52 protein-coding genes and 1 pseudogene (2 of these 53 cut by a window edge) are annotated in these 57,002 nt (G+C 58.6%); 15 read left to right on the forward strand and 38 right to left on the reverse strand.

All coding sequences use genetic code 11. The features are described 5' to 3' along the window. From atpD to rpmH, 17 genes are all read right to left on the reverse strand, one after another. Window positions 1-1,072 carry the 5' portion of a F0F1 ATP synthase subunit beta gene (atpD, locus tag PI739_RS16725; RefSeq protein ID WP_002555982.1) on the reverse strand. It extends 308 nt beyond the left edge of the window, so the window shows 1,072 of its 1,380 coding nt (coding positions 1-1,072); the start codon lies at window positions 1,070-1,072; its stop codon lies off the left edge, out of view. A gap of 27 nt (window positions 1,073-1,099) precedes the next feature. After that, complete coding sequence (gene atpG, locus PI739_RS16730) at window positions 1,100-1,960, reverse strand: F0F1 ATP synthase subunit gamma (protein WP_003367855.1); 861 nt, start codon at window positions 1,958-1,960, stop codon at window positions 1,100-1,102. A gap of 50 nt (window positions 1,961-2,010) precedes the next feature. Beyond that, window positions 2,011-3,555 carry a F0F1 ATP synthase subunit alpha gene (gene atpA / locus PI739_RS16735; protein ID WP_002555984.1) on the reverse strand — a complete coding sequence of 515 codons (1,545 nt, stop codon included), beginning with the start codon at window positions 3,553-3,555 and terminating at the stop codon, window positions 2,011-2,013. 21 nt (window positions 3,556-3,576) lie between these two features. Then, complete coding sequence (locus PI739_RS16740; RefSeq protein WP_003315956.1) at window positions 3,577-4,113, reverse strand: F0F1 ATP synthase subunit delta; 537 nt, start codon at window positions 4,111-4,113, stop codon at window positions 3,577-3,579. 12 nt (window positions 4,114-4,125) lie between these two features. Continuing rightward, on the reverse strand, window positions 4,126-4,596 hold the full coding sequence (locus PI739_RS16745; protein ID WP_002555986.1) for a F0F1 ATP synthase subunit B: 471 nt from the start codon (window positions 4,594-4,596) through the stop codon (window positions 4,126-4,128). Between the two features lie 57 nt (window positions 4,597-4,653). Beyond that, complete coding sequence (gene atpE, locus PI739_RS16750) at window positions 4,654-4,911, reverse strand: F0F1 ATP synthase subunit C (RefSeq protein WP_002555987.1); 258 nt, start codon at window positions 4,909-4,911, stop codon at window positions 4,654-4,656. 138 nt (window positions 4,912-5,049) lie between these two features. Beyond that, complete coding sequence (gene atpB / locus PI739_RS16755; RefSeq protein WP_003315954.1) at window positions 5,050-5,919, reverse strand: F0F1 ATP synthase subunit A; 870 nt, start codon at window positions 5,917-5,919, stop codon at window positions 5,050-5,052. 16 nt (window positions 5,920-5,935) lie between these two features. Next, window positions 5,936-6,343, reverse strand: a complete 408-nt coding sequence (locus PI739_RS16760; RefSeq protein ID WP_002555989.1) for a F0F1 ATP synthase subunit I — start codon at window positions 6,341-6,343, stop codon at window positions 5,936-5,938. Window positions 6,344-6,489: 146 nt separating this feature from the next. After that, window positions 6,490-7,362 (reverse strand): ParB/RepB/Spo0J family partition protein, encoded by an 873-nt coding sequence (locus PI739_RS16765; RefSeq protein WP_003432741.1) that lies wholly within the window; start codon window positions 7,360-7,362, stop codon window positions 6,490-6,492. 9 nt (window positions 7,363-7,371) lie between these two features. Continuing rightward, window positions 7,372-8,163, reverse strand: coding sequence for a ParA family protein (locus PI739_RS16770; RefSeq protein WP_002555991.1), 792 nt, complete (start codon window positions 8,161-8,163; stop codon window positions 7,372-7,374). Window positions 8,164-8,181: 18 nt separating this feature from the next. Next, entirely contained in the window at window positions 8,182-8,826 is a 645-nt protein-coding gene (gene rsmG / locus PI739_RS16775; protein ID WP_003367844.1) for a 16S rRNA (guanine(527)-N(7))-methyltransferase RsmG, read from the reverse strand. Then, window positions 8,823-10,715 carry a tRNA uridine-5-carboxymethylaminomethyl(34) synthesis enzyme MnmG gene (gene mnmG, locus PI739_RS16780; protein WP_003367842.1) on the reverse strand — a complete coding sequence of 631 codons (1,893 nt, stop codon included), beginning with the start codon at window positions 10,713-10,715 and terminating at the stop codon, window positions 8,823-8,825. The genes rsmG and mnmG overlap by 4 nt, the downstream gene beginning before the upstream one ends. Before the next feature lie 576 nt (window positions 10,716-11,291). Next, entirely contained in the window at window positions 11,292-12,662 is a 1,371-nt protein-coding gene (gene mnmE / locus PI739_RS16785) for a tRNA uridine-5-carboxymethylaminomethyl(34) synthesis GTPase MnmE (RefSeq protein ID WP_003367840.1), read from the reverse strand. A 78-nt stretch (window positions 12,663-12,740) separates the two neighbouring features. Further along, entirely contained in the window at window positions 12,741-14,432 is a 1,692-nt protein-coding gene (gene yidC, locus PI739_RS16790; protein WP_003367838.1) for a membrane protein insertase YidC, read from the reverse strand. A 2-nt stretch (window positions 14,433-14,434) separates the two neighbouring features. Beyond that, window positions 14,435-14,680 (reverse strand): membrane protein insertion efficiency factor YidD, encoded by a 246-nt coding sequence (yidD, locus tag PI739_RS16795; RefSeq protein ID WP_003367836.1) that lies wholly within the window; start codon window positions 14,678-14,680, stop codon window positions 14,435-14,437. After that, on the reverse strand, window positions 14,673-15,074 hold the full coding sequence (gene rnpA / locus PI739_RS16800) for a ribonuclease P protein component (protein WP_002551314.1): 402 nt from the start codon (window positions 15,072-15,074) through the stop codon (window positions 14,673-14,675). The genes yidD and rnpA overlap by 8 nt, the downstream gene beginning before the upstream one ends. A gap of 16 nt (window positions 15,075-15,090) precedes the next feature. Beyond that, a complete protein-coding gene (rpmH, locus tag PI739_RS16805) occupies window positions 15,091-15,225 on the reverse strand; it encodes a 50S ribosomal protein L34 (RefSeq protein ID WP_002551315.1) in 135 nt (44 codons plus the stop codon). Window positions 15,226-15,809: 584 nt separating this feature from the next. Here rpmH and dnaA point away from each other — a divergent pair. Genes dnaA through gyrB form a run of 4 tightly spaced genes read left to right on the forward strand, consistent with a single transcriptional unit; the run spans window position 15,810 to window position 22,035 of the window. Next, on the forward strand, window positions 15,810-17,345 hold the full coding sequence (gene dnaA / locus PI739_RS16810; RefSeq protein WP_054082286.1) for a chromosomal replication initiator protein DnaA: 1,536 nt from the start codon (window positions 15,810-15,812) through the stop codon (window positions 17,343-17,345). A gap of 38 nt (window positions 17,346-17,383) precedes the next feature. Further along, window positions 17,384-18,487, forward strand: a complete 1,104-nt coding sequence (gene dnaN / locus PI739_RS16815; RefSeq protein ID WP_003367826.1) for a DNA polymerase III subunit beta — start codon at window positions 17,384-17,386, stop codon at window positions 18,485-18,487. Between the two features lie 22 nt (window positions 18,488-18,509). After that, window positions 18,510-19,613, forward strand: coding sequence for a DNA replication/repair protein RecF (recF, locus tag PI739_RS16820; protein WP_044310549.1), 1,104 nt, complete (start codon window positions 18,510-18,512; stop codon window positions 19,611-19,613). 4 nt (window positions 19,614-19,617) lie between these two features. Beyond that, window positions 19,618-22,035: a DNA topoisomerase (ATP-hydrolyzing) subunit B gene (gene gyrB, locus PI739_RS16825; RefSeq protein WP_003432737.1), complete on the forward strand. Its 2,418-nt coding sequence runs from the start codon at window positions 19,618-19,620 to the stop codon at window positions 22,033-22,035. Between the two features lie 54 nt (window positions 22,036-22,089). On the opposite strand, the gene PI739_RS16830 is transcribed toward gyrB, so the two are convergent. Genes PI739_RS16830 through PI739_RS16840 form a run of 3 tightly spaced genes read right to left on the reverse strand, consistent with a single transcriptional unit; the run spans window position 22,090 to window position 25,051 of the window. Beyond that, window positions 22,090-22,977, reverse strand: a complete 888-nt coding sequence (locus PI739_RS16830) for a transporter (protein WP_054082287.1) — start codon at window positions 22,975-22,977, stop codon at window positions 22,090-22,092. 27 nt (window positions 22,978-23,004) lie between these two features. Next, window positions 23,005-24,039, reverse strand: coding sequence for a phenylacetaldoxime dehydratase family protein (locus tag PI739_RS16835; RefSeq protein WP_054082288.1), 1,035 nt, complete (start codon window positions 24,037-24,039; stop codon window positions 23,005-23,007). A gap of 1 nt (window position 24,040) precedes the next feature. Continuing rightward, window positions 24,041-25,051 carry a nitrilase gene (locus PI739_RS16840; RefSeq protein WP_054082289.1) on the reverse strand — a complete coding sequence of 337 codons (1,011 nt, stop codon included), beginning with the start codon at window positions 25,049-25,051 and terminating at the stop codon, window positions 24,041-24,043. 167 nt (window positions 25,052-25,218) lie between these two features. Between PI739_RS16840 and PI739_RS16845 the strand changes: the two are divergent. Beyond that, window positions 25,219-26,178 (forward strand): annotated as a pseudogene (locus PI739_RS16845) (AraC-like ligand-binding domain-containing protein). A 157-nt stretch (window positions 26,179-26,335) separates the two neighbouring features. Here PI739_RS16845 and PI739_RS16850 read toward each other — a convergent pair. The 4 genes from PI739_RS16850 to glyQ all read right to left on the reverse strand — a co-directional run bounded on the left by PI739_RS16850 (window position 26,336) and on the right by glyQ (window position 30,725). Further along, window positions 26,336-27,106: a lysophospholipid acyltransferase family protein gene (locus PI739_RS16850; RefSeq protein WP_003432732.1), complete on the reverse strand. Its 771-nt coding sequence runs from the start codon at window positions 27,104-27,106 to the stop codon at window positions 26,336-26,338. Between the two features lie 65 nt (window positions 27,107-27,171). Continuing rightward, a complete protein-coding gene (gene gmhB / locus PI739_RS16855; RefSeq protein WP_003367814.1) occupies window positions 27,172-27,714 on the reverse strand; it encodes a D-glycero-beta-D-manno-heptose 1,7-bisphosphate 7-phosphatase in 543 nt (180 codons plus the stop codon). A 12-nt stretch (window positions 27,715-27,726) separates the two neighbouring features. Further along, window positions 27,727-29,781 (reverse strand): glycine--tRNA ligase subunit beta, encoded by a 2,055-nt coding sequence (gene glyS / locus PI739_RS16860; protein WP_003432731.1) that lies wholly within the window; start codon window positions 29,779-29,781, stop codon window positions 27,727-27,729. After that, complete coding sequence (gene glyQ / locus PI739_RS16865) at window positions 29,778-30,725, reverse strand: glycine--tRNA ligase subunit alpha (RefSeq protein WP_002551326.1); 948 nt, start codon at window positions 30,723-30,725, stop codon at window positions 29,778-29,780. The genes glyS and glyQ overlap by 4 nt, the downstream gene beginning before the upstream one ends. Before the next feature lie 80 nt (window positions 30,726-30,805). Between glyQ and PI739_RS16870 the strand changes: the two genes are divergently transcribed. Together PI739_RS16870 and PI739_RS16875 are read left to right on the forward strand one after the other, a co-directional pair. Continuing rightward, window positions 30,806-31,357: a DNA-3-methyladenine glycosylase I gene (locus tag PI739_RS16870; protein ID WP_003432729.1), complete on the forward strand. Its 552-nt coding sequence runs from the start codon at window positions 30,806-30,808 to the stop codon at window positions 31,355-31,357. A 38-nt stretch (window positions 31,358-31,395) separates the two neighbouring features. Further along, entirely contained in the window at window positions 31,396-32,283 is an 888-nt protein-coding gene (locus tag PI739_RS16875; protein WP_054082290.1) for a lysophospholipid acyltransferase, read from the forward strand. A gap of 72 nt (window positions 32,284-32,355) precedes the next feature. On the opposite strand, the gene PI739_RS16880 is transcribed toward PI739_RS16875, so the two are convergent. From PI739_RS16880 to def, 5 genes are all read right to left on the reverse strand, one after another. Beyond that, window positions 32,356-34,719: an FdhF/YdeP family oxidoreductase gene (locus PI739_RS16880; protein WP_054082291.1), complete on the reverse strand. Its 2,364-nt coding sequence runs from the start codon at window positions 34,717-34,719 to the stop codon at window positions 32,356-32,358. A 154-nt stretch (window positions 34,720-34,873) separates the two neighbouring features. Beyond that, window positions 34,874-36,247, reverse strand: a complete 1,374-nt coding sequence (gene trkA, locus PI739_RS16885; RefSeq protein ID WP_003367803.1) for a Trk system potassium transporter TrkA — start codon at window positions 36,245-36,247, stop codon at window positions 34,874-34,876. A gap of 4 nt (window positions 36,248-36,251) precedes the next feature. After that, window positions 36,252-37,577, reverse strand: a complete 1,326-nt coding sequence (rsmB, locus tag PI739_RS16890) for a 16S rRNA (cytosine(967)-C(5))-methyltransferase RsmB (protein ID WP_054082292.1) — start codon at window positions 37,575-37,577, stop codon at window positions 36,252-36,254. Beyond that, on the reverse strand, window positions 37,574-38,518 hold the full coding sequence (fmt, locus tag PI739_RS16895) for a methionyl-tRNA formyltransferase (RefSeq protein WP_054082293.1): 945 nt from the start codon (window positions 38,516-38,518) through the stop codon (window positions 37,574-37,576). Before fmt ends, rsmB begins: the two co-directional genes overlap by 4 nt. A gap of 53 nt (window positions 38,519-38,571) precedes the next feature. Then, complete coding sequence (gene def, locus PI739_RS16900) at window positions 38,572-39,078, reverse strand: peptide deformylase (protein ID WP_002551333.1); 507 nt, start codon at window positions 39,076-39,078, stop codon at window positions 38,572-38,574. Window positions 39,079-39,203: 125 nt separating this feature from the next. Between def and PI739_RS16905 the strand changes: the two genes are divergently transcribed. The 3 genes from PI739_RS16905 (at window position 39,204) to PI739_RS16915 (ending at window position 42,070) form a co-directional block, all read left to right on the forward strand. After that, entirely contained in the window at window positions 39,204-40,232 is a 1,029-nt protein-coding gene (locus tag PI739_RS16905) for a LysM peptidoglycan-binding domain-containing protein (protein ID WP_271352050.1), read from the forward strand. Between the two features lie 123 nt (window positions 40,233-40,355). Further along, window positions 40,356-41,474, forward strand: coding sequence for a DNA-processing protein DprA (dprA, locus tag PI739_RS16910; protein ID WP_044309645.1), 1,119 nt, complete (start codon window positions 40,356-40,358; stop codon window positions 41,472-41,474). Between the two features lie 38 nt (window positions 41,475-41,512). Continuing rightward, window positions 41,513-42,070: an L-threonylcarbamoyladenylate synthase type 1 TsaC gene (locus tag PI739_RS16915; RefSeq protein WP_003340101.1), complete on the forward strand. Its 558-nt coding sequence runs from the start codon at window positions 41,513-41,515 to the stop codon at window positions 42,068-42,070. A gap of 36 nt (window positions 42,071-42,106) precedes the next feature. On the opposite strand, the gene PI739_RS16920 is transcribed toward PI739_RS16915, so the two are convergent. The 3 genes from PI739_RS16920 to PI739_RS16930 all read right to left on the reverse strand — a co-directional run bounded on the left by PI739_RS16920 (window position 42,107) and on the right by PI739_RS16930 (window position 44,725). Next, a complete protein-coding gene (locus PI739_RS16920; protein ID WP_054082295.1) occupies window positions 42,107-43,084 on the reverse strand; it encodes an NADPH:quinone reductase in 978 nt (325 codons plus the stop codon). A gap of 94 nt (window positions 43,085-43,178) precedes the next feature. Continuing rightward, a complete protein-coding gene (locus PI739_RS16925; RefSeq protein WP_054082296.1) occupies window positions 43,179-43,490 on the reverse strand; it encodes a DUF3630 family protein in 312 nt (103 codons plus the stop codon). After that, the gene (locus tag PI739_RS16930; RefSeq protein WP_195843831.1) at window positions 43,490-44,725 is read right to left on the reverse strand and encodes a DUF6861 domain-containing protein; all 1,236 of its coding nucleotides are present in this window, start codon (window positions 44,723-44,725) and stop codon (window positions 43,490-43,492) included. The genes PI739_RS16925 and PI739_RS16930 overlap by 1 nt, the downstream gene beginning before the upstream one ends. A 317-nt stretch (window positions 44,726-45,042) precedes the next feature. Between PI739_RS16930 and hemF the strand changes: the two genes are divergently transcribed. After that, window positions 45,043-45,957, forward strand: coding sequence for an oxygen-dependent coproporphyrinogen oxidase (hemF, locus tag PI739_RS16935; protein WP_003401477.1), 915 nt, complete (start codon window positions 45,043-45,045; stop codon window positions 45,955-45,957). A gap of 51 nt (window positions 45,958-46,008) precedes the next feature. Beyond that, a complete protein-coding gene (gene aroE / locus PI739_RS16940; RefSeq protein ID WP_044309647.1) occupies window positions 46,009-46,833 on the forward strand; it encodes a shikimate dehydrogenase in 825 nt (274 codons plus the stop codon). A gap of 242 nt (window positions 46,834-47,075) precedes the next feature. On the opposite strand, the gene PI739_RS16945 is transcribed toward aroE, so the two are convergent. The 3 genes from PI739_RS16945 to betC all read right to left on the reverse strand — a co-directional run bounded on the left by PI739_RS16945 (window position 47,076) and on the right by betC (window position 51,301). Beyond that, the gene (locus PI739_RS16945) at window positions 47,076-48,644 is read right to left on the reverse strand and encodes a SulP family inorganic anion transporter (protein ID WP_003432720.1); all 1,569 of its coding nucleotides are present in this window, start codon (window positions 48,642-48,644) and stop codon (window positions 47,076-47,078) included. 170 nt (window positions 48,645-48,814) lie between these two features. Continuing rightward, on the reverse strand, window positions 48,815-49,741 hold the full coding sequence (locus PI739_RS16950) for a choline ABC transporter substrate-binding protein (protein WP_054082297.1): 927 nt from the start codon (window positions 49,739-49,741) through the stop codon (window positions 48,815-48,817). A gap of 36 nt (window positions 49,742-49,777) precedes the next feature. Further along, window positions 49,778-51,301: a choline-sulfatase gene (gene betC / locus PI739_RS16955; protein WP_271352051.1), complete on the reverse strand. Its 1,524-nt coding sequence runs from the start codon at window positions 51,299-51,301 to the stop codon at window positions 49,778-49,780. 114 nt (window positions 51,302-51,415) lie between these two features. Here betC and PI739_RS16960 point away from each other — a divergent pair, with 114 nt between their 5' ends. Both PI739_RS16960 and PI739_RS16965 read left to right on the forward strand, forming a co-directional pair. Continuing rightward, window positions 51,416-52,366, forward strand: coding sequence for a choline sulfate utilization transcriptional regulator (locus PI739_RS16960; RefSeq protein ID WP_054082299.1), 951 nt, complete (start codon window positions 51,416-51,418; stop codon window positions 52,364-52,366). A 145-nt stretch (window positions 52,367-52,511) separates the two neighbouring features. After that, window positions 52,512-53,336, forward strand: a complete 825-nt coding sequence (locus tag PI739_RS16965; protein ID WP_054082300.1) for an alpha/beta fold hydrolase — start codon at window positions 52,512-52,514, stop codon at window positions 53,334-53,336. A 154-nt stretch (window positions 53,337-53,490) separates the two neighbouring features. Here the strand turns inward: PI739_RS16965 and PI739_RS16970 are convergent, their stop codons facing one another. From PI739_RS16970 to trpB, 3 genes are all read right to left on the reverse strand, one after another. Continuing rightward, window positions 53,491-54,021: an anti-virulence regulator CigR family protein gene (locus tag PI739_RS16970; RefSeq protein ID WP_044309652.1), complete on the reverse strand. Its 531-nt coding sequence runs from the start codon at window positions 54,019-54,021 to the stop codon at window positions 53,491-53,493. 125 nt (window positions 54,022-54,146) lie between these two features. Continuing rightward, entirely contained in the window at window positions 54,147-54,956 is an 810-nt protein-coding gene (trpA, locus tag PI739_RS16975; RefSeq protein WP_080479966.1) for a tryptophan synthase subunit alpha, read from the reverse strand. Further along, window positions 54,953-56,182, reverse strand: coding sequence for a tryptophan synthase subunit beta (gene trpB, locus PI739_RS16980; RefSeq protein ID WP_003367769.1), 1,230 nt, complete (start codon window positions 56,180-56,182; stop codon window positions 54,953-54,955). The genes trpA and trpB overlap by 4 nt, the downstream gene beginning before the upstream one ends. A 79-nt stretch (window positions 56,183-56,261) precedes the next feature. On the opposite strand from trpB, the gene PI739_RS16985 reads away from it, so the two are divergent. Then, a protein-coding gene (locus PI739_RS16985; protein ID WP_003367768.1) for a LysR family transcriptional regulator crosses the window boundary here: on the forward strand, window positions 56,262-57,002 show its 5' portion. The gene runs 216 nt beyond the window's last position; 741 of the gene's 957 nt are visible here — the first part of the coding sequence; its start codon is at window positions 56,262-56,264; the stop codon falls past the right edge of the window.

A 57,002-nucleotide genomic window follows, 5' to 3' on the forward strand; every position in this document is an offset into this window, starting at 1 on the left:
GAGCGGTGTCGTAGTGTTCCTGGCCAATGACGTTCGGGTCCAGCTGGCGCGAAGTCGAGTCCAGTGGATCTACCGCCGGGTAGATACCCAGGGAAGCGATGTCACGGGACAGTACGACGGTGGCGTCCAAGTGGGCAAACGTGGTAGCTGGCGACGGGTCAGTCAAGTCGTCCGCTGGTACGTATACGGCCTGGATCGAGGTGATCGAACCATTCTTGGTGGAAGTGATGCGCTCTTGCAGAGTGCCCATCTCTTCAGCCAGGGTCGGCTGGTAACCTACTGCGGAAGGCATACGGCCCAGCAGTGCGGATACTTCGGTACCGGCCAGGGTGTAACGATAGATGTTGTCGACGAACAACAGAACGTCGTTACCTTCGTCACGGAACTTCTCGGCCATGGTCAGGCCGGTCAGTGCTACGCGCAGACGGTTACCCGGCGGCTCGTTCATCTGACCGTAGACCAGTGCCACTTTGTCCAGAACGTTGGAGTCCTTCATCTCGTGGTAGAAGTCGTTACCCTCACGAGTACGCTCACCCACACCGGCGAACACGGAATAACCGCTGTGCTCGATGGCGATGTTACGGATCAGCTCCATCATGTTTACGGTCTTGCCGACACCGGCACCACCGAACAGACCGACTTTACCGCCTTTGGCGAACGGGCAGACCAGGTCGATAACCTTGATGCCGGTTTCCAGAAGGTCATTGCCGCCTGCCTGCTCAGCGAAGGACGGTGCAGGACGGTGAATGCCCCAGCGCTCTTCGGTGGCGATCGGGCCAGCTTCGTCGATCGGGTTGCCCAGCACGTCCATGATCCGGCCCAGCGTCGCTTTACCGACCGGTACGGAGATGGCTGCGCCAGAGTCTGTTACTTCCAGACCACGCTTCAAGCCCTCGGTGGAGCCCATCGCAATGGTACGAACCACGCCGTCGCCCAGCTGCTGCTGAACTTCCAGGGTGGTTCCTGCCGCGCTCTGAACTTCCAGCGCGTTGTAGATACTCGGTACGCTATCGCGTGGGAATTCCACGTCGATCACGGCGCCGATGATTTGAACGATACGTCCGCTACTCATTAGCTGGTTCCTCTAATATTTGAACCGTTAAACCGCGGCAGCGCCGCCGACGATTTCCGAGATCTCTTGGGTGATCGCTGCCTGACGCGCCTTGTTGTAGATCAGCTGCAAATCGCTGATCAAATCACCGGCGTTGTCTGTGGCGTTCTTCATCGCGATCATCCGCGCTGCTTGTTCAGCTGCGTTGTTCTCGACCACCGCCTGGTACACCTGCGATTCCACGTAGCGAACCATAAGGCCGTCTAGCAGCTCTTTGGCATCGGGTTCGTAGAGATAGTCCCAGTGGTGCTTGAGCCCTTGATCCGGGGTTGCCACCAGCGGAATCAATTGCTCCACTGTTGGTTGCTGGGTCATGGTGTTGATGAACTTGTTGGATACCACGGACAGGCGATCAATACGGCCATCCAGGTAGGCATCCAGCATCACCTTGACGCTGCCGATCAAGTCGTTGATCGACGGCTCTTCGCCCAGGTGGCTGATCGCAGCGACGACGTTACCGCCGAAGTTGCGGAAAAATGCCGCACCTTTGCTGCCGACCACGCACAGATCGATCTCTACACCGTTTTCACGGTTCACCGCCATGTCCTTGACCAGAGTCTTGAACAGGTTGGTATTCAAGCCACCACACAGACCACGGTCACTGCTCACTACGACATAACCGACGCGCTTAACAGGGCGCTCGATCATGAACGGGTGGCGGTACTCCGGGTTGGCGTTTGCCAGATGACCAATCACCTGACGAATGCGCTCCGCGTAAGGACGGCTAGCAGCCATGCGCATTTGAGCCTTGCGCATTTTGCTGACCGCCACTTTTTCCATGGCGCTGGTGATCTTTTGCGTGCTTTTGATGCTCGCAATCTTGCTGCGAATCTCTTTTGCGCCTGCCATGTAACACCTATCAGGTTAGCAAGCGGGAGCCTTGCGGCCCCCGCTGCGGCTTACCAGGTTTGGGTGGCCTTGAACTTCTCGATGCCGGCTTTCATGCCAGAATCGATTTCGTCATTGAAGTCACCCTTCACGTTGATCTTCGCCATCAAATCGGCGTGATCGCGGTTGAAGTAAGCAATCAGCGCTTGTTCAAAGCTGCCGATCTTGGCGATTTCGACGTCAGTCAGGAACCCACGCTCAGCGGCATACAGCGACAGCGCCATGTCAGCGATCGACATTGGTGCGTATTGCTTCTGCTTCATCAGCTCGGTAACGCGCTGACCATGCTCAAGTTGCTTGCGGGTCGCCTCGTCCAGGTCAGAAGCGAACTGGGCGAATGCCGCCAGTTCACGGTACTGAGCCAGAGCGGTACGGATACCACCGGAAAGCTTCTTGATGATCTTGGTCTGAGCGGCACCACCCACACGGGATACCGAAACACCGGCGTTCACAGCCGGACGGATGCCGGAGTTGAACATGGCCGATTCCAGGAAGATCTGACCGTCGGTGATGGAAATCACGTTGGTCGGAACGAACGCGGAAACGTCGCCAGCCTGGGTTTCGATGATCGGCAGTGCGGTCAGGGAACCGGTTTTGCCGGTCACTGCGCCGTTGGTGAACTTCTCTACGTATTCTTCGGAAACACGCGATGCGCGCTCCAGCAGACGGGAGTGGAGATAGAACACGTCGCCTGGGTAAGCTTCACGGCCTGGTGGACGGCGCAGCAGCAGGGAAATCTGGCGGTAAGCCACTGCTTGCTTGGACAGATCGTCATAAACGATCAGCGCGTCTTCACCGCGGTCGCGGAAGAACTCGCCCATGGTGCAACCCGAGTACGGTGCAAGGAACTGCAGCGCTGCGGATTCGGAAGCACTTGCAGCCACGACGATGGTGTTAGCCAGTGCGCCGTTCTCTTCGAGCTTGCGAACAACGTTGGCAATGGTCGATTGCTTCTGACCGATTGCTACGTAGACGCAGAAGATGCCGCTGTTCTTCTGGTTGATGATTGCGTCGATGGCCAGAGCGGTTTTACCGATCTGACGGTCACCGATGATCAGCTCACGCTGGCCACGGCCGACAGGAATCATGGCATCGACAGCCTTGTAGCCAGTCTGTACAGGCTGGTCTACCGACTTACGCCAGATCACGCCTGGAGCAACTTTCTCGACCGCATCGGTCTCGGTGTTGTTCAGCGGACCTTTGCCGTCAACTGGGTTACCCAGTGCATCGACAACGCGACCCAGCAGTTCCTTACCAACCGGAACCTCGAGGATGCGGCCTGTGCACTTGGCGCTCATGCCTTCAGCCAGAGTCGTGTAAGCGCCCAGTACAACGGCACCCACGGAGTCTTGCTCAAGGTTCAGCGCCATACCGTAGACACCGCCCGGAAACTCGATCATTTCGCCGTACATTACGTCGGCCAGACCATGAATCCGCACGATACCGTCAGACACGCTGACGACTGTGCCTTCGTTACGGGCTTGGGAGGTTACATCGAGCTTGTCGATGCGACCCTTGATGATTTCACTTATTTCGGAAGGATTGAGTTGCTGCATTGCTCTGCTGCCCCTTCAAACTCAAGATTTCAATGCTTCGGCTAGTTTCGCGATCTTGCCACGAACTGAGCCATCGATAACCAGGTCGCCGGCGCGGATGACGACACCCCCTATAAGAGAGGCATCCTCCGCAGCATGCAGGCGCACTTCCCGGCCGAGCCGTGCACTGAGAACCTTGGCGAGTTTGTCTTGCTGTTCTTGGTTCAATGCGAAAGCACTGGTGACATCCACATCGACCGATTTTTCCTGCTCGGCCTTGTACAGGTCGAACAGTTCGGCGATCTCCGGCAAGAGCGGGAGGCGGTCGTTTTCAGCAACGACGTGAATGAAATTCTGTGCCTTGGCATCGAACTTTTCGCCACACACTTCAATAAAAGTGGTGGCCTTTTGTGCGCTCGTCAGTCGCGGGGCCTTGAGCATGCGCTGCATGGTGTCGTCTTGCGACACCGCAGCAGCCAGGCCGAGCATGGCTGACCAATTGGCCAGCTGCTGGTGGGCCTGCGCATGCTCGAAGGCCGCCTTCGCGTAAGGTCGGGCCAACGTGGTCAGTTCTGCCATGATCGCCCTCGCTTAAATTTCAGCAGCCAGTTTGTTAACCAGCTCCGCGTGCGCGTTTTGATCGATTGTGGCACCCAGAATCTTCTCTGCGCCATTGACTGCCAGGCTACCCAACTGGGCGCGCAAGGCATCTTTGACACCGTTCAGTTCCTGCTCGATCTCGGCCTGAGCCTGAGCCTTCACACGGTCAGCTTCAACGCGTGCCGTTTCACGGGCTTCGTCGACAATCTGGGTACCGCGTTTCTTGGCTTGCTCAATGATCTCGGCTGCTTGAGCTTTAGCTTCGCGCAGTTGTTGACCCGCTTTTTCTTGGGCCAGCTCCAGGTCGCGAGCTGCTCGGGAAGCAGCGTCCAGTCCATCCGCGATCTTCTTCTGACGTTCGTGCAAAGCCGCGATGACCGGAGGCCACACGAACTTCATGCAGAAAATCACAAAAATGAAGAACGCAACGGACTGGCCAATCAGGGTTGCATTAATGTTCACGCCAACACCTCGCTCGTTCGTTGTCCATCACACCAATCAACTCGAAAATTCGAGTGATCAGCCAGCGAGTTGACCAACGAAGGGGTTCGCAAAGGTGAAGAACAGAGCGATACCAACACCGATCATGGTCACGGCGTCGAGCAGGCCCGCAACGATGAACATTTTAACTTGCAGCATTGGAACCATTTCCGGCTGACGCGCTGCGCCTTCCAGGAACTTGCCGCCCAACAGGCCGAAACCGATTGCAGTACCCAGTGCGCCCAGGCCGATCAACAGTGCAACAGCGATAGCGGTTAGACCAACTACAGTTTCCATCTTTCCTCCCGACTTTTACGTCGTATTGGTTAGGTTTTTTTAATTGAAGCGGTAAAACAAAATCGTTTCTACATCAGCCCTTGCGGGCACCGCCTCGCCAGTGGCGAGACGGTCATCAGACGCGTCCTGAGACGAATCTCAATGGTTATCTTCGTGAGCCATCGACAGGTAGACGATGGTCAGCATCATGAAGATGAACGCTTGCAGGGTGATGATCAGGATGTGGAACACAGCCCACGCCCACTGCAGCACTACACCCAGACCGCTGAGCCACAACAGACCGCTGCCGAACATCACGGCGATCAGAATGAAGACCAGCTCGCCAGCATACATGTTGCCGAACAGACGCAAAGCCAGGGAAATCGGCTTGGCGATCAGCGTCACGAATTCCAGCAGGAAGTTGACCGGGATCAACAGCGCCTGAACGAACAGGTTCTTGCTGCCAAACGGGTGAAGGGTCAGTTCGCCGATGAAACCGCCGATGCCCTTGACCTTGATGCTGTAGAAAATGATCAGTGCGAACACGGACAGGGCCATGCCCAGCGTGGCATTCGGGTCAGTGGTCGAAACGGCACGGAACGGAATGTGCGAGTCACCCGAGATCATCATCGCCAACTGTGGAATCCAGTCCACCGGTACCAGGTCGACCGCGTTCATCAGGAATACCCAGACGAAAATGGTCAACGCCAGTGGCGCGATGACCGCGCTGCGGCCGTGGAAGCTGTCTTTCACACTACCGTCGACGAACTCGACCAGCACTTCGACGAAGTTCTGCAGTGCGCCAGGCTGGCCGGAAGTTGCCTTCTTGGCCGCCATGCGGAAGATCAGAACGAAAATCAGACCCAACGCAACCGACCAGCCGAGGGTATCGACGTGGAAGGCCCAGAAACCCATTTCCTTGGCTTCCGCTGCGGTGTGGGCAAAGCCCCATTCGCCATTGGGCAGGTGCCCGAATGTAAGGTTCTGCAAGTGGTGCTGGATATAGCCCGAAGCTGTTTGCTCTGCCATGGTTGCCTCAAACGCCCTAAGGTCTCGAAAGTCTTGTTCTCGTAAGCAGGGGAGCGAACCAGTTGACCACCTGGATCAACATGAACACGCCGAATACAGCCAGCGGCGCCAAAGGCTTCACACCTGCGAACGTCAATGCAAAAAGCACTGCCGTGAAAATCAGTTTGCCTGCCTCGCCGGCGTAGAACGACCGAACGATGGCTTGCGCTGCTCTGGCCCCGGAAAACCGGAATGCCTTGTGAGCAAAGTATAAATTGGGTAGCCAGGCTATCAGGCCTCCGCAGAGTCCCGAATATCCTGCAACGACTCCTTGCCACTGCCACAGCACCAATGCGGCCATGAGCAGCACGATCAATTGAGCCAGCAAAAGCGGGAAAACCGCCAGGCGATAGAACGGCAAGCGGTCTGGCATGCGGGATTCCATCGCAACTGCTCCTTTGATGTCGGTCGCCATAATCAATAACTTGGCATAATTTGTGCCGACAAAATGCGCGCAGAGTATAGGGGCGGTTAAGCCCCTATTCAACAGTCGGGTAGTGATTTCCGACTATACGCTACAGAGCAATTGTTTCAGCGGATGTGAGCGAGCACTCCCTGAAGCTCGTCCAGCGAGTTGTAACGGATGACCAATTGCCCTTTGCCCTTCTGACCATGACGAATCTGCACCGCAGAGCCCAGACGCTCGGCCAGACGCTGTTCCAGGCGGCTGATGTCCGGGTCGGTCTTCACCGGCTCGGCAGCCTCTGCCTTGCCGCTCAGCCACTGCCTGACCAGTGCTTCGGTCTGGCGCACGGTAAGCCCGCGTGCGACAACGTGTCGCGCACCTTCGACCTGCCGATCTTCACCCAAGCCGAGCAAGGCACGCGCATGGCCCATTTCCAGGTCACCATGAGACAGCATCGTCTTGATGGCCTCCGGCAAGGCAATCAGGCGTAACAGGTTGGCGACACTGACTCGCGACTTGCCGACGGCATCGGCCACCTGCTGCTGGGTCAGTTGAAACTCCTGCTGCAAGCGCTGCAGCGCCATGGCCTCTTCGATCGGGTTGAGGTCCTCACGCTGGATGTTCTCGATCAGCGCCATCGCAATCGCGGTTTCGTCCGGTACATCGCGGACCATCGCCGGGATCGTCTCGACACCTGCCTGCTGGCTGGCACGCCAGCGACGCTCGCCCGCAATGATCTCGAAGCGGTTGTCACCGATAGAACGCACCACGATCGGCTGCATCACGCCCTGCGACTTGATCGACTGCGCGAGCTCTTCGAGTGCCTGCGGGTCCATGTCACGGCGCGGCTGGTACTTGCCGCGCTGGATCAGGTCCAGCGGCACATGCTGTAACTCACTTGGCGGGGCCTTGACGGCCTGTTCTTCCAGCGAACTGACGGTTGGACTGCTCAGAAGCGCGTCCAACCCACGTCCGAGACCTCGTTTCTTGACGGCCATGGGAATTCCTTAGGTTGGCTGAGCGGTTTTTGCGCCGCGACGTTGACGACGAACCAGTTCACTTGCCAGGGCCAGATAGGCCAGCGCACCGCGAGACGACTTGTCGTACGCCAGCACGGGCATGCCGAAACTCGGTGCCTCGGCCAGACGGATGTTTCTCGGGATCACGGTGTCGTACAGCTGCTCGCCGAAATGTTCCTTGAGCTGCGCCGAAACGTCGTTGATCAGGCTAAGCCGCGGATCATACATGGTGCGCAGCAGGCCTTCGATTTTCAGCTGCGGGTTGAGCAGTTCAGCAATACGCTTGATGTTATCCACAAGGTCGCTGAGACCTTCGAGTGCAAAGTACTCGCACTGCATGGGGATAATTACGCCGTCTGCGGCAACCAGCGCGTTCAGGGTCAGCATCGACAGCGAAGGTGGGCAGTCGATGAGAATGTAATCGTAATTCTCGCGGATGGGCGCCAGCGCATTGCGCAGACGACTCTCTTTCATCTGCATTTCCAGCAGAACCACTTCGCCCGCCGTCAGATCACGGTTGGCCGGAAGCAGTTGATAACCACCGTGCTCGGAAAACTGCATGGCCTCGCCCAGATCGCATTCGCCGATCAACAGGTCGTAGACGGAGTTTTCCAGGTTGTGTTTATCCACACCGCTGCCCATGGTCGCGTTGCCCTGGGGATCGAGATCGATCAGCAGCACACGGCGCTTGGTCGCGACCAGCGATGCGGCGAGGTTGATGCATGTGGTGGTCTTGCCGACCCCACCTTTCTGGTTCGCTATCGCGAATACCTTAGCCATTCTTGCTTGTGTTCCCAGTCATGCCGTGCGGCGCAGTATCAGCAGATGGCGTTGGCCTTGGCAACCCGGAACGGTCAAGGCGTGTGCGCTATCGAGGTGAAAATCCGAGGGCAATGCTACCAGCTCATCGTCAGGATGCAGCCCTTTCATTGCCAGCCAGCGTGTATTGACGTCGCCCATGTGACGCGTCCAGCCGGTGAAGTCTTCCAGGCTGCTGAATGCACGGGAGATGATCCCGTCGAAAGGCACTTCGGGCTGATAACTTTCTGCACGGCTGTGGATAACTTCAAGATTATCCAGTTTCAGCTCAAGTTTGACCTGGGTCTGAAACCGGGTTTTCTTGCCATTGCTGTCCAGCAGCGCCACTTTGCGCTCCGGAAACAGGATGGCCATGGGAATGCCGGGCATCCCACCGCCGCTGCCAACGTCGATCCAGCGCGTACCTTCGATGAAGGGCACCACACTGAGACTGTCGAGCAGATGCCTCGATACCATTTCGTCCGGGTTGCGTACCGCAGTCAGGTTGTAGGCCTTGTTCCACTTGATCAACAACGCCAGATACGCCAGCAATTGCTCGTGCTGGGCCGGGCTGAGGTCAATCCCCAATTCCCGGGCACCGGTGGATAACTCTTGGGCGTGTTGCGGGGTGACCATAGAACTCAAGCGCTTTGCTCCAACTGACGGCCCGCGCCGCGTTTTTTCAAATGGATCATCAACAGCGATATCGCTGCAGGCGTGACGCCGGGGATACGCGATGCCTGTCCAAGTGTTTCCGGACGAGTTATCCCCAGCTTGCTTTGGATTTCTTTCGACAGGCCGGAGATCGCGGCGTAATCGATGTCTTCCGGCAGACGGGTGTCTTCACTGGCGCGCAGACGGGCAATTTCGTCCTGCTGGCGATCAATGTAACCGGCGTATTTTGTCTTGATCTCTACCTGCTCGGCGACCTGGGGATCGATGCAGCCCTGGCCAGTGATTGAAATCAGGCTGGCGTAATCGATTTCCGGACGGGTCAGCAGGTTGAGCAAATTGTATTCGTGGGTCAGTGGCGTGCCGAAGTGTGCAGCAATCGCATCGCCCTGCTCGGTACCGGGACGTACCCAGGTACTTTTCAAACGCTGCTCTTCCAGCTCGATGCTTTCACGCTTGGTGCAGAACGCGGCCCAGCGGGCGTCGTCGACCAGGCCCAGTTCGCGGCCTTTTTCGGTGAGTCGCAAATCAGCGTTGTCTTCGCGCAGGATCAAACGGTATTCGGCCCTGGAGGTGAACATCCGGTAAGGCTCTTGCGTACCGAGCGTGATCAGGTCGTCGACCAGAACGCCGATGTACGCTTCATCGCGACGCGGGCACCAGCTGTCTCGACCCTGTGCGCGCAGCGCGGCATTGGTCCCGGCCAGCAAACCCTGGGCACCGGCCTCTTCATAACCGGTCGTGCCGTTGATCTGGCCTGCGAAGAACAGACCGCCGATGACCTTGGTTTCCAGGCTGTATTTCAGATCACGCGGGTCGAAATAGTCATATTCGATGGCGTAACCAGGACGAACGATGTGTGCATTCTCCATGCCGCGAATCGACCGGACGATCTGCAGTTGCACATCGAATGGCAACGACGTGGAGATACCGTTCGGGTACAGCTCGTGCGTGGTCAATCCTTCCGGCTCGATGAAGACCTGATGGCTTTCCTTGTCGGCAAACCGGTGGATCTTGTCTTCGATCGACGGGCAGTAACGCGGGCCAATACCTTCGATCACGCCCGAATACATCGGCGAGCGATCGAGGTTGGACGCAATGATTTCGTGAGTCCGCGCGTTGGTGTGCGTAATCCAGCAACTGACCTGCGGCGGATGCTGTTCCTTGTTGCCCAGGAACGACATGACCGGAATCGGTGTGTCACCTGGTTGCTCGGTCATCACCGAAAAATCCACAGAACGTCCGTCAATCCGTGGCGGGGTCCCGGTTTTCAGGCGGCCGACGCGCAGCGGCAGTTCACGCAGTCTTTGCGCCAATGCGATCGAAGGAGGATCACCTGCCCGACCGCCCGAATAATTTTGCATACCGATGTGGATAAGTCCGCCAAGGAACGTACCTGTGGTCAACACCACTGAATCGGCAAATATGCGCATACCCATCTGGGTCACGACGCCGCGCACTTGATCCTGTTCAACGATCAGGTCATCGCAGGCTTGCTGAAATATCCACAGATTCGGCTGATTTTCCAGAGTTTCACGAATGGCTGCCTTGTACAGCACGCGATCTGCCTGCGCACGGGTGGCACGTACGGCCGGCCCCTTGCGGCTGTTCAGCACGCGGAACTGGATACCGCCCTTGTCAGTAGCCATGGCCATGGCGCCGCCCAAGGCGTCGATTTCCTTGACCAGATGGCTTTTACCGATACCACCGATGGCCGGGTTGCAACTCATCTGGCCGAGTGTTTCCACGTTGTGGGTCAGCAACAGGGTTTTGACACCCATGCGTGCCGACGCCAGTGCGGCCTCGGTACCGGCATGACCGCCACCGATGACGATCACTTCAAAACGGGAAGGGAAATCCACCACGCACCTCGTGCCTGTTGTCGATGAGAAATTGGGATAGCTGACAAGTATAGGGACTTACCCCACCTGAATGAAACCCGTTGGACAAAATTTAACCAGCTGTGGAAAAGTCGCGGATAAAGAAAATAAAAAGGGAAGAAAGTTTATAAAGCCTTGTTTTTATGTTTATTCTTACTGAGCTACCTTTCTGTGGATAGATCTCTACGAGCCTTTATTTTCAATGTGTACAGAGATTCAAAAGTCTGTGTTCATGTGGGGATGAGGGGTTTGGATAACCGTCCTGAGCCTGTTGATAAGATAGCCACTTGTCCACAGGGGCATTTATCTTCAGGTTTGCACCCTGCTTACCCACCGAGCTAAAGGGCAGTTATTCACAGGGCTTAATCCACAAAAAACCGGCTCTTCATCAAAAATCAGGCACAGAAAATCCTTCCCTCAGGCATTTCTGTTGGTCAGATTCAGGTGTCGAAGCAAAGTTAAAGGAGGAAAAAGCCGAGTATGTGGATAACACTCCAGCTGAAAGAGGCGTCTCGTGGTACTTGAAGGCATGACCCAGGCTGGGCCATGCCAGAAGGTTTACTTGCCGATGCAGAAGCTGGAGAAGATTCTGCCAAGCAGGTCGTCGGAACTGAATGCGCCGGTGATCTCGCCAAGCGCTTGCTGTGCCTGACGCAGATCTTCGGCCAGCAGCTCTCCGGCCCCCGCCAGGGTGAGTTGAGCTCTGCCGTGTTCCAGAGAGTCACTGGCATGGCGCAGCGCTTCAAGGTGGCGTCGACGCGCGCTGAAGCTGCTTTCCGAGGTTTGTTCATAGCCCATGCAGGCCTTGAGATGCTCGCGCAGCAGTTCAAGCCCTTCGCCACCAGACCTGGCGCTCAGGCTGATGGTGACGTGGCCATCTACGCTGGTTTGCAGATCGACGGGGTCTCCACTCAGATCTGCCTTGTTGCGGATCAGCGTGACTTTCGACGGGTCCGGGCGCTGCTCGAGGAATTCCGGCCACAGTGCGAACGGGTCTGCTGCCTCCGGAGCGGTCGCATCCACCACCAGCAGAATCCGGTCAGCTTCGCCGATGGCCTTGAGTGCGCGCTGCACGCCGATCATTTCCACCTGGTCTTGAGTATCCCGCAGCCCTGCAGTGTCGACGACGTGCAACGGCATTCCGTCTATGTGGATATGTTCACGCAGTACATCGCGGGTTGTGCCGGCGATCTCGGTGACAATTGCCGCCTCCCTGCCCGCCAAAGCATTCAGCAGACTGGATTTGCCCGCATTGGGGCGTCCGGCAATCACTACGGTCATGCCGTCGCGTAACAGGGCACCCTGCCCGGCTTCACGCAACACTGTGGATAACTCGGCACGTACGTCATCCAGCATGTTCAGAACGTGGCCATCGGCAAGGAAGTCGATTTCCTCTTCGGGGAAGTCGATTGCAGCTTCCACATAGATGCGCAGGCTGATCAATTTCTCGGTCAAGTTATCCACACGCCGCGAAAAAGCACCCTGCAAAGAGCGCAGTGCATTGCGCGCTGCCTGTGCAGAACTCGCCTCGATCAGGTCGGCAATGGCTTCTGCCTGGGCAAGATCCAGCTTGTCATTGAGAAAGGCGCGCTCACTGAACTCGCCCGGACGAGCCAGTCTGCTGCCCAGTTGCAGGCAGCGCTGCAGCAGCATGTCCAGAACGATGGGGCCGCCGTGGCCCTGAAGTTCCAGCACGTCCTCGCCGGTGAACGAGTTGGGTCCCGGAAAATACAGCGCGATCCCTTCATCGAGTACCTGTCCGGCATCATCGACAAAAGGTCCGTAATGGGCAAATCGTGGCTTGAGGGTCCGACCGATAATGGCTTCGGCGGCCCTGCCCGCCAGAGGACCTGACACCCTGACAATACCAACACCGCCCCGCCCCTGGGCTGTGGCGATGGCGGCAATGGTTTCACGAGGAACGTTCATGCTCCGGCTCCCGGACAAATGACGGATAGCAAAACGCCCCACGAGGGGGCGTCTTGTAGAACTTATTCACAGGTTAGATCAGACAGCTGCTTTCTTGGTAGCCGCTTCGATCTTGCGAGTGATGTAAGCCTGCTGAGCGATCGACAGGGTGTTGTTCACAACCCAGTACAGAACCAGACCGGCAGGGAACCACAGGAAGAAGAACGTGAAAATGATCGGCATCATTTTCATGACCTTGGCCTGCATCGGGTCCGGCGGAGTCGGGTTCAAACGCTGCTGGATGAACATGGTCGCGCCCATGATGATCGGCAGGATGAAGAACGGGTCCTTGATCGACAGGTCGGTTATCCACAGGATCCACGGTGCCTGACGCATTTCCACGCTTTCCAGGAGTACCCAGTACAGCGAAAGGAAAACCGGCATTTGTACAAGAATCGGCAAGCATCCACCCAGCGGGTTGATCTTCTCTTTCTTGTACAGCTCCATCATTGCCTGGGACATCTTCTGACGATCATCGCCATGCTGCTCTTTCAGCAATGCAAGCTTCGGAGCCACGGCGCGCATGCGTGCCATCGACTTGTAGCTGGCTGCGGAAAGCGGGAAGAAAAGGCCTTTGATCAGCATGGTCAGGACAATGATCGACCAGCCCCAGTTGCCGAGGATGGCGTGGATATGTTGCAGCAGCCAAAAGATAGGCTGGGCAATGAACCACAGGAAACCATAATCGACGGTCAGCTCCAGACCTGGGGATAACTCTTTGAGTACCGCCTGGCTTTTCGGACCTGCATACAGGGTAGCGCTGGTTTCACCTTGTGCACCGGGTGCAACCGAGAGAGTCGGGCTGGTGAAGCCGATGATGTAGTTGCCCTGGCTATCTTTGCGGGTCTGAACAGCGTTGGTGGCATTGTGATCGGGAATCCACGCAGTCACGAAGTAGTGCTGCAGCCATGCAACCCAACCGCCCTGGACAGTTTCCTTGACCTGGCCCTTGTCGATATCTTTCATCGACACTTTCTTGTACGGCTCGGCCGCAGTCCACAGGGCAGCGCCCAGGTAGGTAGCGGTGCCAGTAGCAGTCGTCGAGGAAGGATCGGAGCTGGCATCGCGCTTCAATTGCGCGAACAGATTACCGGACCAGGGTTGTGCGCTCTGGTTATCCACAACGTAAGTCATGACCAGATCGTACAGACCGCGCTTGAAGGTGAAGCGCTTGATGTAATTGACGCCGTTTTCCGAGAATTTCAGATCCACGACCATCGTGTCCTGGCCATCAGCCAGTTGATAAGTCTTTTGTGTGGAGGTGTAAACCGGACGACCGGCAGCGCGTGCATCCGGACCATTGGTCCCGGTCAGGCCGCTTTGTGCCAGAAAAGTACGCTCGCCGCCGTTGTCGAACAACTGGAACGGAACGTCAGGACGATCCTGACGACGCGGGTACAGAGGCAAACGAAGCTGAACGACGTCGCCACCCACCGGATCGATCGCCAGATCGAGCACATCGGTCTTGACGTGGATAAGGTCTTTGCTGGCTACGGCCGGAGTTTCAAGAGGTGCTGCAGCCGTATTGGCAGTAGCGCTTGCGCTTGGAACATCGGCACTTGCAGAACCATTAGTACCAGCGGCCGTGTCCGGAATACCCGGTGCGGTGCTGCTGGCTGCAACATTCTGGGTCGGCATGGCAGCCTGGCCATAGTCTTGGTTCCATTTCAGAACCCCGACGTAGGTCACGATTGCCAGGGCGACGATCAGGATCGTGCGTTTAATATCCATGATTACTCGGCCATCGAAGAAGAACGGGAGGTGGGGATAGCTGGAACCGGGTCATAACCACCGGGATTCCATGGGTGACAGCGACCAAGACGACGAATTGACAGCCAGCCACCGCGCAAAAGGCCATGATTTTCGATGGCTTCATACGCGTAGCAGGAGCAACTGGGGTAGAAACGACAGTGACTGGCCATCAGCGGGCTAATGGCATAGCGATAGAACTGGATCGGAACGAGTGCCAGTTTACGCATCTGGACTGTCTACCCCTGCAGGTTCGGATTTTTCTTCCGGAATGGGTCGGCTACGCGCCAGACGTTTCCAGAGCTTGCCGAAATGCTGAATCAGTTCAGGGTTTTCTACGTCACCCAAGCCTTTGCGCGCGACGATAACGATATCCCAACCGACCAAACTGTCTTGGTGTTGGCGAAATGATTCGCGCATCAGGCGTTTCAAACGATTGCGCTCGACGGAGAGCTTCACGCTCTTTTTACCTATCACAAGCCCCAGGCGGGGATGATCGAGGTCGTTGTTGCGCGCAAGGAGCAGGAGATTTTTCCCCGGAACCTTGCCGGTAGGGGAGTCAAAGACTGCCTTGAAATGCCGGGGAGTGAGCAAACGCTTTTCCCGACTGAAGTCTCGACTCACCTCCTGTGCCGATTTATCAAACTGCCAGACGCTTACGGCCTTTGGCACGACGACGCGAAAGAACTGCGCGGCCGTTTTTGGTGGCCATGCGAGCACGGAAACCGTGGGTGCGGGCGCGCTTGATAGTGCTGGGTTGGAAAGTACGTTTCATGGCGTGTTACCTGGTTCGTCCACTACGGGCCGGAATGGCCCCCGTTTTAAGAGACCGGGGATTCTAGAGAAAGCAGGCTCGCAGGTCAATTTCCAACCAGCTTTTCTTCATAGGCATCTTTTTATAGCTGGGCGCCCTCTTCCTTTCGTTCACCGCTACGCTAACCCGCTCCGGTTATAGAAATAAAAAGAAGAGAGTATTTAAAGCTTCTTTATAAAGCTTATAACTCTTACGCAGCGCCTTTCTGTGGATAACATCTTACAGCCCTTGTTATTCAATGTGTACAGAGGTCAGAAAGGTTGTCGAGAAGCGGTGCCCTGCCTGTGCCGGACCTTCGGAAAAGCTGTGCATGGAACGCCTTTTTATCCACAGGCGAGTTATGCACAGAGTTTACGCCTGACTTATGCAATGGGCTGAAGATGGGTTATCCACAGAGCTTATGTGTTGACCGTTTGTCGTCTGCTTCATTCATAAATCGTTGATTTATAGCTCTCTGTGAGCAACCTACATGTGGATAAGTCGCCTCTGGGTCGTTACAATGGCGGCTGTTTTTGCCTCACCGGCTTTCAACTCAGGGGATATCCGTGTCAGTGGAACTTTGGCAGCAGTGCGTGGAGCTTTTGCGCGATGAGCTGCCTGCCCAGCAATTCAACACTTGGATCCGTCCGCTACAGGTCGAAGCCGAAGGCGACGAGTTGCGTGTGTACGCACCAAATCGTTTTGTTCTCGATTGGGTCAACGAAAAATACCTCGGTCGTTTGCTTGAGCTTCTCGGCGAACACGGTCAAGGGATGGCCCCTGCTCTTTCCTTATTAATAGGAAGCAAGCGCAGCTCCGCACCCCGTGCCGCTCCGAATGCGCCATTGGCCGCCGCAGCGTCCCAGGCACTGTCTGCCAATTCGGTCAGCAGCGTCTCGGCACCGGCTCCTGCCACGGCTGCTCCGGTTGCTGCCGTGGCGACGCCGGCACCTGTTCAGAACGTTGCAGCACACGACGAGCCGTCGCGTGACAGCTTTGATCCGATGGCAGGTGCCAGCTCGCAACAGGCGCCCGCTCGCGCAGAACAGCGTACCGTTCAGGTAGAAGGCGCGCTCAAGCACACCAGTTACCTGAACCGTACGTTCACGTTCGAGAATTTCGTCGAGGGTAAGTCCAACCAGCTGGCACGCGCTGCGGCCTGGCAGGTTGCCGACAACCCCAAGCATGGCTACAACCCGCTGTTCCTTTATGGCGGTGTCGGTCTCGGTAAAACTCACTTGATGCACGCAGTAGGTAACCACCTGCTGAAGAAGAATCCGAATGCCAAGGTCGTGTACCTGCATTCGGAGCGCTTCGTCGCAGATATGGTCAAGGCCTTGCAGCTCAATGCAATCAACGAGTTCAAGCGTTTCTACCGTTCAGTCGATGCACTGCTGATCGATGACATCCAGTTTTTCGCCCGCAAGGAACGCTCGCAGGAAGAGTTTTTCCACACGTTCAACGCGCTGCTGGAAGGCGGACAGCAGGTCATTCTGACCAGCGACCGCTATCCCAAGGAAATCGAAGGCCTTGAAGAACGACTCAAGTCGCGTTTCGGCTGGGGCCTGACGGTTGCCGTCGAGCCTCCGGAGCTGGAAACCCGCGTCGCGATCCTCATGAAAAAAGCAGATCAGGCCAAGGTCGATCTGCCTCATGACGCAGCGTTCTTCATTGCCCAGCGCATTCGCTCCAACGTCAGAGAGCTGGAAGGTGCGCTCAAGCGCGTCATCGCTCACTCGCACTTCATGGGCCGCGACATCACCATCGAGCTGATTCGTGAGTCGCTGAAGGACTTGCTGGCGTTGCAGGACAAGCTGGTCAGTGTGGATAACATTCAGCGCACCGTCGCCGAGTACTACAAGATCAAGATCTCCGATCTGCTGTCCAAGCGTCGTTCCCGCTCTGTCGCCCGGCCTCGCCAGGTCGCGATGGCGCTCTCCAAGGAACTCACCAACCACAGTCTTCCGGAAATCGGTGACGTGTTTGGTGGCCGTGACCACACGACCGTCTTGCACGCGTGCCGAAAGATCAACGAGCTCAAGGAATCCGATGCGGATATCCGCGAGGACTACAAGAACCTGCTGCGCACTCTGACTACGTGATAACGCCAGTGCAGCTCATCAAGGCAAGGGACTAGACCATGCATTTCACCATTCAACGCGAAGCCCTGTTGAAACCCCTGCAATTGGTCGCCGGCGTCGTCGAACGCCGCCAGACCTTGCCGGTTCTTTCCAATGTGCTCCTGGTCGTAGAAGGTCAGCAACTGTCGCTGACCGGTACGGATCTGGAAGTCGAACTGGTTGGCCGCGTCCAGCTGGAAGAGCCCGCCGAACCTGGAGAGATCACGGTTCCTGCGCGCAAGCTCATGGACATTTGCAAAAGCCTGTCCAACGACGCGCTGATCGATATCAAGCTCGACGACTCGAAGCTGATCGTCAAGGCGGGGCGTAGCCGGTTCACCCTGTCTACCTTGCCCGCCAATGACTTCCCGACCGTCGAAGAAGGCCCGGGTTCGCTGACGTTCAACCTGGTGCAGAGCAAACTGCGCCGCCTGATCGAGCGCACCAGCTTTGCAATGGCCCAACAGGACGTTCGTTACTACCTCAATGGTATGTTGCTGGAAGTGAGTGCGGGCATCTTGCGCGCCGTGGCTACCGACGGCCATCGTCTGGCGATGTGCTCGATGTCTGCCGATATCGAACATGCTGATCGTCATCAGGTGATCGTTCCACGTAAAGGTATTCTCGAAATGGCGCGCCTGCTGACCGAGCAGGACGGTATGGTCAGCATCGTTCTGGGTCAGCATCACATCCGTGCGACCACTGGCGAATTCACCTTCACTTCCAAACTGGTGGATGGCAAGTTCCCTGACTACGAGCGAGTGCTGCCTAAAGGTGGTGACAAGCTGGTGCTCGGTGATCGTCAGGCACTGCGTGAGGCGTTCAGCCGGACGGCGATTCTGTCCAACGAGAAGTACCGTGGCATCCGTCTGCAACTGGCCAGCGGTCAATTGAAGATTCAGGCCAACAACCCCGAGCAGGAAGAAGCGGAAGAAGAAATCAGCGTCGAGTACAACGGTGACTCGCTGGAGATCGGTTTCAACGTGAGCTACCTGCTTGACGTGCTGGGCGTCATGACGACCGAACAGGTGCGTTTGATTCTGTCCGACTCCAACAGCAGCGCCTTGGTGCAAGAGTCCGATAACGACGATTCCGCCTACGTCGTCATGCCGATGCGTCTGTAACTTCATGTCCAGCGCAACCTAGATGTCTCTTAGTCGCGTCTCGGTCACCGGGGTGCGCAATCTGCACCCGGTGACCCTCTCCCCCTCCCCGCGTATCAATATCCTCTACGGCGCTAACGGCAGTGGCAAAACCAGCGTGCTGGAAGCTATCCATCTGCTGGGTATCGCCCGCTCGTTTCGCAGCAGTCGCTTGCTGCCCGTCATCCAGTACGAGCAGCCTTCATGTACGGTCTTCGGTCAGGTCGATCTTGCACAAGGTGGACACAGCAATCTGGGTGTTTCACGCGATCGCCAAGGTGAGTTCCAGATTCGTATCGACGGGCAGAACGCCAGAAGCGCTGCCCAGCTTGCGGAAATTCTGCCGCTGCAGCTCATCAACCCTGACAGCTTTAGACTGCTAGAAGGCGCGCCGAAGATACGCAGGCAATTTTTGGATTGGGGAGTGTTCCACGTGGAACCTCGCTTTATGGCCACGTGGCAGCGCCTGCAGAAGGCCCTCAAGCAGCGAAACTCGTGGCTTCGGCATGGTACACTTGACGCCGCTTCACAGGCGGCATGGGACCGTGAGCTGTGCTCGGCGAGTGACGAGATCGACGAGTTCCGCCGGGCGTATATCAAGGCATTGAAGCCAGTCTTTGAACAGACTTTGAGCGAACTTGTCGAGCTTGAAGGTTTGACCCTGAGCTACTACCGGGGATGGGACAAGGAAAAAGAGCTAAGTGCAGTGCTCGCCTCTTCCCTCCACCGCGATCAGCAAATGGGCCACACCCAGGCCGGACCACAGCGAGCTGACCTGCGCCTTAGATTAGGCGCGCATAATGCGGCAGATATTCTGTCTCGCGGTCAGCAAAAGCTGGTGGTCTGTGCACTGCGTATTGCTCAGGGACATCTGGTCAGCCAGGTCCGTCGAGGCCAGTGTATTTACCTGGTAGATGATTTGCCCTCCGAACTGGATGACAACCATCGACGCGCACTTTGCCGCTTGCTGGAAGAATTACGCTGCCAGGTGTTTATCACCTGTGTAGATCAAGAATTTTTGAGGGAAGGCTGGCAGACGGAAACGCCAGTCGCTTTGTTCCACGTGGAACAAGGCCGTATCACCCAGACCCACGACCATCGGGAGTGATTGCATGAGCGAAAACCAAACGTACGACTCGTCCAGCATTAAGGTGCTGAAAGGACTTGATGCCGTACGCAAGCGTCCCGGAATGTACATCGGTGATACAGACGATGGCAGCGGTCTGCACCACATGGTGTTCGAGGTGGTTGATAACTCGATCGACGAAGCATTGGCAGGCCATTGCGACGACATCAGCATCATCATCCATCCAGACGAATCTATCACCGTGCGCGACAACGGCCGCGGTATTCCGGTAGACGTGCATAAAGAAGAAGGCGTGTCGGCAGCCGAGGTCATCATGACCGTGCTCCACGCTGGCGGTAAGTTCGATGACAACTCCTACAAGGTATCCGGCGGTTTGCACGGTGTAGGTGTATCTGTTGTTAATGCCCTTTCAGAAATTCTGTTGCTGACGGTTCGTCGCAGCGGCAAGATCTGGGAGCAGACTTACGTGCATGGTGTTCCACAGGAGCCGATGAAAATCGTCGGTGAAAGTGACACCACGGGCACCCAGATCCACTTCAAGCCTTCCGCTGAAACGTTCAAGAATATCCACTTCAGTTGGGACATCCTGGCCAAGCGGATTCGCGAACTGTCCTTCCTTAACTCCGGTGTCGGCATTGTCCTCAAGGACGAACGTAGCGGTAAGGAAGAGCTGTTCAAATATGAAGGTGGTCTGCGTGCATTCGTTGAATACCTGAACACCAACAAGACGCCGGTCAATCAGGTGTTCCACTTCAATATTCAACGCGACGACGGCATTGGTGTCGAGATTGCGCTGCAGTGGAACGACAGCTTCAACGAGAACCTGCTGTGTTTCACCAACAACATTCCGCAGCGTGATGGCGGTACTCACCTGGTGGGTTTCCGTTCTGCGCTGACGCGTAACCTGAACAACTACATCGAGCAGGAAGGTCTGGCCAAGAAGCACAAGGTCGCGACTACTGGCGACGATGCGCGTGAAGGTCTGACTGCGATCATTTCGGTCAAGGTGCCTGATCCGAAGTTCAGCTCGCAGACCAAGGACAAGCTGGTTTCGTCTGAAGTCAAAACGGCTGTCGAACAGGAAATGGGCAAGTACTTCTCCGACTTCCTGTTGGAAAACCCGAACGAAGCCAAAGCAGTTGTCGGCAAGATGATCGACGCAGCCCGTGCCCGGGAAGCTGCGCGCAAGGCGCGTGAGATGACTCGTCGTAAAGGCGCGCTGGATATCGCTGGCCTGCCCGGCAAACTGGCGGACTGCCAGGAAAAAGACCCAGCCCTCTCCGAACTGTACCTGGTGGAAGGGGACTCTGCTGGCGGATCAGCCAAGCAGGGGCGTAATCGTAGAACCCAGGCCATCCTGCCGCTCAAGGGCAAGATCCTGAACGTTGAAAAAGCGCGTTTCGACAAGATGATCTCTTCGCAGGAAGTGGGCACCTTGATCACTGCGCTGGGCTGCGGTATTGGCCGTGAAGAGTACAACATCGACAAGTTGCGTTATCACAACATCATCATCATGACCGATGCTGACGTCGACGGCTCGCACATCCGTACGCTGCTGCTGACCTTCTTCTTCCGTCAGTTGCCCGAGCTGATCGAGCGTGGCTACATCTACATCGCTCAGCCGCCACTGTACAAGGTCAAAAAAGGCAAGCAGGAGCAGTACATCAAGGACGACGAGGCCATGGAAGAATACATGACCCAATCGGCCCTTGAAGACGCCAGCCTTCACCTTAGCGAATCGGCTCCGGGTATCTCCGGTACCGCGCTGGAGAAGCTGGTCAATGACTTCCGCATGGTCATGAAGACGCTCAAGCGCCTGTCGCGTCTGTACCCACAGGAACTGACCGAGCACTTCGTCTACCTGCCGCCGATCACGCTCGAGCAGCTGTCTGATCACGAGGGCATGCAGGCCTGGCTGGCACTGTTCGACGCGCGTCTGCGTACCGGTGAGAAGTCAGGTTTGGTCTACAAGGCCAGCCTGCGTGAAGACCGTGAACGTAACGTCTGGCTGCCAGAGGTCGAACTGATCTCCCACGGCCTGTCGAACTACGTCACCTTCAACCGCGACTTCTTCGGCAGCAACGACTACAAGACCGTTACCGCTCTGGGCGCGCAGATCAGCACGCTTCTGGAAGAAGGTGCCTACGTGCAACGTGGCGAGCGCAAGAAGCCCGTCACCGAGTTCAAGGAAGCCCTTGCCTGGCTGATGGCCGAAAGCACCAAGCGCCACACCATCCAGCGCTACAAAGGTCTGGGTGAGATGAACCCGGACCAACTGTGGGAAACCACCATGGACCCGAGTGTGCGTCGCATGCTGAAGGTCACTATCGAAGACGCCATCGGCGCTGACCAGATCTTCAACACCCTCATGGGTGATGCGGTCGAGCCACGTCGTGACTTCATCGAGAGTAATGCGCTGGCAGTGTCCAACCTGGACTTCTGATGAGCGTATGAGCAAACATCAACCCCGGCGAAAGCCGGGGTTTTTGTTTGTGCTCTAAAACAGTTTCGCCAGTCGCAGATTCAAACGTGCCTTCTCCCGGAACCCCTCCTCCACTTCCAGATCCTTGCCGAGTACGGCCTGGACCTGAATCGTAGGGGTCAGCATATGAGTAGCACTCAAACGCAGATAGGCAGTGCTCAGCAGATCGTCCTGGCTGACGCCACCCACCCGGTTTTCACCGCCATCGATATAACCCCCACCCACGGCAAACCGGGTTTGCGGCGAAAGGTTGTAGCTCAGGTAAGCCTGGTATTCGTAACGGGCCTTCTGTTCCAGTGTATTACTGCCTGGACCGTAATCATCGTTATGGCTGAACCATGACACGTCCGCAGCGGTGTCCAGCGCCCATCTTGCATTGAAATGGTGGATATAGGCGGCTTGCAGCAAGAGCCGCCAGCGGTTTTCACCCAGATTGAGTGCGTCGCCGTTTTCGTAACTGCCGGTAGGCAGATAAAGGTAAAGCGCCAAGGAAAAGACATCCTTATTGTCGGTGGCCAAGGTCCATTTTACCGGTGCGCCTAGAATCAGATCACCGGTGCCGGTAGTCTGGCCAAGTGCGCTTGCCTCACCACCAGCCTTCAGATGTCCATAAGGCAGAATGAACTGTGGCTCTATCACCGCGTTGTTGCCCAGCGCAAACGAGTGGATATAGCGAATCAGGCTGACATCGGTCTTGAGCCGAAAATCGTCCGAGACCTTGTGACCGTTGCTGTAGAAGTTCGAGCTTTCGGCATGCTGTGCATAAACCAGCAAAGCGTTCATGCCGGCAGGTAGCGGCTCATAATCGCCTGCGGTGATTTCCAGCGCATGGGTGGTGGTCGACCAACACAGCAAGGTAGAGATGGCTAGCGCTGAACGGGTAATCAGGGTGAGTCGTTGCATGATCTGCTTCCTCAAGGATGATGCGTATCAGCGGCTGAGCAAGCCACTGCCGGGATGGCAGTTGAGGTATTCGAAATACTGGGCCTCACTGGGGATCACTGCGATCTCGTGGTAGAGGCGCAACTGGACCTGAAAGTTAAGGGTCTGTACGTACTGCATGAAGCCGCCGAAGATCGCCACATGAGTGGGATGAGTCTTTGCCCAGCGCTCCAGGTTACTCAGGTCATCGAACCAGGCGAGGCCAAAACTCTTCTCCAAGGGTTCGCCGGTGTCGCTGTCCAGCGCTTGCATGAAGCGACAGCTCAGGCAGCCGACAGTGGCGCCTTCGTCGCGCAGAAACGTCATGCCGCGCTGTAGCACGGGTTGTATGTCGTTCAGATACATATCGCGCTCCTGTCCGGTGGTGCTGCTCCAGTCCTGTCCGGATCGAATCAGGCACAGGTTATCGCGCCCCGACATACGCACCCTGCCGACGCACAGCGCGTTCGCACTGGAAGGGTTGCTGCTGCCTGTCAGTGCATCGGTCTGGGCCAGAGGGATACGATCGCGGGAACTGCCCCAGTACGCGTGTTCCTGAATAGGTTCACTCATGTGACTGGCCAGATGCGTAACGCCTTCAGGTACATCCGGCGCGGAAAACAATGTTTCGAAACGCTCGGCACTCGGGCAGACGACTTCGAGGAACCATCCCAGTGGCCCGGTTTCACGAGCCGGGTCTTGCCACCAGTGCGCGAAACCCGAGCTGTTGCGCCACTGATTGAAAGCGTCCACGTCGTGCCAGTAAGCGATGGCTATGCAGGTATGGAAACCATCGGCGTCCACGCAACGTGCGCTGTCCCAATACCGCGGTCCTGAGTCGCTATCGAACCGAGTGGTTATCGCTGCCAGTTCTGGCAGACCTAACGGCTGCAAGGACTGGACGCCGAAATAAGCCATCACCACCTGCCCTGCCAGCGGATCGAAACGCGCGGACCATGCAGGAAAAGGTGGTTGATAGCCCTCGGGCAGATTGCTGTTCAGCTCACGCGGCTTGCGCAGATGTTCAGGAATGGCTGAATGCATGTCACACCTCCAGCGCGATGTCAGGCTGAAGCAGCTCGATGCACTCGCTGCTGATCGGCAGGCCTGGTAGATCGACTACACATGGGGTGGGATTCGGATTGAACATCAGACGAGTGACGTCGGGACGTGAGTAATGTCCAGTCGGGTCGGCTGCTACCTTGGCGAAGGTCAATGCGGCTGGATCAAGTGTTGCGTAGAGCAGGCCTTCCTCATGTTCGCCCAGCGGAGTTGCCAGATCACTTCCGTCCGGACCGAAAATGCGTGCGTGCCCGCCACCGGCCTGCAACAGGCTGCGCTTGGCGTCACTGTCGCAGAGCATCTCGATCATTTCAGAGGAAACGATTGCACAGGGTGCGAGGACGAAGCACTGCCCCTCTGCGGCATAAACCCGCGAAGCCGCAGTATTGACCTCAGGTCCCAAGGCGCTTGTGGCACTGCGGTACAGGCTGAAGCTCGGCCAGGCGGCGACGTGGATCTGTTCGTTCTGCGCATACATGGCGTACTTGGAAAGCGGTTGCAGGTGCTCCCAGCAGCAAAGCGCGCCCAGAACGCCGACAGGCGTTTCAAACGTACGCAATGAGGCGCCGTCGCCTTCGCCGAACATCGTACGTTCTACATGGGTAGCCTTGAGCTTGCGACGCACGCCAACCGTTTCACCGCGATCGTCGATGATCCACTGACCTATATACAGCGACGCTTTGTGTCGCTCGCTGTAACCCAGCACCACATAGAGACCGAGATGGCGAGCCGCATCGCTGATACGCCGGGCCTGGGCGCTGTCCAGTACCAGAGACTGCTGGTGATAGCGCTGCACCAGTGGCATGTTCCAGGCCGGTGCGTCCAGCCACAAAAACCACGGATAGCCCGGAATCCACGTTTCGGGGAATGCAATCAGGCGGGCTCCGGCGGCTGCCGCCTGCTCCATCAGGGCGATGGTCTTGTCTACGGTGGCGTCCAGATTCAGGAATACCGGCGCGGCCTGTACACAGGCGACTTTCAAGGGCTCTTTCATCGTCAAAAACTCAAGTGGCTGTTGGATGGCCACAGGCTATGGGCTTTTCTGGCGACGGTATTAGGACGAAAAGGAACGGCTTTTTGACTGGAACGGACAGGCCGACAGGAATGGTTTCAGACTTGCATGGCGGTTGGCTTGACGCATCGAAATGCAGGTTGAACGCGATGAGCATTTATTTCGACACCAACAGTATTGCTGTGCAGGAACGAGCAGAGTTCTGGCAGGAAGTGGTGTGCAGTACCTTCGTGCCGCTGGAATGTGCCTTCTCGGATCGACAAAATTTCCACGGTCGTTTGCGCTCGCACAGCATTGCAGGACTGGCCTTGGTAGAGGTGCAGGCCTGCAGTCAGACAGTCGTCCGAGATACCTCGAGTATTTCGCGTAGTGACGACGAGTTCGTATTGGTGAGTCTGGCGCTTGAAGGCCGGGCGCAGGTTTCTCAAGAGGGGCGCGAAGCGCTATTGGAGGTCGGCGACTTTGCCATCTAAGACACTCGTCGCCCCTACCGGCTGCACTTCGACAGTGCATTCAGACAGACTGTGGTGCAAATCCCGCGCAACAGCCTGCAGCAGCGTCTGTGTAATCTGGAGTATCTGACTGCGTTATCACTGTCTCGCGATGACCCGCTCAATGGACTGGTCTTCGACTTTTTTACCGGCCTGGCTGCACTCGAGAACCGGGTAGGCGAATCACAACAGGCGCGGATAACCGAACAAGGGCTGGACTTGCTGGCAATGGCGTTGTCCGAACGGGTCGAAGGGCAGGCACAAGGTTCAAGACGCAGTGGCTTGCTGCTGCGCATCAAGGATCATATCCAAGCCAACCTGGCAGATACAAAACTGTCTCTGGCCAGTGTCAGCGTCCGGTTCGGAGTCAGTACGCGCTATATCAGCAGCTTGTTTCAGGATGAACAGACCTCGTTCGGACGTTACCTGCTGGCCTCTCGGTTGCAACGCTGCGCCAGTGACCTGCGCGAGCCATTACTCGCCAATCGACAGATCAGTGAGATCGCCTGGCGTTGGGGATTCAGTGATGTCGGTTACTTCAGCAGAGTCTTCCGCCAGCGCTTCGGAGTGCCTGCACAGCAATATCGGCTTGAGGCTTCACCGATGCGTTGCGCATAAAAAAACCGACCTTTTAAAGGTCGGTTTCTGATACATCATCAAAACTTATGCACGTTTTTCCGGTTTTTATAGCCTGAAAAAATATGTATATGAATTAGCAGGTTAGATCGTCTTTTTGCGCGGTTTCAAAAAAACCGTACACAGGTTATCCACAAAATCACGCCGGGACTTTTTCGGGAGTTGCAACAGGTACAGCAGGCGAGCCCATCGCCCGTTGCGTATCCTCATTCCAGGTCTGAACGCGCTCATTCAACGCAGCGATGGCACGTGGGCCTGAGCCCTCTGCGTACATCGGCTCGCCGATCACCACGTGAATGGTGCCTGGCTTTTTCGCCCAGCCGTCGCGAGGCCAGTACTTGCCTGCGTTGTGCGCGACCGGCAGCACAGGCAGATCAGCGTTCACTGCCAGTGCAGTACCGCCGCGAGAGAATTTGCCGACCTGGCCGTAAGGCACGCGTGTGCCCTCCGGGAAGATCAATACCCAGACGCCATCCTTGAGCAACTCGTCGCCCTTCTTGGCAATCTCCCTGAGTGCGGCTTTCGGGTTTTCGCGGTCAATGGCGATCGGGCGCAGCATTGCCATCGCCCAGCCAAAGAACGGCACATACAGCAGTTCACGCTTGAGGACCTGGCTCATCGGCTCGAAATACGCCGACAGAAAGAACGTCTCCCAGGTGCTCTGGTGGTTGGAGATGATCACGCAGGGGGTTTTCGGTACGTTTTCGGCGCCAGTCACTTCTACCTTGATGTTCAGGAACACCTTGGTCAGCCAGATGGCGCAGCGGCACCAATAGACGTTAATGAAGCGATAGCGGGCTTTGAACGGCAGAAAAGGCGCAATGAAAAAACTCAACGTGCACCACAACAGCGAGCTGGTGCCCAGCAACAGGTAGAAGAAGAAGGTCCTGATTGCCTGCATGATCGACATAGTTACGTTTACCGTACGGGCAGGTGCCCGCTCCTTGAGCGTCCTGAACCTGAAGAGCTGACTGTTCAGTGAGCGCTGTTGTGGATAAGTTCTGCGGCAACTGCCGCCAGATCGTCAAAAATCAACGTGCCTGCCGGCACTCCGCCTTCCATCGTCTTGCGGCCTTTGCCGGTCATCACCAGCACAGGCTGAGAATCGACGGCTTGTGCGGCCTGCAGGTCACCTTTGCTGTCGCCCACGAACCAGAGACCTTTGAGGTCCACGGTGTAATGACGGGCGATAGCCTGCAGCATCCCGGGTCTGGGCTTGCGGCAGGTACAGCCATCGTCTGGCCCATGCGGGCAATAGACGATCAAACCGACCTCGCCACCCTGCTCTGCCACCAGCTTGCGCAAGCGCACGTGCATGGCATCCAGAGTGGCCAGATCATAATAACCTCGGGCAATGCCGGACTGGTTGGTGGCAACGGCCACCGTCCAGCCGGCCTTGCTCAGCGCTGCGATAGCTTCGATCGAGCCAGGAATGGGCAGCCACTCCGCCACCGACTTTATGTAAGCGTCGGAGTCATGATTGATCACGCCATCCCGGTCAAGTATCAGCAGTTTCACAGCGACTCCTTGTCAGCCCAGCAACGAGATGTCGGCGACGCCGAGGAACAGACCGCGCAAACGCGACAACAGGGCATAACGGTTGGCACGCACGTTGGCGTCTTCCGCGTTGACCATCACGGCTTCGAAAAACGCATCGACCGGCTCACGCAACATCGCCAGACGCGCCAGCGATTCGCTGTACTGACGCTCGGCAGCCATCGGCTGGATCGCGTGATCGGCCTGCTGGATGGCCGAGTACAGCGAGAACTCGTTGGCGTTGTCGAAATACTTGGGCTCGACGGTCTGGGCAATGCTGCCCTCGGCCTTGCTCAAGAGGTTCGATACACGTTTGTTCACTGCGGCCAGTGCTGCGGCCTGTGGCAGTTTGCGGAAGGCCTGGACTGCCTGGACGCGTTGATCGAAATCCAGCGCCGAAGCCGGTTGCAGGGCACGCACCGAAAGGTACACCGCCACGTCGACGCCTTCGTCTTCATAGCGCGCACGCAGACGATCGAAGATGAAGTCGAGCACCTGTTCCGCCAGACCGGCTGGCTTGATCTTCGCGCCGAACTGCGTGACGGCGAACTTCACCGTTTCGATCAGGTTCAGGTCGAGCTTCTTCTCGATCAGGATACGCAGGATGCCCAGTGCCGCACGACGCAATGCATAGGGGTCCTTGCTGCCGGTAGGCAGCATGCCGATCCCGAAGATGCCAACCAGCGTGTCGAGCTTGTCGGCAATTGCCACCGCAGCACCGGTCAGTGTGGTTGGCAGTTCGGCACCCGCGCCACGCGGCATGTACTGCTCATTGAGCGCCAGTGCGACATCTTCAGGCTCGCCGTCGGCCTTGGCGTAGTAGTAACCGGCAATGCCCTGCATTTCCGGAAACTCGCCGACCATCTCGCTCGACAGGTCGCACTTGGACAGCAGACCGGCCCGCGCAGCACGCTGGGCGTCGCCGCCGATGCGGGGGGCGATGTAAGCGGCCAGTTTCGACACACGCTCGGCCTTGTCGAACACGCTGCCCAACTGCGCCTGGAACACGACGTTCTTCAGGCGATCGTTGAAGGTTTCCAGCTTCTGCTTCTTGTCCTGCTTGAAGAAGAACTCGGCGTCGGTCAGGCGTGGACGAACCACCTTCTCGTTACCGGCGATGATCTGTGCCGGGTCCTTGCTCTCGATGTTGGCCACGGTGATGAAGCGCGGCAGCAGCTTGCCGTCGACATCCAGCAGGCAGAAGTATTTCTGGTTGTCCTGCATGGTGGTAATCAAGGCTTCCTGAGGGACTTCCAGGAAGCGCTCTTCGAATGAACACACCAGCGGAACCGGCCATTCGACCAGACCGGCCACTTCGTCCAGCAGGCTTGGCGGCACGATGGCGGTGCCTTCCTGTTGGGTGGCCAGCTCGTCGACGCGCTTGCTGATGATCTGCCGACGTTCGTTGAAGTCGGCCAGTACATGAGCGGCGCGCAGGTCGCTGAGGTAACCGGCAGGCGAAGAAATGCGCACGTCTTGCGGATGATGGAAGCGATGACCGCGCGAATGACGACCCGCGCTCTGCGCAAGGATCGTGCAGTCCACCACTTGATCACCGAACAGCATCACCAGCCACTGGGTCGGCCGCACGAACTCTTCCTTGCGAGCACCCCAGCGCATGCGCTTGGCAATCGGCAGGTCGTTCAGCGAGTCTTCGACGATGGTCGGCAACAGGGACGTCGTCGGCTTGCCGAGGATGGTCTGGCTGTAACGCAGTTTCGGACCGCTCTGATCGATTTCGCTCAGGTCGACGCCGCACTTCTTGGCGAAGCCCAGGGCGGCCTGAGTCGGGTTACCGTCGGCATCGAACGCTGCCTGACGCGGCGGGCCATCGAGGTTGACGCTGCGATCCGGTTGTTGCGTGGCCAGTGCGGTAATCAGCACGGCCAGACGACGCGGTGCTGCGTAGACCTGCTTGGCGCTGTAGGTCAGACCTGCGCCTGTGATGCCTTTTTCAATACCGGCGAGAAACGCATCGGCCAGCGAGACGAGGGTCTTGGGTGGCAGTTCTTCGGTGCCCAGTTCGACCAGAAAATCTTGAGCACTCATTGCGCTGCCTCCAGCTTGGCCAACACTTCATCGCGTAGATCGGGCGGCGCCATCGGGAAGCCGAGACGGGCGCGGGCCTGCAGGTAGGCCTGAGCCACCGAACGGGCCAATGTGCGTACGCGCAGGATGTACTGCTGACGCGCCGTCACGGAAATCGCGCGACGGGCATCCAGCAGGTTGAAGGTGTGCGAGGCCTTGAGGACCATTTCGTAGCCGGGCAATGGCAGCTCCAGCTCGATCAGGCGTGCGGCTTCGCTTTCGTAGAAGTCGAACAGCTCGAACAGTTTGTCGACGTTGGCGTGTTCGAAGTTGTAGGTCGACTGCTCCACCTCGTTCTGGTGGAACACGTCGCCGTAGGTCACTTTGCCGAACGGACCGTCAGCCCAGACCAGATCGTAGACCGAGTCCACGCCCTGCTGGTACATCGCCAGACGCTCGAGGCCATACGTGATTTCGCCGGTGACCGGGTAGCACTCCAGGCCACCGACCTGCTGGAAGTAGGTGAACTGCGAGACTTCCATGCCGTTGAGCCAGATCTCCCAGCCCAGACCCCAGGCGCCCAGCGTCGGCGATTCCCAGTTGTCTTCGACGAAGCGCACGTCGTGCACCAGCGGATCGAGGCCGATGTGCTTGAGCGAGCCCAGGTACAGTTCCTGGAAGTTGTCCGGGTTCGGCTTGAGAATCACCTGAAACTGGTAATAGTGCTGCAGGCGGTTCGGGTTTTCGCCGTAGCGGCCGTCAGTCGGGCGACGGCTTGGCTGTACGTAAGCGGCGTTCCAGGTTTCCGGGCCTACGGCGCGCAGAAACGTGGCAGTGTGGAACGTGCCGGCGCCTACTTCCATATCGTAGGGCTGAAGTACCACGCAACCTTGTTCTGCCCAGTATTGCTGGAGGGCGAGGATCAAGTCTTGGAAGGTACGCACGGCTGGCGTAGGCTGGCTCACAAATTTCACCTGTGCTGGGCTGCGATTCAAAGAGCGGGAGTATACCCGATTCGGCCGCACGTCCACTCCTTGGGAGCCCTATGACACGCTGCTTTTGGTGCAACGAAGACCCCCTGTACATCGCTTATCACGATCAGGAGTGGGGAGTGCCGCTGCGCGATGCGCAGAAGCTCTTCGAGTTGCTTTTGCTCGAAGGGTTCCAGGCCGGGCTGTCGTGGATCACGATTCTCAAGCGGCGGGCGCGTTATCGCGAAGTGCTGCACGGCTTTGACGTCGAGCGCCTGGCGCAGTTGAGCGATGCCGAAATAGAGACGCTGATGCTCGATCCGAGCATCATCCGCAACCGCCTCAAGCTCAAGGCCGTGCGCACCAATGCGCGGGCCTGGCTGGCGCTGGAAGACCCGGTCGCGCTGCTCTGGTCGTTTGTCGGCGGTACACCGAAGATCAATCACTTCAAGGATCGCAGCGAAGTCCCGGCGATTACCGCCGAGGCCGAAGCAATGAGCAAGGCACTTAAAAAGGCCGGTTTCACCTTTGTCGGCCCGACCATCTGTTATGCCTACATGCAGGCCAGCGGTATGGTCATGGACCACACCGTCGATTGCGATCGGTATGCGATCCTGAGCCGCTGACGGTTACACTACCCGCCTCGAGAATCTGGGAGTCATCTGTGGATAAGTTCAAAGGCGCCGTAATGGTCGGGGCGTTGCGATTGTTTGCGCTGTTGCCGTGGCGCGCGGTGCAGTGGGCAGGCACCGCGATTGGCTGGCTGATGTGGAAGCTGCCCAACCGTTCGCGGGAAGTGGCACGGATCAACCTGTCCAAGTGTTTCCCCGAGTTGAGCGAGCCGGAGCTGGAAAAGCTCGTTGGCCGCAGCCTGATGGACATCGGCAAGACCCTGACCGAAAGCGCCTGTGCGTGGATATGGCCAGCACAGAAATCGATCGACCTGGTGCGTGAAGTCGAAGGGCTTGATGTGCTCAAGGACGCGCTGGCGTCCGGCAAGGGCGTGGTTGGCATCACCAGCCACCTGGGCAACTGGGAAGTGCTCAATCACTTCTATTGCAGCCAGTGCAAGCCGATCATTTTCTATCGTCCACCCAAGCTGAAAGCCGTGGACGACCTGTTGCGCAAGCAGCGTGTGCAGTTGGGCAACAAGGTGGCGGCGTCGACCAAGGAAGGCATTCTCAGTGTCATCAAGGAAGTGCGCAAAGGCGGCTCGGTGGGTATTCCGGCCGATCCGGAGCCGGCCGAATCAGCGGGCATCTTCGTGCCCTTCTGCGGCACCCAGGCGCTGACCAGCAAGTTCGTACCGAACATGCTGGCAGGCGGCAAGGCAGTCGGTGTATTCCTGCACGCCATGCGCCTGCCGGACGGCTCGGGTTACAAAGTGGTACTCGAAGCGGCTCCGGAAGCCATGTACAGCACCGACACCGAAACCTCGGCAGCGGCGATGAGCAAAGTGGTCGAGAAATACGTGCGGGCTTACCCTAGCCAGTACATGTGGACCATGAAACGCTTCAAGAAACGCCCGCCAGGCGAAGCGCGCTGGTACTAGATAGAAAGGACTGGACGCAGAGCGTCCGGAACGGCGTGCCCACGCTGGAGCATGGGCACGATAGTGTTTCCCTCAACTGGCCGCCGCAATCAACCCGCGCCGCTCCAGCGCCACCTGAGTGCCCTCCGGACTCATCCGCACCAGGTTCACCGGGATGGATTTGGCCGCAGGAGTGTTGCCATGTTTATCCCGGTTGGCCAGTGGCAGCAGGCCGTTGGTTTCCGGGTAATACGCTGCGCAGCAACCCTGCGGCACGTCGTAGGGTATGACCTTGAAACCCGCTGCACGCCGCGCCGTGGTCGGGTCGAGCGCCGTCTGAAACTCGATGTAGTCCCCGGCTTTCAGCCCCAGGCGTTCGATGTCCTGCGGGTTGAGCATCACCACCATGCGGTCGCCAAAGATGTCCCGATAACGGTCGTCGTTGGAATACACCGTGGTGTTGAACTGGTCATGGCTGCGGATCGTCATCAACTGCAGATGCTCGGCGCCCGGCGGCGTGTCGTCTTCGTCGTAGATGCCTTCGGGAAAGAGGAAGTTGGCCTTGCCCGACTCGGTGTCCCACTTGCGCTCACTGGCGGCATTGGGCAATCGAAAACCTCCGGGTTCTAGGATGCGCTGATTGAAATCGTAAAACTGCTCGGGCAATACTTCTTCGATCTTGTCGCGAATCCTGGCGTAGTCACCCACGTAGCTGTCCCAGTCCACCTTGGGGTTGGGCGCAAGCGTCGCTTTGGCGATACCGGCAATGATGGCGATTTCGGAAATCAGATGTTTCGACGCAGGCTCGAGCATGCCGGTCGAGCCGTGCACCATCGACATCGAGTCCTCCACCGTAATGGTTTGCGCCACACCGTTCTGCAGGTCGCGTTCCGAACGCGCCACGCATGGCAGCAGAAAGGCCTTCTGTCCATGTACCGTCGCACTGCGGTTGAGCTTGGTGTTGACCAGCACCGTCATTTTCAGGCGGCTGACGGTCGGGCAGATCACATCGGTGTCCGGAATGGCACGGAAGAAATTGCCGCCCATGGAAATGAGCGCTTCCACCTCGCCACGCAAGAGGGCTTCGCAGGTCTCGGCCACGGCATGGCCTTTTTTTCTGGACGCCTCAAAACCGAACACCTTGCTCATGCTGGCCAGAAACGGTTCGCCGGCCTTTTCATAGATGCCCATCGTCCTGTCGCCCTGTACATTGGAATGTCCGCGCACCGGGCAAGCCCCTGCACCGAGCTTGCCGATGTTGCCGCGCAACAGCAGCAGGTTGATGATCTGCTGCATGGCATCGCCACCACGCTTGTGCTGAGTGATGCCCATCCCCCAGCAGCAGATGACTCCCTTCGAACGCTTATAAACCGCAGCCACCTCTTCGATGGCCTGACGCGTCAGACCCGAATGGCGCTCGATGATGTCCCAGGGCAACTGTCGGCAATAATCGGCGTATTGCTCGAAGCCATGGGTGTGTTCTTCAATGAACGCCACATCGAGGACGCGTGGCAGGTTTTCACGCTGCGCCACGTCATCGGCTTCGATCACGGCCTTGCAAACGCCTTGCAGGGCGATCATGTCGCCGCCGATCCTGACCTGATGGTACTGCGAGCTGATTTCCACCCCATGCAGACTGAGCATGTCGCGCGGGTCCTGCGGCGCCGCAAAGCGTACCAGCGCCCTTTCCCGCAGCGGGTTGAACGAGATGATGCTTGCGCCCCGGCGTGCGGCGGCGTGCAGCTCGGACATCATGCGCGGGCTGTTGGTCCCGGGGTTCTGGCCGATGATAAAAATCGCGTCGGCGTTCTCGAAATCTTCCAGCGTCGTGGTGCCTTTGCCGACCCCGATCGACTCGGGCAGCGCCGCAGTGGTGGTTTCATGGCACATGTTCGAGCAGTCAGGGAAGTTCGCCATGCCGTACAGCCGACCGAACAACTGATACAGAAAGGCGGCTTCGTTCGACGTGCGTCCGGAGGTGTACAGCTCCAGCTTCCACGGATCGCTCAGGCCGCGCAGCTCTGCGCCGATCTCGGCGAACGCTTCGTCCCAGGTGACGGGCAGGTATTTGTCAGTGGCGGCGTCGTAGCGCATCGGCTCGGTAATACGGCCTTCTGCTTCCAGCGCGTGATCGCTCCAGGTCGCCAGTTCGCTGACCGTATGCCGGGCGAAGAACTCGGGCGTCACGCGTTTCCTGGTCGATTCCCAGGCCAGTGCCTTGGCACCGTTCTCGCAGTATTCAAAGGTGTGCGGCTTCTTCGGGTCCGGCCAGGAGCAACTGGGGCAATCGAAGCCGCCAGGCTTGTTCATGGACATCAGCGTGCGGTTGCCCTTGATCAGCACATGCTGGTGCAACAGGTGCTTGTTGACCGCACTGAGCGCAGGCCAGCCACCCGCCGGTGTGCCGTCGGTCTGTGATCCTTGAAGCGGGGCTGGGGAATTTTCCGATTCGGACATGGGGTGCGTTCTCTCTCATAAAGCCCGTGCAGGCATGAAGCTCGTGTGTCTGAGATGCACGGGCTCGGAGAGAATTCGCCCGAGTCGACGAGCGTTGCCGACAGGGCGCGTCGGCAAGAGGTTCAGTCAGGGTCACACGCTGTTCAGGAGCGGTTCAGAAAAAGCTCAGGCCGACCTGAAACAGCCGCTCAACCTCGCGGATGCACTTCTTGTCCACAAGGAACATGATCACATGGTCACCGGATTCGATCACGGTGATGTCATGGGCGATAAGCACCTGTTCGTCGCGGATGACTGCGCCGATTGCCGTACCGGTCGGCAGGTTGATGTCCTTGATGGCGCGGCCCACCACCTTGCTGGATTTCGAGTCGCCGTGAGCGACGATCTCGATGGCTTCGGCTGCACCGCGTCGCAGCGAATGCACGCTGACGATATCACCACGGCGCACGTGGGCCAGCAGCGTGCCGATGGTTGCCAGCTGGGGGCTGACCGCAACGTCGATTTCCCCACCCTGCACCAGATCGACGTAGGCCGGGTTATTGATCAGCGTCATCACCTTGCGCGCGCCCAGACGCTTGGCCAGCAGCGACGACATGATGTTGGCTTCATCGTCGTTGGTCAGCGCCAGGAACAGGTCGGTGTTGCCGATATTTTCTTCCAGCAGTAGGTCGCGGTCCGATGAGCTGCCCTGCAGCACCACCGTGCTGTCCAGATGCTCCGACAAATAGCGGCAGCGCGCCGGGCTCACTTCGATGATCTTCACCTGATAGCGGCTTTCGATGGCTTCAGCCAGACGCTCGCCGATGTTGCCGCCACCGGCGATGACGATACGTTTGTAGTTCTCGTCCAGGCGCCGCAGCTCTCCCATCACGGCACGAATATCAGCCTTGGCGGCGATGAAAAACACCTCGTCATCGGCTTCGATGACCGTGTCGCCATGCGGCAGTATCGCCCGGTCGCGGCGATAGATCGCCGCGATGCGCGTTTCGACATTCGGCATGTGCGCTCGTAGCTGGCGCAACGGCTGACCCACAAGTGCGCCGCCGTAATAGGCTTTGACCGCGACCAGTTGCGCTTTGCCTTCGGCGAAGTCGATCACCTGCAGCGCACCGGGGTATTCGATCAGACGTTTGATGTAGTTGGTGACGACCTGCTCCGGACTGATCAGCACGTCGACCGGGATCGCGTTTTTATCGAACAGGCCAGCGCGTGTCAGGTACGCCGCTTCACGAATGCGCGCGATCTTGGTCGGCGTGTGGAACAGCGTGTGGGCCACCTGACAGGCGATCATGTTGGCTTCGTCGCTGCTGGTCACCGCGACCAGCATGTCGGCGTCGTCCGCGCCGGCCTGACGCAACACTGCCGGGTAGGAGCCTTTGCCCTGCACGGTGCGGATGTCCAGGCGGTCGCCCAGATCGCGCAACCGGTCGCCGTCAGTGTCGACCACGGTGATGTCATTGGCTTCGCCCGCCAGATGCTCGGCCAGCGTACCGCCTACCTGTCCTGCACCCAGAATGATGATTTTCACGCGCTTACTCCCGCGCCGCCGCGATCTTGATCAGTTTGGCGTAGTAGAAACCATCGTGGCCGCCTTGCTGGGCCAGCAGCTGGCGACCATGGGCTTGCTTGATACCCGCGGGCGGCTGTCCTGCCTGCCCGGCGATGTCCAGCTCTCTGGCCCCGGAGGTACGCGCCAGAAACGCCTCGATGACGTCGGTGTTTTCGGTCGGCAGTGTCGAGCAGGTCGCGTACACCAGCATGCCGCCTACCTGCAGCGTAGGCCACAACGCATCGAGCAGCTCGCCCTGCAAGGCCGCCAGCGCGACGATGTCGTCTGCCTGACGAGTCAGTTTGATGTCCGGATGACGACGAATCACGCCGGTCGCCGAGCACGGTGCGTCGAGCAGGATGCGCTGGAACGGTTTGCCGTCCCACCACTGCGCTGTCTCGCGTGCATCGGCGGCGATCAACTCGGCATCCAGGCCCAGGCGATAAAGGTTTTCACGCACGCGCACCAGACGCTTGGCTTCCAGATCCACCGCTACCACGCCGCTTAGTTGCGGCTGCACTTCCAGCAAGTGGCAGGTCTTGCCGCCCGGCGCGCAGCAGGCATCGAGTACCCGTTGCCCGGGGGCCAGCTCCAGCAGGTCGGCGGCCAGTTGCGCGGCTTCGTCCTGCACGCTGATCCAGCCTTCGGCAAAACCGGGCAGTGAGCGCACATCACACGGCTCGGCGAGCACGATGCCGTCCTGACTGAATGTGCACGCACTGGCTTGCAGGCCGGCAGTGTTGAGCAGTTCGAGGTATTGATCGCGACGGTGATGGCGTCGGTTGACGCGCAAAATCATCGGCGGGTGCGCATTGTTGGCCGCGCAGATGGCTTCCCACTGTTCCGGCCAGGCGGCTTTCAGGGCTTTCTGCAGCCAGCGCGGGTGGGCTGTACGCACCACCGGGTCGTGTTCCAGCTCGATCAGCAGCGCCTCGCCGTCACGTTGCGCATTGCGCAGCACGGCGTTGAGCAAGCCTTTGGCCCAGGGCTTTTTCAATTTGTCGGCGCAGCCCACGGTTTCACCGATGGCGGCGTGGGCCGGAATGCGGCTGTAGAACAGCTGATAAAGACCGACCAGCAGCAAGGCTTCAACGTCGGCGTCGGCGGCCTTGAAGGGCTTTTGCAGCAGCTTGGCCGCCAGAGCCGACAGGCGCGGCTGCCAGCGCGCGGTGCCGAATGCCAGGTCCTGAGTCAGACCACGATCACGCACCTCGACCTTGTCCAGTTGAGTGGGCAACGAGCTGTTCAGCGAGGCCTTGCCGCTGAGCACGGCAGCCAGTGCCTTGGCGGCGGCCAGACGCGGGTTCATTGGCCCAGCACCGTGCCGATGGCAAATTTCTCGCGGCGGCTGTTGAACAGATCCGTGAAGTTCAGCGGCTTGCCGCCCGGCAATTGCAGACGGGTCAGGCGTAGCGCGTTCTGACCGCACGCGACGATCAGGCCATCCTTGCTGGCGCCAAGAATCGTCCCCGGCGCGCCCTGCCCTTCGGCCAGATCGGCTGTCAGGACTTTCAGGGTTTCTTCGTTCAGCGTGCTGTGGCAGATCGGCCAGGGGTTGAAGGCGCGGACCAGGCGCTCAAGCTCATCGGCCGGACGTGTCCAGTCCAGGCGCGCTTCGTCCTTGTTCAGCTTGTGGGCGTAGTTGGCCAGGCTGTCATCCTGAACCTCGCCGACCAGCGAACTGTCCGCCAGACCGGCAATGGCCTGCAACACAGCCGGCGGACCGAGTTCGGCCAGGCGATCATGCAGCGTCCCGCCCGTGTCCTGCGCGGTGATCGGGGTAACGGCCTTGAGCAGCATCGGCCCGGTGTCCAGGCCCGCTTCCATGCGCATCACCGTTACGCCGCTCTCGGCATCACCGGCCTGTACCGCGCGCTGAATCGGCGCCGCACCACGCCAGCGCGGCAGCAGCGACGCGTGGCTGTTGATACAGCCCAGGCGCGGAATATCCAGCACCACTTGCGGCAGGATCAGGCCGTAGGCGACGACCACCATCAAATCGGGTTGCAGCGCTGCCAGTTCGGCCTGCGCGTCAGGATCGCGCAGCGTTGGCGGCTGCATGACCGGTACGTCATGTTGCAGCGCCAGTTGCTTGACCGGGCTGGGCATCAGCTTTTGTCCACGACCGGCCGGGCGATCGGGCTGGGTGTACACGGCGACGATCTGGTGAGGGCTGTCGAGCAGGGCCTTGAGGTGTTCGGCGGCGAATTCCGGGGTGCCGGCGAAGACGATGCGCAGTGGCTCAGTCATGGAGTTCTCATTATAAAAAAAGGCCTGTTCAGGCCTTTTGGGGTAACGACGGATCAGGCGTTGAGCTTGTGCTGCTTTTCGAGCTTCTTCTTGATCCGGTCACGCTTGAGGTTGGAAAGGTAATCGACGAACAGCTTGCCGTTCAGGTGATCGCATTCATGCTGGATACAGATGGCGAGCAGGCCCTCGGCAACCAGTTCGTAAGGCTTGCCGTCACGGTCCAGCGCCTTGACGCGAACCTTTTGCGGGCGGTCGACGTTTTCGTAGAAACCGGGAACCGACAGGCAGCCTTCCTGATACTGATCCATTTCGTCGGTCAGCTTTTCGATTTCAGGATTGATGAAGACCCGCGGTTCGCTGCGGTCTTCGCTCAGGTCCATGACGACCACGCGCTTGTGGACGTTGACCTGAGTCGCGGCCAGGCCAATACCTGGCGCTTCGTACATGGTTTCAAACATGTCGTCGACCAACTGGCGAATGCCTTCGTCTACCATCGCCACAGGTTTGGCGATAGTGCGCAGGCGCGAATCGGGAAATTCGAGGATGTTTAGAATGGCCATATACGTAAGAGCTGCACTGTTAAGGTAAAGTCAATGTTGGGTGCCGGGCCCGGGAGTTCAAGGCAGGCAGCCCAGGACAGGACTCTAGGGTTCGCGTGAGGCAACATGATAAAGGGATTCACCGCATGAGGAAATCACTACTCGCCCTGCTGCTGCTGCTGACCGCCAGCGGTCTTGCGCAGGCGCAAGTGCAACTCAGGGAAGGCTATCCGCAAAGCTACACCGTTGTCGCCGGGGACACACTCTGGGACATTTCCGGCAAGTTCTTGCGTGAACCGTGGAAATGGCGCGAGATCTGGCGGGCCAATCCGCAAGTCCATGATCCCGACCTGATCTACCCCGGTGACACCCTCGCGCTGACCTGGGTCAATGGTCAGCCGCGTGTGACGCTCAATCGGGGCGAGTCGCGCGGGACCATCAAATTGTCACCGCGTGTGCGCAGTACGCCGATGGTCGAGGCCATTCCGAGCATTCCGCTGGGGGCGATCAACGCATTCCTGATCAGCAACCGGATTGTCGACAACGCCGAGCAGTTCGAGAAAGCCCCCTACATCGTTGCGGGCAATGCCGAGCGCGTGCTCAGTGGCAACGGTGATCGTGCCTATGCACGGGGGGCGCTGGACCCGGCGCACAGCGTCTATGGCATCTTTCGTCAGGGCAAGACCTACATCGATCCGGAGACCAAGGAAGTACTGGGCATCAACGCCGATGACGTCGGCAGCGCCGAGGTGGTTGCCACCGAAGGTGACGTCTCGACCCTGATTCTGCAGCGCTCCACGCAGGAAGTGCGTCTGGGCGATCGCTTGTTCAGCAGCGAAGAGCGGGCCATCAACTCGACGTTCCTGCCCAGCGCTCCGCAGGCGCCGATAGAAGGTTTGATTCTGGATGTGCCACGCGGCGTCACTCAGGTCAGCGTGCTGGATGTGGTCACGCTCGACAAGGGCAAACGCGACGGTCTGACCGAGGGCAACGTGCTGGCGATCTACAAGACCAGCGAAACCGTGCGCGACCGAATCACCGGTGAGCTGGTAAAAATCCCCGACGAACGGGCCGGGCTGCTGATGGTTTTCCGTACCTACGACAAGCTTAGTTACGCCTTGGTCCTGCAAGCCAACCGATCTTTGGCCATCATGGACAAGGTTCGCAATCCGTAGACGCATGTTTCAGATCTGACACGGATTTGTGTGACGAACCAGACACTTATCAAATTGTTGTCAACAGAGTTATCCACAGGTTTGTGCATCACTTGAGATGCACGATGGATCAGGGACGATCTCATGCCATTGTTCGAAAATGCCCTCTCTTCGCCTGCAGAGCTGGAAGCGCGCTTGCGCGTGCACCGCTTGCCCGAGATAGGGCCGAAACGCTTTTCCAGACTGATTGAAGCTTTCGGTTCGGCCTCGTCAGCGCTCAGTGCGCCGGCCAGCGCATGGCGTGCGCTGGGCATTCCAGGTGTCTGTGCCGAGGCGCGTCGTGACCCCTCCGTACGTGATGGCGCCAGTGCCGCATTGGCCTGGCTGGAGCGTCCGGCCCAGCATTTGCTGATGTGGGACGACCCCGGCTACCCCGCGCTGCTGGCGCAGATCGCAGATCCACCGCCGCTGATCTTCATTGCCGGCGACCCTTCGATCCTTGAGCGTCCGCAACTGGGAATGGTCGGCAGTCGTCGCGCCTCCCGACCTGGACTCGACACCGCCAGCGCTTTTGCGCGCAGCCTGGCGGCTGCCGGTTTTGTGATCACCAGCGGCTTGGCGCGAGGTATTGACGGTGCCGCGCATCAGGGCGCATTGGATGTCGGGGGGCTTACAATCGGCGTGCTTGGCACCGGGCTCGAAAAACTTTATCCACAGCAGCATCGCGCGCTCGCAGCGCAGATGGCGGCCCAGGGCGGCGCCGTGATTTCCGAGTTCCCGCTGGACGCCGCAGCACAGGCCAGCAACTTCCCGCGACGTAACCGAATCATCAGTGGCCTGTCGCTGGGCATACTGGTGGTCGAGGCCAGTGTTGCCAGCGGCTCATTGATTACCGCGCGGCTGGCCGCCGAGCATGGACGAGAGGTTTACGCGATACCCGGCTCGATTCATCACCCTGGCGCCAAGGGCTGTCATCAGTTGATACGAGACGGCGCGACACTGATCGAGACCGTCGAACACATTCTTGAAGGCTTGCAGCACTGGAAACGTGTTGCGCCCGGCATCGATCCCGTCACGCCGGCGAAGCCTGCCCCTTGCGATCATCCACTGCTGGCGCTGCTGCACGCCGCACCGCATACCAGCGAGGGGCTGTCGGTGTCATGCGGATGGCCATTACCCAAGGTATTGGCGGGCCTGACCGAACTGGAACTGGACGGACGCATAAGCTGTGAAGCAGGACGATGGTTCGCCAGAGCGCCCTGAGGTTAAACTGCCGCCAGGATTCAGTGGAGAGACAAACAATGGTCAGCAGTTGGCGAGTGCAACAAGCCGCTCAGGATATTCGAGCCGGTGCGGTGATTGCCTACCCGACCGAGGCAGTCTGGGGGCTTGGGTGCGATCCGTGGGATGAAGAAGCGGTCTATCGTCTGTTGGCGATCAAGTCACGGCCGGTGGAAAAAGGCCTGATCCTGATTGCCGACAACATTCGCCAGTTCGACTTCCTGTTCGAAGACTTCCCTGAACTGTGGCTCGACCGCATGGCCAGCACCTGGCCTGGGCCCAACACCTGGCTGGTACCGCATCAGAACCTGCTGCCCGAGTGGATCACCGGCATTCACGAAACCGTGGCGCTGCGTGTTACCGATCACCCGACCGTACGTGAACTGTGCGCACTGGTCGGTCCGTTGATCTCCACCTCGGCCAACCCGGCGGGTCGCCCGGCTGCGCGTTCGAGATTGCGCGTCGAGCAGTACTTCCGCGGGCAGATCGACGGGGTTCTCGGCGGCAGCCTGGGCGGGCGTCGAAACCCCAGCGTGATAAGGGATATCGCCACCGCGCAGATTGTGCGCGCCGGCTGACGCTGGCACACACAGTGCGCATTCAAGGGCAGACGATCAAGGAATCAGAATGGTCGAGCCGGTGGTACGCCGGGCCGACAGCTCGGTCTGGGCCTTGGCGGCATCCTTCAGAGCATACTGCTGAATGCCGTCGAACTTGAGTTTGCCGCTGGCGAGCATGTCGAACAGCTCGTCCGCCATGGCCTGCAGGTTCTGCGCATTGTTGGCGTAAGAGCCCAGTGTCGGGCGGGTGACATACACCGAACCCTTTTGCGCCAGAATCCCGAGATTCACGCCCGAGACCGGCCCGGACGCATTGCCGAAGCTCACCACCAGCCCACGTGGTGCCACGCAGTCGAGTGACGTCAGCCAGGTGTCCTGACCCACCCCGTCGTAGACCACCGGGCATTTCTTGCCGTCGGTCAGCTCCAGCACGCGCCTGGCGACGTCTTCGTGACTGTAATCGATGGTTTCCCAGGCACCCAACGCCTTGGCGTGCGCGGCCTTCTCCGGCGAACTGACCGTGCCGATCAGTTTGGCGCCCAGCGCCTTGACCCATTGGCAGGCCAGCGAACCCACACCACCCGCAGCAGCATGAAACAAAATGGTCTCGCCCGGCTTCACCTGATACGTCTGACGCAGCAGATACTGCACCGTCAGGCCCTTGAGCATCAGGGCTGCGGCCTGCTCGAAACTGATCGAGTCCGCCAGCTTCACCAGATTCGCTTCAGGCAGCACGTGCACTTCGCTATACGCCCCCAGCGGCCCGGTGCCGTAAGCGACACGATCACCGATCTTGAAGCGCGTCACCTCGGCCCCCACCGCCTCGACCACCCCCGCCCCTTCGGCACCGAGGCCGGAAGGCAGCGACGGCGCCGGATACAGCCCGCTGCGGTAATAGGTATCGATGAAATTCAGGCCAATGGCCTTGTTACGCACAACCACCGCCTGCGGGCCCGGAGCCTGCGGCTCGAAATCGACATATTCAAGAACCTCGGGTCCTCCGACAGCGCTGAACTGGATACGCTTTGCCATGTGCTCTCTCCTTGATGTTGACCAAGACCTTATGCATCAGGCAGACAAAGGTAGCACGCGATGGTGCCGCCAAAATGAAAGTGCAATGCTGCAGTCAGCTTTGGGAAAGCACAGAAAAGAACTCCTCGATGAGAGCGTCCCCGTTGGCGTTTTTTGATTCCAGACTGATCATCGATGGAAAATCCTCGTAAGTCAGAAAAAAAGCCTCATCCTTGATCTTCACGTCCCATACGCGTACGTCCACCGCGTCTGACTTTGAAGTAACGGTGCCTTCGAGCAGACTGAGAATGGAGTCAGCATAACGAGGGAAATTATCCCAATCGATTTCCGCTGAGAAATTCAGGCATGAATGGCCGGAGTGCATTTTCTCGATAACCAGCTGGTTAAAAATATTTGAATTCGTCATTAGAAGATATCCTCCCCTCCTGCTCTAGTAGCACTGTCTATGATTTGTTCAAAGGTTTTTCCTTTGTTAACCAAATCTTCAAATGTCGGACCTATCGGGTTTCCGTATTTATTCATATTTCTAGTATTTATTGTTTCAAGTAGTTCCGGAGGAGTGAACTTACGATACTCAATCTTAAGGTTTGTTCTCGCCTCATAAGCATGTTTTGCGATGTCTTCAAGGTCTAAGCCACTGGCCCTCATGCGATTGATGGTTTTTTTTAGCTCATAGACTGCCTTCACGTAATTTTGCCGAAGTGGTGGCAGATAACCAAAGTCTCCATCTGATCGTGAGTTAACAGTGTCCCATTCGAGGCTTTCATCTTGGAAGTTGTTTTTTCTGTATGGGTCTTTAGGTTGGAAATCTGGATGTTTTATTAATTTTTCTGTATTTTTATAAAGCCAGTCAGCCAGCTGTTTATTTGAGATTTCTTTCTGAAGTTGAGAGCTCCTAGCCATAATTTCTTCGGCAGAGCACTGTAAGCTGCTCTTGATTTGACCTCGCATCATATAGGTCACGATAGCTGTTAAAAGAAGAGCTACAAGTTCTTCTTGTCCCTTGGCTAGAAGCCTAGAGGCTTCGTCAATTCTAGAGTCGCGGCGAGCGGCAGATCCGCCAGTTGGATCTAAGCCTATAGGGGTACCGTACTCTGCGTTCCACGCGACTGATAGCCCCTCATGCAGAGTCGCTATGCAGGAGGGTAATCCTTGATAGAAGTAATCAGAAATTGCGGAGAGTCCCAAACCCATGAGAATAACATTCCCTACATGGAAGCCTATGCCACCGCCGACTGCAGCGCCCACGCCAATACCTGCACCATATGCTAGAGCGCCAATAGCGCCGCCGACAATACTGCCGGCCAATACGCTACCGCCTACTATCATCGTAACTTCTTTTGCGACTTGAAGTAAGACATTAATAATTTGGTTGATTTCTATTGATGCCCAGCGGTTACTAAGTCGAGTCAAAATTATGGGGTAAGATAAGCTTAGCGCTTCTTTAACTGCATCAATTCGGTCAGGGCTCATGTCGCCGAATACAGACGTGAAGTTATTATTCACTCTCCGGGTGAAACCATTCCATTCGTCCTGAGTTGAGCTCCATCCACGATCAAAGCTCTGATTTACAGTGTCAAACGTATCTTTCAGGGTTCGCTCTACGTCCTCCCACATTGGAACGTCTGCTAATATTCTCATAGAAATATAATTTCCTTATCTTCACACAGTATTTGGCGTCCTTGCGTCCTTACGATTTTTTTAACTGCCTTTAGACTCTAATAATTTAGAAAGCTCGCAGACGTGTAGAGTAATTTCTCGTGTTTCTCAAAACAAGTGTGCGGTGTGCCGGGCCTCTCAAATTCATCCAGAAAATACTTCGAGCCCCCATCGGACTCCATCCCCGGACCTTCGTCAACTGCCAGCCCGCGCCGCCGATGGTATGCTACTCGCCAATTTGCCTGCGCCTCTTTTGCTGCGAGGGCTCAGCCGTTTGACGTCAGCCGTAAGGGATCCTCATGAGTACCCGTACCGAGGCCGTAAAAGCCTACCTGCTCGACCTGCAAGACCGTATCTGCACTGCGCTTGAACAGGAAGATGGCAGCGCACACTTCATGGAAGATGCCTGGACGCGTCCGGCGGGCGGCGGTGGTCGCACGCGGGTGATCGAGAATGGCACGGTCATCGAGAAAGGCGGTGTCAATTTTTCCCATGTTTTCGGCAGCAATCTGCCGCCGTCTGCCAGCGCTCATCGGCCTGAACTGGCCGGGCGTGGTTTCGAGGCGCTGGGCGTGTCGCTGGTGATCCATCCGCACAACCCGCATGTGCCGACGTCCCACGCCAACGTGCGTTTCTTCATTGCCGAAAAAGAAGGTGAAGAGGCCGTCTGGTGGTTCGGTGGCGGTTTCGACCTGACGCCCTATTACGGCGTCGAGGAAGACTGCGTGCACTGGCACCGGGTCGCCGAGCGCGCCTGTGCGCCCTTCGGTGAGGATGTCTACCCGCGCTACAAGGCCTGGTGCGACAGTTACTTCCACCTCAAGCATCGCGATGAACCGCGCGGCATCGGCGGTCTGTTTTTCGATGACGTGAACCAGTGGGATTTCGACACCAGTTTCGCGTTCATTCGTGCCATCGGTGATGCGTTCATCAATGCGTATCTGCCGATCGTGCGGCGGCGCAAGGCGGCGGCCTATACCGTGCAGCAGCGTGAGTTTCAGGAATTCCGTCGTGGTCGCTACGTCGAGTTCAACCTGGTGTATGACCGCGGCACGTTGTTCGGTCTGCAATCGGGTGGGCGTACCGAATCGATCCTCATGTCGCTGCCGCCGCAAGTGCGTTGGGGTTATGACTGGAAGGCCGCGCCGGGCAGCGAAGAGGCGCGTCTGACCGAATACTTCCTCACTGATCGGGACTGGCTGGCCGAAAACTGAGCCGATTCACCGCCGCAAGGTGCTGCACACGCAAACAGATCAGGAACACACATGGACCAGTACGTCGTCTTCGGTAATCCCATCGGCCACAGTAAGTCGCCGTTGATTCATCGCCTGTTTGCCGAGCAAACCGGGCAAACGCTGGATTACCAGACCTCGCTGGCACCGCTGAACGATTTCACCGCGTTCGCCCAGGCGTTTTTCCAGGTCGGGCGCGGTGCCAACGTTACTGTGCCGTTCAAGGAAGAAGCCTGGCGCCTTGCCGACAGCCTGACCCAGCGTGCGCAGCGCGCCGGGGCGGTCAACACCCTGAGCAAGCTCGACGACGGAACCCTGCTGGGTGATAACACTGACGGTGCCGGGCTGGTACGTGATCTGACGGTCAATTGCGGTCGCAGCCTGCGTGGTCAGCGCATTCTGTTGCTGGGCGCAGGCGGTGCGGTGCGTGGTGCGCTGGAGCCGTTGCTTGCGCAACAGCCCGCTGCCTTGGTGATCGCCAATCGTACGGTCGAGAAAGCCGAACGACTGGCGCAGGAGTTTGCCGACCTCGGACCGGTATTCGCCAGCAGCTACGACTGGCTTGAAGAGTCGGTGGACGTGATCATCAACGCCACCTCGGCCAGCCTGGCCGGAGAGTTGCCACCGATTGCGCCCAGCCTCATCCAGCCGGGAGTGACCTTCTGCTACGACATGATGTACAGCAACGAACCCACTGCTTTTTGCCGTTGGGCCACCGAACACGGCGCGGCGCAGGCGGTGGATGGTCTGGGCATGCTGGCCGAGCAGGCCGCAGAAGCCTTCCTCCTGTGGCGCGGTGTGCGTCCGGAATCGGCTCCGGTGCTGGCTGAGTTACGCAGATTGCTGGCTGCGGGTTGATCGGCTATCTGCGGACTATCGTGCCAATGCTCCGAGTTATGCACAAGTCCGCTTTTGATTCTGGCCGAAGGCCGTGGGAGCGAACTTGTTCGCGAAGGCGGTATTTCAGATGATGTATTTTCGGCGATTATACCTGCCCTTTCGCGAACAAGTTCGCTCCCATGCCCTCCGGGCAGAAGCCAAATCTACGGGCTCATCGGGACCTTTGTAAAACGCAGAGCATCGCGACGATGATTCATGGCTCAATCCTCAAACAGAATCGGGCACTTCTCCGCCCCTTCCAGCTTGTGCAGTTCCTCGATCACTTGCGGCCTGGCATTGCGCAGGACCAGCACTCTGCCCTGCCGGCCCAGACGTCTGGCTTCCTGATGAAGCATCTCAACGCCTGAGTAATCGATGAAGTTGATCTGCTGCGCATCGATCACCACTCGCACACCTTCGGTACGTTGCAGGCGGGTTTGCAGGTAGTGGCTGGCGCCGAAGAAGATCGATCCGCCGACCCGCAGGACCTCCTCGTCGCCCTCGCGCCATTGTTGGACACGCGGTTGCGAGGTGCGCTTGAGATAGAAAAACAGCGAGGCCAGCACACCGGCGTAGATCGCGGTTTGCAGCTCCAGCAGCAGGGTGGCCAGACAGGTCAGCGCCATCACGAAAAACTCGGCGCGGCTGACGCGGAACAGCGCACGAATGCCTCGGCGATCCACCAGCCCCCAACAGATCAGCAGAATTGAGGCGGCCATGGCCGGGATCGGAATGTGCGATATCAACGAGGCACCGGCGACTGCGAACAGCGCCACCCATAGCGCGGAAAACACCCCCGCCAACGGCGAGCGCGCACCTGCCTCGTAACTCAATGCCGCACGGGTAAAAGACCCGGCTGACAGGTAGCCGGAGAACAGCGAGCCGACCATGTTCGACAGCCCCTGGGCACGCACTTCCTGATTGGCATTGAGCATCTGCTGCGAACGAGCTGACAGCGAGCGGGCAATCGACAGGCTGTTGACCAGCCCGAGCATGCCCACCGCCACGGCGGTCGGCAGCAGCTTGAGGATCAGTTCGAGATCCAGCGGCAACGGACTGAAGGGCGGCAGATGGCCGACGAAGGCGCTGACCACACGGACATGGCCGAACATCGCCGGCCACAGCCACACCAGCAGGCTGCTCGACACCAGTGCGATCAACAGCGTCGGCCAGCGAGGCACGAGCAGCTTGAGTCCGATACCCAGCGCCAGGGTCAACAGACCGAGCATCAGCGAAGACAGATCGACCTCACGCAGATGCTCGAGCACGGCGCTCACGCTTTTGAGGGCGGTGGTCTGACTCGGCAGATCAATGCCCAGCAGATTGGGCATCTGCCCCAGCGCAATCACCACCGCAGCGCCCAGCGTGAAACCCAGCACCACCGAGTGCGAAACGAAATTTACCAGTGCACCGAAGCGCATCATCCCCAGCAACAACTGAAATACGCCAGCGATGAAGGTCAGCAGCAGGATCAACATGATGTAGTCCTGACTGGCCGGGACGGCGAGCGGACTGACACTGGCGTACAGCACGATGGAAATAGCCGCAGTCGGCCCGCAGATCAGGTGCCAGGACGATCCCCACAGACAGGCCACAAGGACTGGAACAATCGCAGCGTAGAGGCCGTACTCAGGCGGCAGCCCGGCGATCAGTGCGTAAGCGATGGATTGCGGCAGTGCCAGAATGGCGCCACTCAGGCCCACTAGCGCATCACGCCCGACGCTGGCGCGATTCTGCTGCGGCAGCCAGGCGAGAAAGGGTAGGAATTTATGGCGATTGAGCCAGCGCATCGGTCCCTCGGTTGAATTGAACGTAGAGGACGCAGAGCGCCCAGAACGGCACGTGGAGCATGGGCACGATAGTCGGACGCCTGTCGTTCCTCACGCTCCAGCGTGGGAATGCCTTGGGTGACGCTCCGCGTCACAGACCTTCGTCACGCAGCGCACTCAAGGCTTTACGCTTACAACCTGGCCTTCACCGCCGCCAGACCGTCCTTGCCATCAGCGGTCTGTACGCCCTCCAGCCACTTGTCCAGCACCGCCGGGTTGGCCTTGATCCAGGCTTTCGCCGCCTCGCTGTTGCTGACCTTCTTGTTGACCACTTCGGCCATGATGCTGTTTTCCATGTCCAGGGTGAAGCTCAGATTGGTCAGCAGCTTGCCGACGTTCGGGCAGGCTTGAGCATAACCCTTGCGGGTCAGTGTAAAGACCGAGCCGGTGTCGCCGAAATATTTCTCGCCGCCCTTGAGGTAGTGCATGCCCTTGATCTGCACGTTCATCGGGTGCGGCGTCCAGCCGAGGAACACCACAAAGGCTTTTTTCTTCACGTTGCGATTGACCTCGGCGAGCATCGCAGTCTCGCTGGATTCCACCAGCTTCCATTTGCCCAGGTCGAATTCGTTCTTCTTGATGATCTCCTGCAACGACAGGTTGGCAGGCGCACCGGAACCGATGCCGTAGATCTTCTTGTCGAACTTGTCAGCGAATTTGTTCAGGTCGGCAAAGTTATGCACACCGGCTTCCCAGACGTAATCCGGTACGGCCAGGGTGAATTCGGTGCCCTCCAGGTTTTTCGCCAGTTGCGTCACATCTCCGGTGGCCACGAACTTGTCGTAAAAGCCCTGCTGCGCCGGCATCCAGTTACCCAGAAACACATCCAGCTTGCCGTCTTTCAAACCGCCGTAGGCAATCGGCACGGCCAGGGTATCGACCTTGGGCGTGTAGCCCAGGCCCTCAAGGACCACGCTGGTAATGGCGTTGGTGGCCGCAATGTCACTCCAGCCGGGATCGGCCATCTTCACGGTGCTGCAACTGGCGTCCTCCGCCTGCGCTGCCAGGCTACCCAAGGTCATGACCGCGACCGCAACGGCTGTGGATAACTTCTTCATTGATGTACCCCTTTGATTTTTTTGGTGTGGGCAGGGTCAAGGTTGCGGAAAACGTGCCTTGCGCTCCAGATCGTCCAGATCAATGTGGTTGCGCATGTACTGCTGACTGGCGTCGACCAGTGGCTGGTGATCCCAACTCTTCAGCTTGCCGGTTGCCAGCGATTTGGCGACGAAGCGCCTTCTGCGCTGACTGGCGAGCACCTGTTGGTGTATCGCCGGGATGTCCCACTTGGCCCGAGCTTCGGCCAGGAAGTCATTGAACAGCTTTTCATGGGCGGGTGACTGGCTCAGGTCCTTCTGCTCTTTCGGGTCCTTCTTCACATCGAACAGCAGGCACGGGTCCTGTTCCGAATAGATAAATTTGTACGCGCCACGACGGATCATCATCAGCGGGCTGGTGGTGCCTTCGGCCATGTATTCACCGAACACCTCGTCGTGCCCGCCCTTGCGTTTCAAATGCGGCATCAGCGAACGTCCGTCCAGTGGCAAACCGGCGTCCAGTGGCAAACCGGCGTCCAGTTTGCCGCTGGCCATTTCGACGAAGGTCGGCAGCAGGTCGGCAGTCGACACCGACGCACTGACCCGTCCCGGTTTGAACTGGCCCGGCGCGTACACCACCAGCGGCACGCGCGCGGCCATTTCGAACCAGTGCATTTTGTACCAGAGGCCCTTCTCGCCCAGCATGTCGCCGTGATCGCCGGAGAACACCACGATGGTGTCTTCCGCCAGCCCGACTTCATCGAGCGTCTGCATCAGCTTGCCGACGTTGAGGTCGATGTAGCTGCACGCGCCAAAGTAGGCGCGGCGCGCATCACGAATCTTGTCGGTCGGCATGGGCTTGTCCCACAGGTCATAGACCTTGAGCAGCCGTTGTGAATGCGGGTCCAGCGCGGCCTGATTGGCGTGCGGCGGCGGCATCGGGATCTCTTCGTCGGCGTACAGGTCCCAGAACGGCTTGGGAATGGTGTACGGATCATGAGGATGAGTCATGGAAACGGTCAGGCAGAAAGGCGCATCACCGTCCTGGCGCACGTGGTCGTACAGATACTGCTGGGACTTGAACAGCACCTCTTCGTCGAAATCCAGCTGGTTGGTGCGAATGCACGGACCAGCCTGCAATACCGATGACATGTTGTGATACCAGCTTGGCCGCACATCCGGCTCGTCCCAATTGACTGACCAGCCATAGTCGGCCGGGTAGATGTCACTGGTCAGGCGTTCTTCGTAGCCATGCAACTGGTCCGGCCCGCAGAAATGCATCTTGCCTGCCAGGGCGGTCTTGTAGCCCAGCGCACGCAGGTAGTGGGCATAAGTAGGGATGTCGGCCGGGAAGTCAGCTGCGTTGTCGTACGCGCCGATCCTGCTCGGCAGCTGGCCGCTGACCAGGGTGAAGCGCGACGGCGCGCAAAGGGGGCTGTTGCAATACGCCGAGTCGAACACTACGCCATTGGCGGCCATGCGGCTCAGGTTCGGCATCAGAATCGGGGACCGGGCGTAAAACGGCAACATTGGCGCGGCCATTTGATCGGCCATGATGAACAGAATATTTTTGCGCTTCATGTAATCGCTGCATCCCATTGTGAAAAGTTATGCGAAAGTGCCGGGTATGAGGATGGAGTCCATACGTTTCAGGGTAAAGCCCATACACAGCAATACCTAGGATAAGCCCAGCTAATGTTTGAATTTTTCGGCGATGTGTCACTCGATCTGCTGCGTGCATTTGAAGTCGCGGCGCGTTTGCGCAGCTTCACAGCGGCAGCCCTCGAACTGGGCACGACACAGCCCGCTGTCAGTCAGCAGATCAAGCGCCTCGAAGAGCAACTCGCTACCCGTCTGTTCGACCGCATCTACCGTGGCATCGAATTGACCGACGCCGGTGAAGTGCTATTCAGCCATGTACAGGCCGGGCTGCAATCCATCGACAGCGGATTGACAGCCATTACCGAACACCACCAGCACGAAGTGCTTCAAGTGGCGACCGACTTCGCCTTCGCCGCCTACTGGCTGATGCCGCGTCTGCACCGTTTCCACAAGGTTAACCCGGACGTGGACGTCAGTCTGGTCACCAGCGAGCGTACCCACAGCATGTTACGTGCTGATATCGATGTTGCGGTGCTGTTCGGTGACGGGCGCTTCAAACAGGGCGAAAGCCACTGGCTGTTCAGCGAAGAGGTCTTCCCGGTGTGCAGCCCGCAACTGATCGCCGGGCGCCAGACGCCGCTGCCCAACGATGCGCTGCGCGACTTTCCACTCCTGCACCTGCGTGGCGAAAGCATCAACCACTGGTTCGACTGGGCGGGCGTATTCCGGGCGCTGGACATCCCTCAGGCCCCCGCGCCCGGTCAACTGCGCTTCGACAACTACACCCTGCTGATCCAGGCGGCCATCGGCGGACAGGGCATCGCCATCGGCTGGAAGCACTTGGTCGACGACCTGCTCGATCAGGGCCTGCTCTGCCGCCCTATCGCCGGCGCGGCGATTTCCGGCCAGGGCTATTACGTCGTCCTGCCCCAGCGCAAACGCCGCGTGCAGATCGTTCAGCAATTCGTGGACTGGCTGGCCAGCGAGCAGGCGTTGAGCGGGGTTTCGCTGGCGGGCAGGCCATTGCCGTCGATTGCGGTGTAACATTGCCCCGCTGAAAAGTGACCGCTCGGTCCATCGCCGCGCGCACATCAATAAAATGGTCATGCATACGCGTGAATATCATCGGTGCCCTGCCCCAGGCTGCCTGAACCGAATGCTGAAAGACCAGAACAGAGGATCATCAGAAATGCCGGATCTACTCATCGACGGTAAGACACTTCACTATTCCGACCAGGGCACGGGCCCGGTGGTAGTGCTCGGTCACAGCTATCTCTGGGACAAGGCGATGTGGAGTGCACAGATTGATACCCTGGCCAGCCAGTATCGGGTGATCGTGCCGGATCTGTGGGGGCACGGAGATTCCAGCGGGTTTCCCGAAGGTACTCGCAACCTCGATGACCTGGCGCGGCATGCGCTGGCGCTGCTGGATCATTTGAATATCGAGCGTTGCAGCATCGTCGGGCTGTCGGTCGGCGGTATGTGGGGCGCAATCGCTGCACTGCTCGCGCCAGAGCGCATCACGGGGCTGGTGCTGATGGACACCTATCTGGGCAAAGAGACCGAAGCCAAGAAAGCCTATTACTTCTCGTTGCTCGACAAGCTGGAAGAGGTCGGGACCTTTCCTGAGCCGCTGCTGGATATCGTCGTACCGATTTTCTTCCGTCCCGGCATTGATCCGCAGTCGCCTGTGTACACGTCGTTTCGTGCAGCGCTTGCCAGCATGAATGCCGAGCAGTTGCGTCAGTCCGTCGTACCACTGGGAAGGATGATTTTCGGTCGTGATGACCGGCTCGGGTTGATCGGACAACTGAATGCCGACACCACGCTGGTAATGTGTGGCGATGCGGACATCCCGCGCCCGCCAGAAGAAACCCGCGAGATGGCCAGCCTGATCGGCTGCCCTTACGTGCTGGTGCCTGAGGCAGGGCATATCGCCAATCTGGAGAACCCGGATTTTGTGTCGGGAGCGCTGATGACGTTTTTGGCGCGGGTTAACCAGAAGCAGGGTTGAGCTGGGCTGGTTTCTGCGTTGGGCGGCCCTCAAGATCGGACGCGGAGCGTCCAGAACGGCATGCGACGCGGAGCGTCGCACGATAGTCGAGATTATCGTTCCTCACGCTCCAGCGTGGGAGTGCCTTGTCTGACGCTCCGCATAGCAGCACCCATCAATTCAACACACCATCCAGAATCGCGTAAACAATCCCAGAACCCACGGCGATCAGTACGACGTCGGTGCCCAGGCGGCGCCATTCGTAGCCGTCATAATGTGGCAGGTATTGCAGCGAGCGGCTGTCCAGGCGTTTGCCGTAACCAGGGGGCAACGGACGGCCCTTGGCGATGTGTACGCCAGGCGGCAGTGGCTGGCCCCGGCCGATGACGTCGCGGTGTTGCTGGAAGGTCTCGCGTACCGGGCCGAAATCCTGCGGTGGGCGGTTGCCGCCGCGGTTGTCCTGGTGGGCCTGTCTGCCTGGCTGGCTGGCCGGGCCTTTGTCCGGACCCCGGCCATTGTCATTGCCCGGTCCACGGTCATTGCCACGCTCGTTATGCCCGCCATTGCTCTGCGGCCCCGGCTGTTGAACGCCACGATTGTCGTCCGGGCCGTCACCGCGTTGATCCGGTGGTGCAGCTTGCAGCAGCGGACTGGCGCTGATCATCAAGATACCCAGTCCGGTGATAAAACGGTTTGGCAGTTTCATGGTGTTTCCTCGGCTTCACTCAATGCAGCAAAAAGGGGTTCATGACGCTGGTCATGAACCCCTTATGTCTTGCTACATAGAGCTGCCGCTCAGGCTTTGATTCCTCTGTATCAGAAACTTTACCCTCAGCTACGAGCGCTACGTACGCCCTCGGCCAGTGCCGCGCACAGCGTCAGCACGCCGTCGACGGCATGCTCCGGCGACTCGGCGCTGGCGATCTTGTCGACGAAGGCCGAGCCCACGACCACGCCGTCAGCCAGACGCGCAATCGCCGCGGCCTGCTCGGGTGTGCGGATACCGAAACCGACGCTGATCGGCAGATCGGTGTGGCGGCGCAAGCGAGCGATGGCTTCAGTGACGTGCTCGGTGGTGGCCGAGCCAGCCCCGGTCACACCGGCGACCGACACGTAGTAAACGAACCCGGAACTGCGTTCCAGCACGCGCGGCAGGCGCGCATCATCGGTGGTCGGCGTAGTCAGACGGATGAAGTCGATGCCGGACGCCTGTGCAGGCGTCGCCAGCTCGGCGTCGTGCTCGGGTGGCAGGTCAACGATGATCAGACCGTCAACGCCCGCTTCCTTTGCCTGCGCCACGAAGGCTTCGACGCCAAAGCGGTGAATCGGGTTGTAGTAACCCATCAGCACAATCGGCGTGGTCTGATCGTCGACACGGAATTCGCTGACCATCTGCAGGGTTTTCTGCAGGGTCTGGCCAGCGTCCAGAGCACGCAGGGTCGCCAGCTGAATCGCCACACCGTCGGCCATCGGATCGGTGAACGGCATACCCAGCTCGATCACGTCAGCACCCGCCGCAGGCAGGCCTTTCAGGACTTTCAGCGAGGTGGCGTAGCCAGGGTCACCGGCGGTGATGAAGGTGACCAGCGCCGCACGACCTTCGGTTTTAAGCTGGGCGAAACGATGTTCTAGACGGCTCATACCAGCTGCTCCTGAGTGTGTTCGGCGGCTGCCATATGGTTCATGACGGTTTGCATGTCTTTGTCGCCGCGCCCGGACAGGCACACGACCATCAGGTGATCATCGCGCAGGTTGGTCGCGCGCTTCATGGCTTCAGCCAGGGCGTGAGCGGTTTCCAGCGCCGGGATGATGCCTTCGAGCAGGCAGCACTGATGGAAAGCATCCAGCGCTTCGTCATCGGTGATGCTGACGTATTCGACGCGCTTCACTTCGTGCAGGAATGCGTGTTCCGGGCCGATGCCTGGGTAGTCCAGACCGGCAGAGATCGAGTGCGCATCGGTGATTTGTCCGTCGCCGTCCTGCAGCAGGTAGGTACGGTTGCCGTGCAGCACGCCCGGTACGCCGCCGTTCAGGCTGGCCGCGTGCTTGTCGGTGCTGACGCCGTGACCGCCCGCTTCAACGCCGATGATTTCCACACTGGCGTCATCCAGGAACGGATGGAACAGGCCCATGGCGTTGGAACCGCCGCCGACACAGGCGACCAGGCTGTCCGGCAGACGACCTTCCTTCTCCAGCATCTGCTCTTTGGTTTCCTTGCCGATGATGGCCTGGAAGTCACGGACCATCGCTGGGTAAGGGTGCGGGCCTGCCACGGTGCCGATCAGGTAGAAGGTGTCGTCGACGTTGGTCACCCAGTCACGCAGCGCTTCGTTCATCGCATCTTTCAGGGTGCCGGTGCCGGAAGTGACCGGAACGATTTCAGCGCCCAGCAGCTTCATGCGGAACACGTTGGCCTGCTGACGCTCGATGTCGGTAGCACCCATGTAGATCACGCAAGGCAGACCGAAACGTGCAGCAACGGTAGCAGTGGCAACGCCGTGCATGCCGGCGCCGGTTTCCGCGATCAGGCGTTTTTTGCCCATGCGTTTGGCCAGCAGCACCTGACCGATGCAGTTGTTGATCTTGTGCGCGCCGGTGTGATTGAGCTCTTCACGCTTGAAGTAGATTTTCGCGCCGCCACAGAACTCGGTCAGGCGCTCGGCGAAGTACAGCGGGTTTGGACGGCCCACGTAATCGCGCTGGAAGTAGGCCATCTCCTTGATGAATTCCGGGTCGGCTTTGGCGGCTTCGTACTCGCGGTTGAGGTCTAGCACCAGCGGCATAAGGGTTTCAGCCACGTAGCGGCCGCCGAATGAGCCGAACAGGCCATTGGCGTCGGGGCCGCTGCGGAAATTGGTCTGGGTCATGAAGTGCTCCAGTTGCAGTATTGGGCGAATGGGTTGAGCCGTATTGGCAATGGGTCCACTTTAACCAGCGCAAGGCTGGATGAAAACCGATAAGATCGCTGCAACCTGTCAGGAAAACTCACAGATCATGAGCCGCGACCTCCCTCCCCTCAATGCATTGCGCGCCTTTGAAAGCACTGCCCGGCTTGGCAGTGTCAGCCAGGCGGCCGAACAGCTGAACGTGACGCATGGTGCTGTCAGTCGCCAATTGAAAGTGCTTGAAGAACACCTGGGTGTAAGCCTGTTCAGCAAGGACGGACGAGGCCTGAAACTCACAGATGCAGGTATTCGCCTACGCGATGTCAGCGGCGACGCGTTCGACCGGCTGCGCGGCGTGTGTGCAGAACTGAGCAAGGGCAGCGCAGATGCGCCGTTCGTGTTGGGTTGCTCCGGCAGCCTGCTGGCGCGCTGGTTCATCCCGCGCTTGAGTCGCCTGAATGCCGAGCTGCCGGACCTGCGTCTGCACCTGTCGGCAGGTGAAGGTGATCTTGACCCGCGTCGGCCAGGTCTTGATGCCCTGTTGATATTTGCCGAGCCGCCATGGCCGGCAGACATGCAGGTCTTCGAACTGGCAAGTGAGCGGATCGGACCGGTGTTGAGCCCACGTTTCGCGCGATTCGAGCGTCTGTGCGATGCACCAGTCGAGGCGTTGCTGGAAGAGTCGTTGCTGCAAACCACATCGCGTCCGCAGGCGTGGCCGAGCTGGGCGCAGCAGAACGGCATCGATCCGCAGTCATTGCGTTACGGGCAGGGTTTCGAGCATTTGTATTATTTGCTGGAG

The organism is Pseudomonas cerasi, from assembly GCF_027983475.1.
GTDB lineage: Bacteria > Pseudomonadota > Gammaproteobacteria > Pseudomonadales > Pseudomonadaceae > Aquipseudomonas > Aquipseudomonas cerasi.

What these genes read in the sequence shown, in the direction of transcription:
- PI739_RS16915 (WP_003340101.1), top strand. Translation starts at nt 41,513, where the DNA reads ATGGTCAGCAGTTGGCGAGTGCAACAAGCCGCTCAGGATATTCGAGCC.
- PI739_RS16765 (WP_003432741.1), bottom strand. Translation starts at nt 7,362, where the DNA reads ATGGCCGTCAAGAAACGAGGTCTCGGACGTGGGTTGGACGCGCTTCTG.
- atpG (WP_003367855.1), bottom strand. Translation starts at nt 1,960, where the DNA reads ATGGCAGGCGCAAAAGAGATTCGCAGCAAGATTGCGAGCATCAAAAGC.
- PI739_RS16960 (WP_054082299.1), top strand. Translation starts at nt 51,416, where the DNA reads ATGTTTGAATTTTTCGGCGATGTGTCACTCGATCTGCTGCGTGCATTT.
- glyS (WP_003432731.1), bottom strand. Translation starts at nt 29,781, where the DNA reads ATGAGTGCTCAAGATTTTCTGGTCGAACTGGGCACCGAAGAACTGCCA.
- PI739_RS16850 (WP_003432732.1), bottom strand. Translation starts at nt 27,106, where the DNA reads ATGTCGATCATGCAGGCAATCAGGACCTTCTTCTTCTACCTGTTGCTG.
- fmt (WP_054082293.1), bottom strand. Translation starts at nt 38,518, where the DNA reads ATGACTGAGCCACTGCGCATCGTCTTCGCCGGCACCCCGGAATTCGCC.
- trpA (WP_080479966.1), bottom strand. Translation starts at nt 54,956, where the DNA reads ATGAGCCGTCTAGAACATCGTTTCGCCCAGCTTAAAACCGAAGGTCGT.
- PI739_RS16870 (WP_003432729.1), top strand. Translation starts at nt 30,806, where the DNA reads ATGACACGCTGCTTTTGGTGCAACGAAGACCCCCTGTACATCGCTTAT.
- PI739_RS16945 (WP_003432720.1), bottom strand. Translation starts at nt 48,644, where the DNA reads ATGCGCTGGCTCAATCGCCATAAATTCCTACCCTTTCTCGCCTGGCTG.
- PI739_RS16965 (WP_054082300.1), top strand. Translation starts at nt 52,512, where the DNA reads ATGCCGGATCTACTCATCGACGGTAAGACACTTCACTATTCCGACCAG.
- PI739_RS16840 (WP_054082289.1), bottom strand. Translation starts at nt 25,051, where the DNA reads ATGAAAGAGCCCTTGAAAGTCGCCTGTGTACAGGCCGCGCCGGTATTC.
- def (WP_002551333.1), bottom strand. Translation starts at nt 39,078, where the DNA reads ATGGCCATTCTAAACATCCTCGAATTTCCCGATTCGCGCCTGCGCACT.
- atpA (WP_002555984.1), bottom strand. Translation starts at nt 3,555, where the DNA reads ATGCAGCAACTCAATCCTTCCGAAATAAGTGAAATCATCAAGGGTCGC.
- mnmE (WP_003367840.1), bottom strand. Translation starts at nt 12,662, where the DNA reads ATGAACGTTCCTCGTGAAACCATTGCCGCCATCGCCACAGCCCAGGGG.
- yidC (WP_003367838.1), bottom strand. Translation starts at nt 14,432, where the DNA reads ATGGATATTAAACGCACGATCCTGATCGTCGCCCTGGCAATCGTGACC.
- recF (WP_044310549.1), top strand. Translation starts at nt 18,510, where the DNA reads ATGTCTCTTAGTCGCGTCTCGGTCACCGGGGTGCGCAATCTGCACCCG.
- aroE (WP_044309647.1), top strand. Translation starts at nt 46,009, where the DNA reads ATGGACCAGTACGTCGTCTTCGGTAATCCCATCGGCCACAGTAAGTCG.
- PI739_RS16920 (WP_054082295.1), bottom strand. Translation starts at nt 43,084, where the DNA reads ATGGCAAAGCGTATCCAGTTCAGCGCTGTCGGAGGACCCGAGGTTCTT.
- PI739_RS16830 (WP_054082287.1), bottom strand. Translation starts at nt 22,977, where the DNA reads ATGCAACGACTCACCCTGATTACCCGTTCAGCGCTAGCCATCTCTACC.
- PI739_RS16740 (WP_003315956.1), bottom strand. Translation starts at nt 4,113, where the DNA reads ATGGCAGAACTGACCACGTTGGCCCGACCTTACGCGAAGGCGGCCTTC.
- yidD (WP_003367836.1), bottom strand. Translation starts at nt 14,680, where the DNA reads ATGCGTAAACTGGCACTCGTTCCGATCCAGTTCTATCGCTATGCCATT.
- PI739_RS16880 (WP_054082291.1), bottom strand. Translation starts at nt 34,719, where the DNA reads ATGTCCGAATCGGAAAATTCCCCAGCCCCGCTTCAAGGATCACAGACC.
- atpE (WP_002555987.1), bottom strand. Translation starts at nt 4,911, where the DNA reads ATGGAAACTGTAGTTGGTCTAACCGCTATCGCTGTTGCACTGTTGATC.
- PI739_RS16930 (WP_195843831.1), bottom strand. Translation starts at nt 44,725, where the DNA reads ATGAGAATATTAGCAGACGTTCCAATGTGGGAGGACGTAGAGCGAACC.
- rpmH (WP_002551315.1), bottom strand. Translation starts at nt 15,225, where the DNA reads ATGAAACGTACTTTCCAACCCAGCACTATCAAGCGCGCCCGCACCCAC.
- PI739_RS16925 (WP_054082296.1), bottom strand. Translation starts at nt 43,490, where the DNA reads ATGACGAATTCAAATATTTTTAACCAGCTGGTTATCGAGAAAATGCAC.
- PI739_RS16970 (WP_044309652.1), bottom strand. Translation starts at nt 54,021, where the DNA reads ATGAAACTGCCAAACCGTTTTATCACCGGACTGGGTATCTTGATGATC.
- dprA (WP_044309645.1), top strand. Translation starts at nt 40,356, where the DNA reads ATGCCATTGTTCGAAAATGCCCTCTCTTCGCCTGCAGAGCTGGAAGCG.
- PI739_RS16760 (WP_002555989.1), bottom strand. Translation starts at nt 6,343, where the DNA reads ATGGAATCCCGCATGCCAGACCGCTTGCCGTTCTATCGCCTGGCGGTT.
- gyrB (WP_003432737.1), top strand. Translation starts at nt 19,618, where the DNA reads ATGAGCGAAAACCAAACGTACGACTCGTCCAGCATTAAGGTGCTGAAA.
- rsmB (WP_054082292.1), bottom strand. Translation starts at nt 37,577, where the DNA reads ATGAACCCGCGTCTGGCCGCCGCCAAGGCACTGGCTGCCGTGCTCAGC.
- dnaN (WP_003367826.1), top strand. Translation starts at nt 17,384, where the DNA reads ATGCATTTCACCATTCAACGCGAAGCCCTGTTGAAACCCCTGCAATTG.
- atpB (WP_003315954.1), bottom strand. Translation starts at nt 5,919, where the DNA reads ATGGCAGAGCAAACAGCTTCGGGCTATATCCAGCACCACTTGCAGAAC.
- PI739_RS16835 (WP_054082288.1), bottom strand. Translation starts at nt 24,039, where the DNA reads ATGCATTCAGCCATTCCTGAACATCTGCGCAAGCCGCGTGAGCTGAAC.
- hemF (WP_003401477.1), top strand. Translation starts at nt 45,043, where the DNA reads ATGAGTACCCGTACCGAGGCCGTAAAAGCCTACCTGCTCGACCTGCAA.
- trpB (WP_003367769.1), bottom strand. Translation starts at nt 56,182, where the DNA reads ATGACCCAGACCAATTTCCGCAGCGGCCCCGACGCCAATGGCCTGTTC.
- PI739_RS16770 (WP_002555991.1), bottom strand. Translation starts at nt 8,163, where the DNA reads ATGGCTAAGGTATTCGCGATAGCGAACCAGAAAGGTGGGGTCGGCAAG.
- betC (WP_271352051.1), bottom strand. Translation starts at nt 51,301, where the DNA reads ATGAAGCGCAAAAATATTCTGTTCATCATGGCCGATCAAATGGCCGCG.
- PI739_RS16950 (WP_054082297.1), bottom strand. Translation starts at nt 49,741, where the DNA reads ATGAAGAAGTTATCCACAGCCGTTGCGGTCGCGGTCATGACCTTGGGT.
- PI739_RS16905 (WP_271352050.1), top strand. Translation starts at nt 39,204, where the DNA reads ATGAGGAAATCACTACTCGCCCTGCTGCTGCTGCTGACCGCCAGCGGT.